The organism is Vibrio lamellibrachiae, assembly GCF_050337265.1.
GTDB lineage: Bacteria > Pseudomonadota > Gammaproteobacteria > Enterobacterales > Vibrionaceae > Vibrio > Vibrio kyushuensis.
In genome coordinates this window covers 57672-98394 of record NZ_JAKJSU010000016.1, presented here as the reverse complement: position 1 = coordinate 98394, position 40723 = coordinate 57672, and the positions used below count along the sequence as shown (strand labels likewise).

Genomic DNA, 40723 nt, shown 5'->3' with positions numbered 1-40723 from the left:
CTGTGCCAAATAACTACAAGTAGTTATTCGTATTGGTCACTCAGTTCATTGAAGCCCAAGTGTTTCCGAAGAAACTGTTTTTACCAAGGTAAAAACATTTTGGATTTTCATCAACGAGTGCCCACACAGATTGATAGGTTTAAATTGTTAAAGAGCGTTGCTTATCGAAGTCTTCTTCTCTAAGCGGACGGCCATTCTATCGATTTAAGTTTCAGTGTCAAACACTTTTTGAAATTTAATTCTTTCTGACTTTCCGTCTAACTGATTACTGCTGAAGCCTTGTGGCGTCTGCCGTCTCAGTGGTTGCGCATTATAGACAGACCCAACAAAGACGCAAGGGTTTTTCGTTAATAATTTAAAAATAAGACTCTTTTGGCTATTAATGCATCAAGCCATCAAAAAAGAGAGCTTAAAGCTCTCTTTTTAATTACATTTCACTAACTTTTTATATGAAAGCGTAGGCATCCGCGTACATGTGATCGCTTTTCGCTTCTTTATTCTGAGTAAATTGATCTCTAGCTGCACCAGCCATTTCAAAACGACCCGCTATATAGATATCGTATTCTGCTAAAGAATCAAAATCTTCATTAATCGCTTGAAGTACATTGCCAGCTTTACCAGTCCACTCTTTATCCGCGTCTTCAATGACAGGAATAAAGTGTATGTTGCTGTGAGTTGCTGCAATCTGTGCAATTTCTTCTTTTGCATACAACTGATCGCTGCTTTTCGCTCCCCAATACAAATAGATAGGTGAAGCTTTATCAATACTCACGCAATGATCAAGAATAGAGCGCACGTAGCTAAAGCCCGTTCCGCCAGCAATCAGTAATAGTGGGCGTACACTTTCCTCTTTGATCCATGCAGTTCCGTGTGGAGCATCGATGTTAATAGAAGAGTCGTTATCCAATGCTTTAGTCATCAACTCGACAACTTCTATTGCATACGCATTATGTTCAGCTGCGCCAATATGAAGTTCTAGCTCACCTTGATGTCGGCAAGGGCTACTAGCAATAGAGAAAGGACGCTTATCACTTTCTCCCATTTCAACCATTAAGTATTGACCAGCTTTAAAAGAGACTGGAGTTTCAGGGTGCAACAGAATTTGGTATGTGTTGCATGCTAATGGCTTAATGGATTTTACTTTACATTTAATGGTCATGGTCTTCCTCTTACTTACTCGGAATAAGTAAGTACTAAATTACTTTCCGCAAAGGCTTGGCAAGGAAATATCCAACCTTGAATCTGCTCATTCTCTGTAAGCATAGGTTCAAGGTGATAACTTACTTCGCCAGTTAACTTTTTACACATGCACATTGCACACGCACCTACTTGGCAACGATTTGGAAGACTTATGTTATTGCTGAGCGCTGCTTCCAAAACAGTCTGTTTTTCTTGTACTTCAAATGTGATGTCATTTGGCAGTACGGTGACGAAATAGCTCATAGAATGGCTAGTTCATCCCAAACCTTATCGATTCTTTCGACAAGCTGTGGATCTTTTTTGATAGGGACACCCCATTCACGGCGAACCTCTTGCTGACATTTATTCGTCGCGTCTAACCCCATTATGGATTGTTTCGTCCCATCAGGTTCCTCATTTATGATAGAAAGCGAGTCACGTGATGGATCCATGCGTGTTGTCACAGCCCAGATAACATCATTCCAATCGGTAACGTCAACATCCTCATCGCAAACAACGACGAACTTTATCCGCATCTTTGTATTCAATACCGCTATAGCACTTTTTATCAATAAAGGAGCCTGCCCCGCTCTCTCTTTATTAATAGCAATAATAGCCATGCCGTTCGGACGAGTACCTTGAGGCAGGTAAACATCAATAATTTCGTTATGCTCTACTTTTAACTGTGCCACAAGAGAATCTACATCACTCTGAGGTATTGGCGATAACTCTTCGTCAAGATAGGCACATCCTGACAGCTCCATTTCAGCTGACCATTTCTTGGTGGCATCTAATCCCATTTTAGAGCCAAGGCCGGCAACGGGTGATGCAAAGTCGAGTGAATCAATTGGCGTACTTTCAATCATAGTCGTATCGTACGATGGATCCATATTCAAAGTCATCGCATCACTAACCTGCTGCCAATCTCTCGCGTTGACATCTTCGTCACACACAATAACAAACTTGGTGTACATAAATTGACGTAAGAACGACCATACTCCCATCATCACGCGCTTCGAATGCCCTGGATACTGTTTCTTCATCGTAACAACGGCCATACGATACGAGCAACCTTCCGGAGGAAGATAGAAGTCTTCGATCTCTGGAAACTGCTTTTGAAGTATAGGAACAAAAACCTCATTTAGGGCTACACCAAGTACCGCAGGTTCATCAGGTGGACGCCCAGTGTATGTGCTGTGATAAATCGGATCTTTTCGCATCGTTATATGCGTGATAGTAAATACGTGATGCTTCTCTTTTTCATTGTAGTAGCCGGTATGATCACCATACGGACCTTCATCAGCAAACTCATTTGGATCGATATACCCTTCGAGCACAATTTCAGCGCTCGCAGGAACGTCCAGTTCATTACTGATTGATTTTACAACTTCAGTTTTACTACCACGTAATAAACCGGCAAAGGCATATTCAGATAGTGAATCTGGAACAGGAGTCACCGCGCCTAAAATGGTCGCAGGATCAGCACCAAATGCTACGGATATCGGGAATGGTTCTCCTGGATTTGTTTCCATCCAGTCACGTAGATCTAATGCACCGCCTCGATGAGCAAGCCAGCGCATAATAATTTTATTTTTGCCAAGCTTCTGTTGACGATAGATCCCTAAATTTTGACGTTTCTTATTCGGACCTTTCGTTACCGTTAAACCCCAAGTCAGCAACGGTGCAACATCATCCTGCCAGCAACTCATCACCGGAACTTTATCAAGATCGACATCGTCACCCTGCCATACAATCTCTTGGCACGGCGCTTTTCGTAAACGCTTAACTGGCATATTAAGTACTTGCTTAAATACCGGTATTTTATCAATGGCGTCTTTAAAGCCTTTTGGTGGCTCTGGCTCTTTTAAATACGCCAGTAACTTACCCACTTCGCGTAATTCTTTGACTTCATTCCTACCCATACCAATGGCAACACGCTCTGCGGTACCAAATAAGTTGGTGAGCACTGGGATTTGATAACCAATGGGATTTTCAAACAGCAATGCGGGGCCGCCCGCTCGCAAAGTACGATCGCTGATTTCTGTCATCTCATAATGAGGGTCAACAGGGTGAGTAATGCGCTTTAACAACCCCTTGCTTTCAAGATGGTCGACGAAATCGCGTAAATCCTTAAAACTCATAGAACTTCTATCTATTGATTAAACTGCCAGCAGTATATCAAAAAAAGGATCTCTCGATCCTTCTTTCCTTTTAATAGGTACTTCGCTATCGATTAATGTGATAACACTTGTAAAATAGCTTTAGTATTCAATCCATTCTTACTATCCACTAGCTCTTCTAGCCAACCTCGATAGCCCTGCCTTTCTAGCTCAGACGCGACCAATGTGGCATCTTCCGCCACTCGCATTTTAGCCATTAAGAACTGTTTAACATCGTCGCTCATTGGCTTGATTTTAGTGAGAGCCGTCAACGCTTGTTCTTTTAACGCAGGGTTACTAGAAGCCATCATCACTTGTGAGATTGAAAAGCCATCGTCTAAATTCGCCAAGCGTACTAGCTCGGATTCACTCTGAAAATCAGCTCGCATTCGCCATAGTAATTGATAGACCTCAGGGCTTTTACTGGCTTTCGCTAACTGCACCATAACTCTAGATGAAGGAAGCCAACTGGTGATCGTTTGAGAGGTCAGTTGCTCCGTCAGTGCAAGGACGGCTTCTGGTGATAGGCTATTGAGTTCGCGAATAAGAAGTGATTCACGCGTTTTAAGTTGATAATCACTGCCGCTTAGCCATTGTTGCAAGTTTAGCTCTTTGCGTTCTGCGGTAAGTATAAACTCTAAGGTTGTTTGATCTTGCTGCCACTGTTTCAGTAATCGGCTTGCTGTCGCTGGGTAATTAAATGCAGGGACCACAAATTCATAACCATCTCCTCGTTCCAAAACCTGATATACAGGAACAAGCGCGACCTGACGTTCCAAGAACATCGCCATTTTAGGGCTCAATGCCCTCTTTTGTTTTTCAACAGCATCAAGTAAAACGAAACGAGCAACCTCTTGCTGAGGTAACGCTAAACGTTCTAGTGCAAATTTTAGAGAATCAAGCTCATCTTCATCTACATACTGCATGAGCTCGTTCACCTTGCGATGAATATGTTCGTCCTTCAGCCACTGCTTAACCGTTATGGGTTCCATCTGGGTTGCATTAACAACCACGGGCCTAAATAACAGCACTGAAAATAGGAGAACAGATAACAACAGTCCTTGTCGCATATTAACCTCCTTGTAACATTTCTAGCCATTGTGTCACTTTACAAAGAGAATGCAAACAAAAACGCCACCGAACAATCGGTGGCGTTTTTTACAAATCTATCGAATTATTTTTGACGACGCATTGCATCAAAGAATTCATTATTTGTCTTAGTCATTGCAAGCTTATCAATGAGGAATTCCATTGCATCGATTTCGCCCATTGGGTGAACAATCTTGCGCAGAATCCACATTTTTTGTAACTCATCTTTCTTCGTGAGAAGCTCTTCACGACGAGTACCTGAGCGGTTGAAGTCAATCGCTGGGAATACACGTTTTTCTGCAATTTTACGGTTAAGGTGCAGTTCCATGTTACCTGTACCTTTAAACTCTTCGTAGATAACTTCATCCATCTTAGAGCCCGTATCAACTAGAGCAGTTGCGATAATTGTTAAGCTACCACCCTCTTCCACGTTACGTGCTGCACCAAAGAAACGCTTTGGACGATGTAGTGCGTTAGCATCAACACCACCAGTAAGAACTTTACCAGATGATGGAACTACCGTGTTGTACGCACGTGCTAGACGAGTAATAGAATCAAGTAGGATAACTACATCTTTCTTATGCTCAACAAGACGCTTCGCTTTTTCGATAACCATCTCTGCAACTTGTACGTGACGAGACGCTGGCTCATCAAACGTTGAAGCGATGACTTCACCTTTAACTAGGCGTTGCATTTCAGTTACTTCTTCAGGACGCTCATCGATAAGCAGTACCATCAATTCACATTCAGGGTGATTACGAGCAACGCTTTGAGCGATGTTCTGTAGCAACATTGTTTTACCCGCTTTAGGCGGAGCAACAATAAGACCACGCTGACCTTTACCGATAGGAGAAGCGAGATCTAAAATTCGAGCTGTAATATCTTCTGTCGCACCGTTACCTGCTTCCATTACCATACGCTCGTTCGCGTGAAGTGGTGTTAGGTTCTCAAACAGGATTTTGTTACGTGCGTTATCAGGGCGATCGTGGTTAACCGTGCTGACTTTCAGTAGCGCGAAGTAACGTTCACCATCTTTAGGTGGGCGAATCTTTCCGGCAATTGAATCACCAGTACGCAAGTTGAAACGACGAATCTGGCTTGGTGATACGTAGATATCATCTGGACCAGCTAGGTATGAACAATCGGCGCTGCGTAGAAATCCAAAACCGTCTTGAAGTATTTCTAGAACCCCATCGCCAAAGATGTCTTCACCGCTTTTCGCGTGTGCTTTTAGGATGGAGAAGATAATGTCTTGTTTTCTTAAGCGAGCAAGGTTTTCTAAGCCAAGAGTTTCGCTAAGTTTTACAAGCTCAGACACGGGTCTGTTCTTCAGTTCTGTTAGATTCATTGTGGTTTGTTTAGTCAAAATAGGATCTGTTTTTTAAGTTAAGATGGATTTGGTCTCAGGAACGACCAAGAAGTGAACACTTGTATAATTTACGTGCAATAAATTATCACTAAATAGTAGCGTAGTCTAGATTTTGTTGCCTATCAAAAACAAAACCGTGCATTTTTTGATTCTGCACGGTCTTTTTCAATGTTGCTTTATAAGTTAGCGTCTAAAAACTCTTTTAATTGAGTTTTTGATAGTGCGCCAACCTTAGTTGCTGCGACTGCGCCATCTTTAAATAATAGTAAGGTTGGGATTCCACGAATACCAAACTTTGGCGGAATGCCAGCATTTTGGTCGATATTTAATTTACCGATAGTGAGCTTGCCTTCGTATTCCGTTGCGATTTCATCAAGAATTGGGGCAATCATCTTACAAGGACCACACCATTCTGCCCAAAAATCCACAAGAACCGGGCCTGCAGCATTGATTACGTCGTTATCAAAACCATCATCTGTTAGCTGCAAAATCTTGTCACTCATCTTCCACTCCAATGTATTTTTCTCAACTGATTATACGATAACCAGTAAATAGATGCCCTATTGGAATGTATTTACTTTCGTATTGCAAGCTTAAGCTGATATTCTATAGTGATGAAAAAGACGCATATCACAGAGCAAAAGTTCGCCGACTTCGGATTAAAGCCGCAAGTCATTGAAGGATTGGACAAAAGTGGGTTCGAATTTTGTACCCCTATCCAAGCCTTGGCGTTGCCGGTACTGCTCACCGGCCAAGACATTGCAGGCCAGGCCCAAACGGGCACTGGTAAAACCTTAGCGTTTCTCACTGCTACTTTTAACCATCTACTTACTACGCCTGAACATGAAGGTCGCAAAGCTAACCAGCCTAGAGCGATCATTATGGCACCAACGCGTGAATTAGCGATCCAGATCTATAACGATGCTGCATCTCTAGTTGAAAGCACAGGTCTTAAGGCAGGTTTAGCTTACGGTGGCGAAAGCTACGATAAGCAAGTATCTAAGCTAGAAGCTGGCGTTGATATCCTTATCGGCACCACAGGTCGTATTATCGACTTCTACAAGCAGAAGGTATTTAACCTAAACCACATTCAAGCTGTTGTGCTTGATGAAGCGGATCGCATGTTCGATCTTGGCTTTATTAAAGACATCCGTTTCTTGTTTAGACGCATGCCTGCACCTAATGAACGTTTGAACATGCTATTTTCAGCAACGCTTTCATACCGCGTTCAAGAGTTAGCTTTCGAACACATGCACAACCCAGAGCATGTTGTGGTTGAACCAGAACGTAAAACTGGTCACCGCATTCAAGAAGAGCTGTTCTACCCTTCTAACGAACATAAAATGTCACTGCTTCAAACATTGATTGAAGAAGAGTGGCCTGATCGCGCAATCGTATTTGCTAATACCAAATATAAGTGTGATTCAGTTTGGGGACACCTTGCTGCTGATGGACACCGTGTAGGTCTACTAACTGGTGATGTTCCTCAGAAGAAACGCGAGAAAATTCTTGAGCAATTCACCAAAGGTGAAGTTGATATCCTAGTTGCTACTGACGTTGCTGCTCGTGGACTGCATATCCCTCAAGTAACACACGTATTCAACTTCGACTTGCCAGACGACTGTGAAGATTACGTTCACCGTATTGGCCGTACCGGCCGTGCTGGCGAAAGTGGCCACTCAATCAGCTTCGCTTGTGAAGATTACGCTATTAATCTTCCACCAATCGAAGAGTATATTGAGCACTCAATCCCAGTATCTGATTATGATTCATCAGCTCTGATTGAAGATCTGCCTGCGCCGATTCGCATGCGTACTCGCAATCCACAACAACGTCGTTCAAATAGTGGCGGCCCGCGCAATGGTAATCGTCGACCGCATAACCGTCGACCGCGTCAGCAACGTCCACAATAGATAGGGAATCTTAAGTCGACTATGAATCAATCAGTCTCACCGCCGTTTTACGCTGCCATCGACCTCGGGTCGAACAGTTTTCACATGCTCGTTGTGCGTCATATCAATGGCAGTGTTCAGACTATGGCCAAGATAAAACGCAAAGTTCGTTTAGCATCAGGGCTAGACGGTAACAACGCGTTAAGTCAGGAAGCCATGCAGCGTGGCTGGGATTGTTTGAGTTTATTTGCAGAGCGACTTCAAGATATTCCCAAAGAAAATATTCGCATTGTCGGTACCGCGACACTACGTACTGCGACCAATGTGGATATTTTCCTTCAAAAAGCTAACCAAATACTCGGTCATGACATTAATGTTATTTCAGGGGAACAAGAAGCAGCAATGATTTACCAAGGGGTAGCGCATACTTCCGGTGGCATTGGCCGTCGCTTAGTTGTTGATATTGGTGGTGCAAGTACCGAGCTTATCATTGGAAAGGGTTTTGACGCCAAAGCACTCACTAGCTTGAAAATGGGCTGTGTGACTTGGTTAGAAAAGCACTTTCAAGACCGTGAGTTAAGCCAAGAGAATTTTGACTCGGCAATTAACGCCGCGAAACAAACTATTGCTCCAATACTCGAGCAATATACTCAAATTGGTTGGGATGTGTGTGTTGGTGCGAGTGGCACTGTCCAAGCACTGCAAGAGATCATGCTTGCTCAAGGCATGGATGAAGTCATCACACTGGCCAAATTGAAGCGATTGCAAAAACAAGCAATGCTGACCGATCAATTAGAAGAGCTCGAAATAGAAGGGTTAACGCTAGAACGAGCACTGGTTTTCCCAAGTGGTCTATCTATCTTAATTGCCATCTTTGAGCTATTAGAAATAGAGTCGATGACGTTAGCTGGCGGTGCACTTCGTGAAGGCATGGCCTATGAAATGTCCCCAGAGCTTAGACAAAGTGATATTCGCTCGCGAACTATCGCAAGTGTGCAAAAACGCTATCAAATAGACAGCGCCTACGCACAGCAGGTTGCCGACACAGCAGCAGAGCTACTGACTCAATGTGATAACCAGCAGCCTGATAGTGAAAAGTGGATTCCTGAGCCACAGGGCGAATCATTACTGAATACCGCCTGTCAGTTACATGAAATTGGTTTAACCATCGATTTCAAACAAGCAGGAAAGCACAACGCTTATTTGCTTCAACAACTCGATCTTCCAGGTTATACACGGGCACAGAAGCATTGCCTTGCTGAAATTACTCGTCGTTATCGTGAACAACTCACAGCAATGCCAGAGCAACACGCAGTCAGCGCACTAAGTGGTCAGCGTATTTTACGCTTAGTTCGATTGTCAGTACTGCTCACACATCGACGTAATAGCGATAATCAGCCGAAAGTGGCGATTAACGCTAACGATAATGAGCTTGAACTCTCAATCTGTGGACAATGGTTGTTAGACAATCCACTCACTGCCGCGGAACTAGAGATTGAAGCGAGCCGCCAAAGTGATGCAGGTTGGTCATTAACCATCACCAGCCAATAAACAGCTATCATTACGCTGCTTGCTAAAAGATACATATAAAAAAGCCCAAGTAATTCACTTGGGCTTTTTTCTGTTCATTCGCCTTATATAAGCAAGGACTCTCGATTGAGCACTCTCCTTTTATTAGGCACTTACCTATTATTAGGCGCTACCGACCGCTTTAAAGTCTGGATTTACAGCCGTCAGTTTTTTAATCAGATAATTAAGTAGCACACCGTACATAGGCACAAACAAGCCAAGACTGATGATGAGCTTAAATCCGTAATCCACCAACGCGATCTCAACCCAGTGTTCCGCCATGAATGCATCAGGGCTCTGATAAAACGCAATAGCAAAGAAGGCTAACGTATCTAGCGCATTACCAAATAGCGTTGAACATGTTGGCGCAACCCACCACTGTTTTAACTGTCTTAAGCGATTAAAGACATGCACATCTAATATTTGTCCTAGCAGATAAGCCATAAAGCTAGCTGCTGCAATACGTGCCACAAACAGATTAAACTCGGTTAGCTGACCAAAACCTTGGAATTGCCCTTCAAAGAAAACCACCGACAGCAGATACGACACTACGAGCGCTGGCAGCATCACTAAGAAAATGATTCTACGCGCTAGTTGAGCACCAAACACTCGAACGGTTAAATCTGTTGCTAAGAAGATAAAGGGAAAAGTAAAAGCGCCCCAAGTGGTGTGCATACCAAATACAGTAAAGGGTAGCTGCACCAAATAGTTACTCGATGCGATAATGATCAGATGGAATAAGACCAAAAAAAAGAGGGCGTTGCGCTGCTGCGCAGAAGTAAAGTGATTCATGCGTGACCTTTTTAGTTTCGTTAGGGGGCGAGGGAACCCTAATCGAGCATCAGAATGACGTTTGTCCTCTGTGCCCTTACCAATGATAAAATAATTTTGCTCTATTGAGCGGCGAGCGATTATACATTAACCAACTGATGCTGCAAGCATAGCTATGTGGTTAAATAAAAAGCAAACGTTTAACCTTAAAATCCGTTACGAAATAGCTGACTAAGGTATTTGAGCTCTTCTTTTGCTTCACTAGGCGCGAAAGCTTCAATCCAGATGGATTCACTGTAGTGCTCTGCTTTAAGAAACAAATGACAATCTTCAAAATCAATCAACCATGAATGAATATCCGCATCACGCTGCTTCTCTAAAACGCTTGCAGACAACAGTGAAACAAGGCGTTCACCAAGCGCTGGAAAACTATCAAAATCAAAACTTGGGGCGGTGATTAAGATTCGCCCTTGGTCTTCCAAGTATGTCGCTAAGCCAAACTCTGTTTTCTTATCTTCCATGATCGTTACATTACCCATGAGTCGTTATATGTTCTTGAATGAGATCTAAAAAGGCATCCGCATACTTATCAAGTTTACGCTGCCCGACACCATTAACAGCCAGCATCTCACCGTATGATGTTGGTAGGATCTCAGCCATATCAATCAGAGTCGCGTCACTAAAGACAACGTAAGGTGGCAAGCTGTCTTCATCTGCAATGCTCTTACGCAGTTTACGGAGTTTCGCGAACAGTTTCTTGTCGTAGTTTTTACTTGATAGCTTATCGGATTTGGCGCTTCTTGCTGCGGTATCTAAACGAGGTACCGCCAGCTCTAGTTCCATTTCACCACGTAAGACTGGTCGCGCTTCTTCGGTGAGCTGCAAGGTCGAATTGCGAGTAATATTTTGCGATAACAAACCCTTATGGATCAGCTGACGAAACACACTCACCCAATAATCATGGCTATGATCTCGGCCTAAACCATATGTTGAGAGCTTGTCGTGACCGTTCTCTCTCACTCGAATATTTTGCATGCCACGCAGTACTTCTACAACATAGCCAATACCAAAACCTTGATTGACACGATAGACACAAGAGAGCGCTTTTTGTGCTTCTTTGGTCGCATCAAAATGCTTAGGAGGATCGACACAGACATCGCAATTGCCACACGGCTTTTCTCGGTACTCGCCAAAATAATTAAGCAGTACCTGACGACGACACGTTTGAGCTTCAGCAAAAGCGACCATTGCATTGAGCTTATGGGTTTCAACCTGCTTTTGCGGGCCATCGTTCTTTTCATCTAAGATGCGACGTAACCAACCGATATCTGCTGGGTCATAAAGCATCATCGCTTCCGCTGGTAACCCATCTCGACCTGCTCGGCCTGTTTCTTGGTAATACGATTCAATGTTACGTGGAATATCAAAGTGAACAACAAAACGCACATTGGGTTTGTTGATACCCATACCGAACGCCACCGTTGCAACGACAATCTGAATATCATCTCGCTGAAACGCTTCTTGTACATAAGCACGTTCATCAACGTCCATACCGGCGTGATAACCCGCTGCTCGAATATGATTGTTGCACAGTTTCTCTGTAACCATTTCTACTTTTTTACGACTGCCACAATAGATGATTCCGCACTGACCTTTGTTGGTCTGTACGTATCGAATAATCTGAGAAACTGGTTTATGTTTTTCAACTAGGTTGTAATGGATATTCGGTCTGTCGAAACTCCCCAGATAGTCATGGGGTTCAACTAGATTAAGACGTTGGATGATATCGCCACGCGTTGCATCATCAGCGGTGGCGGTCAGCGCCATAAAAGGCACATGAGGAAAATAAGTTTTAAGCTGCCCTATCGCGGCATATTCAGGGCGGAAATCATGCCCCCACTGAGAAATACAGTGTGCCTCATCAACCGCTATCATCGATAAATTGATGTTCTGCAGACGCTCGATAAAGTCCTGCATCAACACCCGCTCCGGTGAGACATACACCAATTTGATATCGCCGCTGTGCATTCGGTTATACACGCTAATCAGTGTCTCTCTCGACATAGTCGAGTTCACGCACTCAGCCGCAACTCCATCTGCCTTTAATTGGTCTACCTGATCTTTCATCAAAGAGATAAGCGGAGAAATAACTAAAGTAAGACCAGAATGAAGCAGAGCAGGCACTTGGTAACAGAGCGACTTGCCTCCGCCCGTTGGCATTATCACGACGCTATCTTGCCCCGTTAAGGCTGCTTCTATCACTTCTTGCTGACCTTCACGGAAACGTTGATAGCCAAACACATCTTCTAGAATAGTTTGTGGCGATGCTTCGGGTTGTTGTGCAAGCAAGGTGGAGGTCATTCAATATCTCAAATAAGGGTCGAATCAAGCCGCGAGTGTTGGGCTTTTGGCCCGCTATTGTAGAGGGGAACGCTGAGGAATTAAACTGCAATTTCGTTAGGCGATTTCATAACCGACTCGTATACTGCGGATCTTTCTTACCTCCTCTTTATTATTAAGCGATAGTTCATGACGATAGAAGACCAACAAAGAACGCGACAAGGAATTTTGTTTGCTATCGGTGCCTACACAATGTGGGGCATTGCGCCAATTTATTTTAAGTCACTTGATGGTGTGTCTGCCTTAGAAATACTTAGCCACCGTGTTATTTGGTCATTTTTCTTCCTAGCTGGATTATTGCAGGTTGGACGTCGCTGGCGTGACGTTCGTGATGTAATGAAATCCAAGCCTAAAATGGCGTACCTTCTCTCAACCTCCGTCGTCATCGGGCTCAACTGGCTTATCTTCATCTGGGCCGTGAATGAAAATCGCATGCTTGATGCGAGCTTAGGCTATTACATCAACCCGTTAATAAACGTATTACTTGGAATGATATTTCTTGGTGAGCGGCTACGCCATCTTCAGTGGTTTGCAGTGGCTTTAGCGGCGTGTGCTGTCATTGTTCAGTTAGTCGCGTTTGGCTCGGTACCCATTATTGCTATTACCCTAGCAATGAGCTTTGGCCTTTATGGGTTACTGCGTAAGAAGGTTGGTGTGGATGCTCAAACCGGTCTCTTTATAGAAACCTTAGTTCTATTACCCGTCGCCGCAATCTACCTGCTATTTATTGCAGACTCACCAACATCGAGTTTCAGCAATAATGAAACCAGCTTAAATATCTTACTGTTATTAGCCGGCGTTATTACTACCCTGCCACTGCTCTGTTTTACAGGAGCAGCAACTCGACTCAAACTCTCTACTTTAGGCTTTTTCCAGTACATCGGTCCTAGCTTGATGTTGCTACTCGCCGTTCTCATGTATGGCGAAGAGTTTACCCAAGATAAAACCGTAACCTTTGCCTTTATTTGGGGAGCACTGGTTGTCTTTACCTTTGATGCGTTCCGTAATAATAAAAAGAGAAAGCAAAAAGCATAAACAAACACTCAGAGCTTGGTACTAATACCAAGCTCTTCCCTCTTACCTTCAAATGGTCCTCTAACCTTTCACCCGATCTTTCAGCGTACATTTACCTAATTTAGCTTTTCATTTCATTCACGGAACCGATCGAACCTTTGTATTCATACAAACAAAGGGGGCTCAACATCAAACATTTTAATATGCAACAGCAGCCATTTCACTGTACTTCTTACACAGTCTCACACTGTTAGAAAACCTTCTACTTCCAACTGGCTTAGTTCCCTTCTCACTACTAATCGTTAATACATCCAAGAGCATAACGCAGGATAGCGTTATTCAATATTTGGATATCATTATTTTTGGCTAGAGGGAACAATATGGACAATTTAACTCACCAGCAGGCATCACGCTTTCTGGACTTGGCAACTATGGGCGTTCGCCAATCTGAACTCGATGCTTTCAAACTACTCGATGACCGTTCGGTGTGGATAAACGAACAGATCAATCAATCTTATATGAGCCATTTACCACAAGCTCAACATCAAGCAACGACAAGAAATAATGGCAACGTCAATCAAGAGTGCCGCGTTGGCGCTTGGTTTGATATTGCGCTTTGGGATACTGCCCAACTTCGTCAGAAAGTTGCTTTTGCATTGAGCCAAATATTTGTGGTGAGTGAAAAGGACGCCAATCTCGCAGGCGACGCAGAAGCGCTAGCGAACTATTACGATGTATTAGTTGATAATGCCTTTGGTAACTTCGAACAGCTATTACGCAGAGTAACCCTATCACCAGCGATGGGGCAATTCCTGACAATGAACGGCAATAAGCCTCAGGGCGTTACAGGCCAAGCACCGGATCAAAACTACGCCAGAGAAGTCATGCAATTGTTCACCATCGGTTTGTATGAACTCAATCTAGACGGTTCGCCGGAAACTAATCCTGATGGCACACTTATGGAGACATATGAGGACTACGATATTGAGAATATTGCTCGCATCTTCACTGGATGGGATCTCGATAACGGCGATACATTGGTACCTATGGTCGCCGACAATACGCTGCATGACACGGATGAAAAGTGGGTGTTCGGACACTATTATCCCCCGGGACAAACCGCTGAAGAGGATCTAACTCAGTTTATCAAGCAGCTCTCTGAACACAAAAATGTGGCACCGTTTATTTCAACGCTACTGATAAAGCGCCTTACGACCTCCAACCCAAGTACTGATTATGTCTATCGAGTAGCCTCTGAGTTTTCCAATACAGGTGGTGACTTACAAGCCGTGATTAAAGCAATCTACACGGACCCAGACACTCTGCTCACTAATAACACCAATATGGCAAAAGTACGCGAACCCATTTTAGCGATGACCTATCTATACCGAGCAATGGAAGCCTACCCAGGTGGCAATGGCGATATAGTTCACAACCCAATGAACTATAAAGAATCATTTAATCAATACCCATTGGGTGCCAATTCCGTTTTTAATTTTTACCAGCCGACACACATGCCCCAAGGTGCACTTACTGATCAGCAACTCACAGCTCCTGAACTTGAAATAATAGATTGGGGACAACTGATCAACATGAATAATATCTTCTATCGAACGTTAAAAGATTTTGGGCAAAATAGAGAAAACAGCAGTAACAAACAAGAGCTCTATGTGGCCCCTAGTGATCTTGAAAGCCTTGCTAATAGTGGCAATTTTGAGGAGCTACTGAATGCAGTAAATACGCGTGTTTTAAATGGTAATGCTTCGCCTGAAGTGATCAATCTATTAACCAAGGTTTATGACGGCCACAGTCAAAATAATAAATTCTATGCCGTCCATAAGATGTTATTCATCGCCTTTGTCTCACCTGATTTCATGGTACAGGAGTAAATTATGTCGATTACACGTAGAAGCTTTTTAAAAGGTGCATCTGGTACTGCTGTATCGGGAATGGTTCCGATTTCACTCTCTCTTTCTGCTAATAAAGCCTTTGCGAATGAGCAAGGCGATTATAAGTCGATGGTGTGCTTGTTCTTACATGGTGGCAGTGACTCTTTTAATATGATCATCCCAACGGATACGACTCAATATGATAAATATTCGCTCGCTCGGCCTGATATTGGTCTTGCCTCAGGGGAAAGTATTGCCATCCCGAACTCTGAAGCGGCTCAAGGTATTGGGATCAATACAGCAATGCCAAATATTGCAGAGATGATAAACCAAGGCAATGCGGCTGCACTGGTCAATATAGGCACATTAGTAGAGCCAACCACTAAGTCAAACTACCCAAATGTCAAAAAGCCGACCAGCCTAGGAGCCCATAACAAACAACAATTTGCATGGCAGTCAAGCTGGGGAGAAGGCGGATATCACTCCTATGGTTGGGCCGGCTTAATGATGGATGTCTTAGGCAGTGAATTGGCCGTGGTGTCAGACTCCTTATCGTTTGCCGGTAATGAACTACTCACGGGAGCCCAATCTAAAGATATATCTGTCTCATCTGATGGCATAAAAGCAATGGATGCGATTGCAGGGTCAGGATCGATAAACAACAACTTTATCAGACTCGTAGAAGCGCCTTATGGCTCTGATTTTAAAAAGGAGTATAACAATCGGTTAAAGGGCATCTTAGACTTTCAGGAAGAGTTACAAACAAAACTGGATCTTTACCCCGAAGATACGACGATTCCAAGCAGCTCGTTAGGTTCTCAATTAAGAATGGTGAGGCGAATGATGCAAGCTTCCACCGATCTTAACCACAATCGACAAGTCTTCTTTGTCAATCTCGGTGGGTTTGATAATCACAGCAATCAAAGAGGTCGTCATGATGGACTTCTCTCGACCATAGACGCCGCAGTTAGTGCTTTTCATGCTTCACTCGTCGAACTTGGACTGGAAGAAAAAGTCGTCACTTTTACCATGTCTGACTTTGGCCGAACGATAGAAAATAACAGTAAAAAAGGAACTGACCATGGTTGGGGAAGCAATCAGCTAGTTGTCGGAAAAGCAGTTAATGGGGGGGTTAGTTACGGACAAATGCCAGACTTTGTAAAAGATGGGCAAAATGCATGGGGGAATAAGTTTATTCCTGGGCAGTCTTCTGAACAATTAGGAGCAACCCTGTGTCGTTGGATGGGCCTCAGTGAAGAGGGTGTCGACGTTATCTTCCCGACACTTCATCCTAGCCATTCTAACGCCTTTGATAGCCGATACTTAGGCGTACTCGGTGACTATAAAGACCAAGGGCAAGAAACAGAGTTGCCTATTATGAACGTTAGCGCTACCGAAACTCGCGCTGATCATACCCCACATATGGCGGTTGACGGTGATCCATTAACCAAGTGGACCGCTAAAGGGACAGGCATTCAATACGTTATTGAGCTCGCCCAAACCGCGACTGTTTCGAAGCTTCTGTACTCTCAAGCTAAAGGCGATGTTAGACAGTACCTATTTGATCTTGAAATCAGTAATGACGGTGTGAATTATGAGCTTATAGAAAGCGTACTGACACCCGGAACAACAACTGGTTTAGTCGAACAAGCAATTGGTAGGTCAGCCATTAATTTCATTCGACTGACTTGTAATGGTAATAATGGCAGTGACAGCAAGTTAGTGCTTTGGAATAACTTCCAAGAACTTAAAGTACTCGGGCACTAACTGACCATTAAGTACAGCACGCTTCGTAAATAAACAAAGATACGATCTAAGCTTGGTGAGTTCGCTCATCAAGCTTTTTATTCCCATAACTTTGATTAGCTCTACTGCGTAAAAAGCCCGTAAGAAAATATCTGCACTGATCATTTTTTACAAGACAATCTACAAGTACAGATATAAGGTTGGGTCAATTGATGACCATTTAGCCAAGATTTTTGCACCATGGATAAAGTTCACTACTACTCAACACCCAACCAAGACATCAGCCTGATCCAAGCTCAATACCAAGAGTTTGCTTTTCAGCGCCACTATCATTTGGACTTTCACATAGGGTTAATCACTCAAGGTCAGCAAAAGTTTGCCTATAAAGGCACTAGCTATCACGCTGGATCTGGGCAAGTAGTGATCATGCCGCCCGATGAACTTCATGACGGACGCTCTACTCTAAAATCTGGCTATCAAGTAAATGTGTTCTCTGTATCCCCTCAATGGCTTCAAGACCTTGCCGACCCTAAAACAATCAATCACAGCTTAAGCTTTTCAGAGTTAATCCTCTCCGATAAAGAAACGTTTTCACAATTGCATCGCCTGCATGAGTTGCTAATCAATCAACACGTTAGTCAGCTTGCTAAAGATTGTCTACCTTTTGAAGGCCTATCGACCATCGTCGACCGCTATGCGCAAAGTGTATCGAAGAGCAAACTTCAGCTAGGTAATCAATCCGTCCATACTCTCAAAGAGTATTTAATGGCAAACCTAGATCAACCAGTACGACTCGAACAGCTATCTGAATTGTGCGACCTCAGCACCAACCAATTTCAGCGCCACTTTAAAAATAAGATGGGCATGACTCCTTATGCTTGGCTCAGTCGTCTTCGCATGGAACAAAGCATGCGATTAATTAAGTCTGGCGTGTGCGGAACTGAGGTTGCCCATCAAGTAGGATTCTACGACCAAGCCCACTTCTCTAAAGCATTTAAGGCTGCATTCTGTATTTCCCCATCAAAAATTAACTGAGTGTTAATAATTTACAATCACGCACTATAAAACCGAGATAAGCTTCGTTCATCAACACAATCAAGCAGAACGCCCAAGTTATTGGAACCATTATGAATGAAGTCACAATCTTAGCCACGCTAGCCAGCGTCCATTTAATTGCTCTAATGAGCCCGGGGCCCGACTTTGCATTAGTCGTCCAAAATGCGACACGATATGGAAGACAAACAGGTCTCTACATCGCGCTCGGCCTTTCATTAGGGATATTACTTCACTCTATTTTAAGCCTCACAGGCATCAGCTATTTGGTTCACCAGCAGCCCATGCTTTTTGCGGTACTTCAACTTGCAGGCGGTAGTTACCTTTTCTATTTAGGCTTTGGTGCTCTATCCGCATCTTGGCAACACTTTAGATCATCAAAGAGTTCGTCTACAGAGCCGGAGCCACGTAAAGAAAAAGATACCTTTGTCTTAGCTAATAAGCGCCAAGCTCTAAGCCGAGGGTTCACAACCAACATTCTCAACCCAAAAGCATTAGTCTTTTTTATTAGCTTGATGTCGAGCTTAGTACCCGCGGAAATGTCACTCTCTGGTAAATCAGTCGCACTGCTAATACTTTGGGGATTGTCTCTAGCTTGGTTCTCATTGCTTGCTTGGCTGCTATCCACCAGCAAACTGCAAAAGAGTGTACAGAGTCTCGCTATTTACATTGATACCCTTTGTGGAGTGATCTTCATCACGCTCGGAATCTCCATTCTATATCAGTCAATAACTATGCTTTTATAGTGAATTAAAATTCACGTTAATTTTAGGGGCGATCACCTTACTTGCTTGTAAGAGATCTCTCACAAGCAGGTGAGCTAATATCGTTTTCTACCCTAGAGATAAACACCAAAAACAACATAAGCCATTGTTTTTAATCCATTCGTATAATTTACACTCTATATATCATTGAGAAAATCACTGATCGTGGCGTTGATGATAAACAGAGAAAGCGTAATATTAACCCTGTCGGAAGGATTCTGACACGGAACAGGATACTCCAAGGACTAGGTTATCTTCAGGATGAAGATTCGATTATTCAGGATGAGTAGTCGGCAAGGAAAGCGAAATGGACATTGAATGGACGCAATAGTAACTAGGATGGTTACTACTAAGGAAAGACAATGGACACCTCTGGATGAGGCAAGGACTGAACATCAGGATGATGTAAAGGACACCGCTCAAGGAATAAGTGAAGCGCGCTAACGAGGATTGTTGGCAGACCAGGATAAGGTCAAGGACACCGCTAGGATGGCGATGAAAAGGAATATGCTGACGGATTACAGCACACTATCAAGGATTTGATGCATGGAGCACTTTTAGTAGCCGGATTGCTGCGAGTAAGACTATAGACCCCGATGAGCGTAAGCTCTCGGGGTTTTTCTTTTTTTCTGCGTATTAGAATCTGAAGCGTTGTTAACAGCTTTCGCTCACTCCATTACATAGGTTCCCTATGCTCAGGAGCTTCGCTTATCTGTTGCCTAGCTACAGCTCCAACTACTTTGAAAATACGTCAGCTTAATTCTACATTTGTTCTAGCTTGGCGTAAGCCGTGACTAACCACTTAATGCCTTCGCCATTGAACGCTACTTGAACTCGGCTTTGTGGACCACTGCCTTCAAAGTTAATGATCGTGCCTTCACCAAATTTCGGATGCTTAACGCGAGCCCCTAAACTAAAACCAGTCTCATTAAAGGTCTCTTTCACAACCGCTTGGCTAAATCGACCTGCACTGGTTGGCCTGCTCACTTGCGCTTTCATACGCACTTCATCTAAGCAGGTTTCTGGCAACTCTTTAATAAAACGAGACGGCTTATGGTATTTGTCCTGCCCGTATAAACGTCGCATCTCAGCATAGGTAATGTAAAGCTTCTCCATCGCACGTGTCATGCCTACATAACATAGGCGACGCTCTTCTTCTAAACGCCCCGCTTCTTCCGCAGACATTTGACTTGGGAACATGCCTTCTTCGACACCTACCATAAAGACCATTGGGAACTCTAAGCCTTTGGCACTGTGGAGCGTCATTAGCTGCACTGCATCATCAAACTCATCAGCCTGGCCTTCACCTGATTCCAACGCTGCGTGAGTTAAAAACGCAGTAAGCAGAGTCATCTCATCCGCTTCTTCTGGCTTTTCAAACTGACGCGTTGCTGTGACCAATTCTTCCAAGTTCTCAATACGTGCTTTGGATTTTTCACCTTTCTCTTGCTCGTACATTGCAAACAGACCAGACGATTTAATCACGTGGTCAGTCTGCTCGTGCAGCGGCATGTCCATGGTATCATCTTCAAGAGCGACAATAAGTTCAACAAAACGGCTTAATGCACTGGCTGCTCGCCCTGCGAGTACTTTCTCATCAAGCAGAGCAACACAGGTTTCCCACATAGTCGCACCGCGATCGCGGGCCGCAAATCGAATCGTCTCTAGTGTCTTATCACCAATACCACGTGTTGGCGTATTCACAACTCGTTCAAAAGCCGCATCGTTATTACGATTGGAGATCAAGCGAAGATAGCTCAATGCATCTCTAATTTCCTGACGTTCGAAGAATCGCATACCGCCATAGATACGGTACGGAAGACCAGCTTGAATCAACGCCTCTTCCAGTACACGTGATTGAGCGTTATTACGATACAGCATCGCCGTATCTTCTAATGCTCCGCCTTTCTCTTGCCACTCTTTGATTTTACTCACGGTAAAACGTGCTTCATCAAGTTCGTTATAAGCCGAGTAGACAGAGATCGGTTCGCCTTCGACACCATCGGTCCATAGCTCTTTACCCATACGCTCAGTATTGTTTGAAATCAGCGTATTAGAGGCTTCTAGAATGGTTTTCGTTGATCGGTAATTCTGTTCAAGACGAACAGTATTCACGCTCGGAAACTCGTGTGTAAACTTTTCAAGGTTCTCAATTTTTGCGCCACGCCAGCCATAGATAGATTGGTCATCATCACCAACAATCATCACATGGCTATCAGGGCCTGCCATCATTCGTAGCCAAGCGTATTGGATATTGTTGGTATCTTGAAACTCATCGACCAGAATATGTTTGAATCGAGCTTGATAGTGCTCTCGGATAAACTTGTTATCACGCAGCAATTCATGCGCTCGAAGCAGTATCTCAGCAAAGTCCACCAACCCTGCACGGTCACACGCTTCTTGATACGCTGAGTAAATTTGCAGGTACGTTTTAGCAATTGGATCATGGTAGGCGTCAACGTGATTAGGTCTTAAACCTTCATCTTTCTTACCGTTAATCCACCACGACGCTTGCTTCGCAGGCCACTGTTTTTCATCTAGATTCTGCGCTTTAATCAAACGACGCAGCAAGCGAAGTTGATCGTCTGAATCAATGATTTGAAAATCTTCAGGGAGCTTTGCATCTAAGTAATGAGCACGCAAAATTCGGTGACAGATGCCATGGAAAGTACCATTCCACATACCTGATGAACTGCCCATCATTAACTCTTCAATACGACCACGCATTTCCGCGGCAGCCTTATTGGTAAAAGTCACCGACATAATCGAAAACGGAGACGCTTGCTCTACCGACATCAACCACGCAATGCGGTGTACTAGCACTCGTGTTTTACCACTGCCTGCACCGGCAAGAATAAGAAGGTTTTCTAGCGGAGCGGCGACCGCTTCACGCTGTTTGTCATTAAGGCCATCAACTAATAAGGAAGGGTCCATCACACTACGCTACTGGTTATTTATACATAAAAAGAGATTATAACCTAAACAGCTGCGACAGATGAGACAAAAATCAACAATTTAGCTGTTTGTTTTTTACACTACAAATCAAAGAGATACATAAAAATTAAAAATAACTTACCGATAAACCATAAATATTTTGAAAGTTTTTTCGTGAATTTCCTATCCTCTAATTTAAGCAAGTCATACAGCTTGCGACCCCAAACTAAGAATTTAAGTCGAGGAAATAACAATGAAAAAATCAAATCTTGCTGTTACTGCTGCTGTTACAGGTCTTATCGCTCTAGGTGGAACAATGTTGACTGCTGCTCCTGCTGTCGCAGCTGAAAAAGAGAAATGCTACGGCGTTTCAAAAGCGGGTAAAAATGATTGCGCGACAAAAACAGGCTCATGTGCGGGTACTGCAAAAATGGATAATCAAAAAGATGCCTTCGTTGTTGTACCTAAAGGTGTATGTGGAAAACTCTCTGGTGGTAGCACTGAGTCAGCATAAGACTCGAGCTGTATAAGTCAGTGTTGCTAGGTCTATTTGCTCAACAGATAGACCTAGCAATAGTTAATTTATCAAGCAAGACCATCAGACAACTAAAAGTAGGAAGGGATTCATTTTGACAACCTATCATGATCACATTGGTGTTGGATTGAGAAGCCCCCACGTTGACTACTTTCAATCTCAAAAACCATCATTAAACTGGTTAGAGATCCACAGTGAAAACTATTTCCAACCAAATTCGGCCTCTCGCCAGAGCCTACGCAACCTTACCAACGACTATAAAATCAGTTGTCATGGTATAGGCTTGTCGCTTGGTAGCGTTGAGAGAGTCAATGCTAAACACCTAGATAATCTCAAACGGCTTGTCGATGAAGTTAAGCCATTTATGGTCTCTGAGCATTTAAGCTGGAGCGAGAACGGCGGCCACCATTTTAATGACCTGCTACCACTGCCATACACAGAAGAAGCATTGGCTGTTTTTTGTCGAAACGTCCTAGAAGTTCAAGATACCCTTCAACGACCCCTTCTAATTGAGAACCCTTCGAGCTATCTGAAATTTAATCACTCCACCATCTCTGAGTGGGACTTTCTCACTGAAGTACAAAAACGAACTGATTGTCGATTACTGCTCGATCTCAACAACGTCTACGTTTCTGCCTTTAATCATGGCTTTGATTGCCAGACCTATTTAAACGCTATTAATGCAGATGTCGTTGATGAAATTCATCTGGCTGGATTTACCGTTAAACAGTTAGAGAAAGATGAGATTTGGATTGATACCCACAGCCAGCCCGTGAGTGATGAAGTTTGGGTTCTCTATAAACAATGGATAGCCAAACATGGTAGCCGTCATACATTAATTGAGTGGGATCTTGATCTCCCCTATCCTGAAGTTTTACTTAACGAAGCCGATAAAGCGAACCACATCCTTTTATCAAGCCTTGCTCAATTGGAGGCTTCATGAACACCTCGTTGGCACACGTACAACAACAATTTGCTAAAGCCCTGCACTATGAGGCTACAGGTGAAGAGTGCCAAGTTGTCAGTGATCACTTTAGCGCTGATGAACGTATGCAGATATATAGAAACAACTTTATTATCGGTTTAAGTGAGGTGCTTGAGGCCACCTACCCTATGGTTGATAAATTGGTTGGGGAAGAGTGTTTCTCTCAGCTAGCACGGCAACATGTACTCACACATCCACTAAAAAATGGCGATGTAACCTACTATGGAGAGGGCTTCGATGAAGCTATTGAACAGTTTCCTGCTGTCGTTGAAGCAGCGCCCTATCTGACCGAAGTCGCTCGCTTTGAATGGAGTCTAGACAAGGCTCAGCAAATCTTTTCACAAGAGAAAAATTCAACAGACGTACAACCTCTTGCAAACCTAGCCCTATTATCGAGTGATGAGCATAGTCTGCTTCAATTTCATCTTGCACCAAGCGTGAAACCTTTCTCGTCAAACTACGCTCTCTTTTCCTTGAGCTTAGCAATGCAAACAGAACAATTTGACGCCTTAAATATCAATAGCCCCGAAGTAGGAGTCATCCATTGTCACCCCAATGGAGCACCTTACAACACACGCCTTAGTTGTGAGCAACATCAGCTACTAATGAACTTGCACGAAAAAGCCACGTTATCAGAAATTGATGAGTCGTTACTGACTCACCTAGAACACCTGATTCAGCTAAATTTGGTGGTGGGCTTCACTATTGCCAGCCCCAAGGAGGAACACCATGAGTAATCAACTAACTAGCATAATTGAGCGATACGATGAAATTATCGCCAAGCTACAAAGCCTATTCATCCCTGTTTTCTTACTCTTTTTGCGCTTATGGGTTGCTTGGGTCTTTTTCAATTCAGGGCTCGTCAAGATCGCATCTTGGGAAAGTACATTGTATCTCTTTGAGTATGAGTATGTGGTGCCGGTATTACCGTGGGAGTTAGCTGCCTATATGGGAACCGCTGCCGAACTGATTCTGCCGGTATTTTTGGCGTTAGGGTTATTGACCAGACCAATGGCAGCAGTATTGTTTGTGTTTAATATTACCGCTGTGATCTCGTATCCACTGCTATGGGAACGTGGTTTCTTTGATCACCAATTGTGGGGGCTGATGATTCTGGTCGTAGTCGTTTGGGGGGCGGGTCCACTCTCTGTCGACAAGTGGTTGAAGCAGAAAGTGAGCACTTAGTTCTTCGTTCGTAAAAGGAGACTACTCTTCATCACTTAAATCGTCTTTCACAGAGTTGACTGCATCTCGTGATGCATGGCCTATCGCTTTGGTGGTGTCTCGAGTCGCATGGCCAATTGCAGTGCCCGCTTCTTTCAGTTCTGCACAACCACTCGTGCCTAAGATTATTAGCCCAGTTAAAATTACCACTACTGATTTCATTATCAATTTATCTCCTTGAAATTAATATACTCATTATAAACAAAACCCCACTCTTTGAGTTACTCGAAAGTAAAGAGTGGGGTCCAATTATCAATATTTAGTAATTATTCTTAACTAAAAGCTAGCTTTTACGCTTCAATACCTGCGTGTCTTAACATCGCATCGATTTGAGGCTCGCGTCCTCTAAAGCGCTTGAATAGCGTCATTGGCTCTTCACTTCCACCCATCTCTAGAATGTTATTTAGGAAGCTTTGCCCTGTCTCTTTGTTGAAGATACCTTCTTCTTCAAAACGAGAAAACGCATCTGCTGATAGGACTTCTGCCCATAAGTAGCTGTAGTAACCCGCGCTATAACCACCAGCAAAGATGTGACTAAAGCTGTGCGAGAAGCGATTCCACTCTAGGCTTGGCAGAACACCGACTTTCGATTTAACTTCCGCTAACGTTTCAAGAACACGTGGGCCGACTTCTGGATCAAATTCCGTGTGCAATGAGAAATCAAACAGACCAAATTCAAGCTGACGCAAAATAAACATCGCCGACTGGAAGTTTTTCGCCGCCATCATCTTATCAAGCATCTCTTTTGGTAGTGCTTCACCCGTTTGGTAATGGCTAGAAATGAATGCTAGCGCCTCTTCTTCCCAACACCAATTCTCTAGGAACTGGCTTGGTAGCTCTACCGCATCCCAAGGAACGCCATTAATACCAGAAACATCACCTGCATCAACCTGAGTCAGCATATGGTGGATACCATGGCCAAACTCATGGAACAAAGTCACGACTTCATTGTGCGTGAACAAGGCAGGTTTATCGCCAACGGGCTTGTTAAAGTTACACGTTAGGTACGCAACCGGGCTTTGCAGCTCACCACTTTCAGTAATACGACGACCACGACAGTCATCCATCCACGCACCGCCACGTTTGTGTTCACGGGCGTACAAGTCTAGGTAGAAGCTACCGCGTAGCTTGTCATTACCATCAAAGATATCAAAGAAGCGAACTGATTTATGCCACGTATCAACGCCTTCACGCTCTTTAACGCTCATACCAAACACACGGTTAAGCACTTCAAATAGGCCGCTGACCGCTTTTGATTCTGGGAAATATGGGCGAAGGTCTTCGTCTGAAATTTCAAACAAATGCTGCTTCTGCTTTTCGCTGTAGTAGCCGATATCCCATAGGTTCAATTCAGTGACACCGAACTCTTTCTCAGCAAATTGACGTAGCTCTTCGACTTCACGTACACCTTGTGGCTTCGCTTTAACCGCTAAGTCATTCAAGAAGCCCAATACCTGCTCTGGTGTTTCAGCCATCTTGGTTGCCAGTGATTTCTCACTGAAGGTATTAAAGCCAAGCATACGCGCGATTTCAAAACGCAGTTTTAGCTGTTCGGCAATTAGTTCGGTGTTGTCCCACTTACCCGCGTTAGGGCCACGATCTGAAGCTCTTGTTACATACGATTGATATAATTCTTCACGCAGCGCTTGGTTATCACAGTAAGTCATAACGGGCAGGTATGACGGTATATCTAGCGTCAGCAAGTACCCTTCAAGCTCTTTTGCTTCTGCCGCCGCCTTAGCTGCTGCAATCGCAGATTCTGGCATACCCGCGAGTTCTTTCTCATCGGTAATGTGTTTGCTCCAACCCATAGTGGCATCGAGAACGTTATTTGAGAACTGAGAGCCTAGCTCTGACATACGCTTACTGATTTCGCCGTAACGATGCTGTTCATCGGCAGGTAGGCCAATGCCTGAAAGTTCGAAATCACGCAATGAATCGGTGATGCACTTTTTCTGAGCTTGAGTCAGTGAGCTAAACTCGTCGCTCGCTTGAATCGTCTTGTACGCTTCAAATAGCCCTTTGTGTTGCCCTACCCACGTGCCATATTCAGATAGGATCGGTAAGCAGCTTTCATACGCTTCACGCAGCTCTTCACTGTTCATAACTGAATTCAAATGGCTCACAGGTGACCATGCGCGGCCTAGCTTATCGTCGACCTCTTCAATTGGTGCAATCAGGTTTTTCCAGCTTGGCTTAGTGTTGTCTTTTAGCACTTGTTCAATTTTCTCACGACAGTCAGCAATCAACTGTTCAACAGCAGGTTTTACGTGCTCTGGCTTAATAAGAGAAAATGGCGGTAAATCGGTAAAGGTCAAAAGCGGGTTCGACATAAACGTTCCTTTTTACGATTGGGCTAATTATAAAGAGAGCAGCATACATGCTTATCTCAGAATTTATTATTTATAGTAAATACTAAATATAGGTAGGTTATGGAAATTTCAATAGTGGCGTATAATCCCCTTAACAGAATATTTCAATTATGCGCACTTCATCGATAAGTGTTTGAGAGTCTAATTTGCTAAGTTATCGCCACAGTTTTCATGCCGGCAACCATGCCGATGTTGTTAAGCACATAGTTCAAAGCTTGATCTTGAACTCCTTACAACAAAAAGATAAGCCCTTCGTTTATCATGATACCCATTCAGGTGTGGGTCGTTACGATCTTACTCACGAGTGGTCAGAAAAAACCAATGAATTTAAACAGGGTATCGCTAGAGTGTGGGCGCAGGATAATATCCCTGAAGATATTCAAAGCTACCTTGAAGCGGTCAAGCAGTTAAACAACGGCGAAGACTTACGCTATTACCCAGGCTCACCGTGCGTTGCTCGTGCTCATATTCGTCCTCAAGATCGTATGGTTCTGACTGAATTGCACCCAAGTGATTATCCTCTACTAGAGCAAGAGTTTCACCGTGACCGCCAAGTCTCTATTTACAAAGAAGATGGTTTCCAACGCTTAAAAGGCAGCTTGCCACCAAAAGAGCGTCGTGGCCTAGTGCTGATCGATCCACCTTACGAGCTGGCAAAAGAGTATCGTGATGTGGTGACTGCAATCGCGCAAAGTCATAAGCGTTGGGCAACCGGCATTTATGCCATTTGGTATCCAGTGGTTAACCGCTGTGACATTGAAGATATGATTGAAGGTCTTGAAGGGCTTGGTATTAGCAAAATTTTGCAAATAGAGTTAGGTGTTTCACCTGATACCAATGAGCGTGGTATGACCGCTTCGGGCATGATCGTTATCAACCCTCCATGGAAGCTGGAAAGCCAAATGAAAGAGATTCTTCCTTTCTTAAAAGAGGCGATTGCACCAGCTACAGGACACTTTAAAGTCGACTGGATTGTACCTGAATAGCAACAACTTAAACTCAATCATAGGCATGCATCGTCACCGGTAGGCGGCATGCCTTAGTTCCTCTATCCACTCATAATTCTTAATTCTAAACATTCCCCCTACCTATTAAGCTGATTAATCGTTATTTCTCATCATCATTGTGACTTTTTTCCATTAGCTAAAGTTGTTAGATTCGATTTATAGTAGGGGTAGCAAATTCTAACTAAACAGCGTGGTGATATTGAGTTCTTAACTCACGCCCCCAATGTATTGGTTACTCAACGTCTTAAAATAACAAGCTTTCGGAGAACGTAATGGCAACGCATTTTGATTATATCTGTATCGGTGGTGGTTCTGGTGGTATTGCATCAGCAAACCGTGCTTCTATGCATGGCGCTAAAGTGGCACTTATCGAAGCTCAAGATCTTGGCGGCACGTGTGTAAACGTGGGTTGCGTACCAAAGAAAGTGATGTGGCATGGTGCTCAAGTTGCTGAAGCAATTAACCTATATGCAGAAGACTACGGCTTTGATGTTGATTTAAAAGAATTCAAATGGAACAAGATGATTGAAAACCGCCAAGCGTACATTGGCCGTATTCATCAATCTTACGACCGTGTACTTGGCAATAACAAAGTACACGTCATCAAAGGCTTCGCAACGTTTGTTGATGCAAAAACTGTTGAAGTTAACGGTGAGCAATACACAGCGGATCACATCCTTATTGCCGTAGGTGGTCGCCCAACGATTCCAAATATTCCTGGCGCAGAGCACGGTATTGATTCTAATGGTTTCTTCGACCTTATGGAGCAACCAAAGCGTGTTGCTGTTATTGGTGCGGGTTACATTGCGGTTGAAATCGCTGGCGTTCTTCACGCCTTAGGAACAGAAACTCACCTGTTCTGTCGTAAAGAGACTCCTATTCGTAGCTTTGACCCAATGATCATCGAAACGCTAGTCGAAGTTATGGCAGCTGAAGGTCCGACTCTGCACAACAACTCTGTGCCAAAAGAGATTGTTAAAGAAGCCGATGGCAGCCTGACGCTTCACCTAGAGAACGGCAACAGCAAAAATGTTGATGAAGTGATCTGGGCAATTGGCCGTCACCCAGCAACAGACGCAATCAACCTAGAAGTAACCGGCGTTGAAACTAACGACCGTGGCTACATCAAAGTTGATGAGTACCAAGAGACAAACGTTAAAGGTGTCTACTGTGTTGGCGACATTATGGAAGGCGGTATTGAACTGACCCCTGTTGCGATTAAAGCGGGTCGTCAACTCTCTGAGCGTCTGTTCAATGGTCAAACTAACGCGAAAATGGACTACAACCTAGTTCCTACGGTTGTCTTCAGCCACCCACCTATCGGTACGATTGGTCTTACGACTCAAGAAGCGGAAGAGCAATACGGAAAAGACAACATCAAGGTTTACACGTCTGGCTTTACGGCGATGTACACAGCCGTCACTAAGCACCGTCAACCTTGTAAAATGAAGCTAGTGTGTGCAGGCGAAGACGAGAAAGTTGTTGGCCTACACGGCATTGGTTTCACAGTTGATGAAATGATCCAAGGCTTTGCTGTTGCAATGAAGATGGGCGCAACGAAAGCTGACTTTGATGCAGTTGTAGCGATTCACCCTACGGGCAGTGAAGAGTTTGTAACGATGCGTTGATCGTCAGATAGACTATAAGGAAAGGGCTTAAGTTTTCACTTAAGCCCTTTTTTATTGACACAAATTTCTAATCTAGGGGGATTTGAAGCGCATCGTGTCTATTTAATTGATTCCCATATAAGTGCAAGTCGAAATGAAAGACTTAAGTAAGGTCACTGCCGTTGCTCGCGATCACTTTTTTATACCAGTGGAATGATTTTTTAGGAATGCGATTTAGTGTACCGCCACCAAGGTTGTCACGATCAACGTAAATAAACCCGTAACGCTTAGTCATTTCACCTGTTGATGCGGCAACAAGATCAATACAACCCCATGGAGTAAAGCCCATAAGAGGTACACCATCGGTCATCGCATCGTGCATCGATTCAATATGCTGACGCAAGTAATCGATGCGGTAACCATCATTAATTTCGCCATTGTCTTCGAGGGTATCTTTAGCACCCAAGCCATTCTCCACTAGAAAAAGCGGCTTTTGATAACGGTCATACAGCGTATTCATAGTGATACGAAGGCCAGTAGGATCGATAACCCACCCCCAATCACTCGCCGGAAGATGTGGGTTCTTAATTGACTTCACGACGTTAGCTGCACTGGTGTTGCCTTCATTCATATCAGCAGACGCACAACGAGACGCATAGTAACTAAATGAAATAAAATCGACGGTATTCTTTAAGATTTCGAAGTCTTGTTCTTCCGTTTCCAGTACCACACCTTTTTGTTCGAAGACTTTCTTAGCGTATGACGGATAGTAACCGCGCGACTGCACATCAATAAAAAATAGATTTTCACGATCTTTTTCCATAGCCGTTAATACATCTTGTGGCTTACAAGAGTAAGGATAAAAGTTACCACCAGCGAGCATACAGCCCACTTGATTTTGCTCATCCACTTCATGAGCAATTTTAGTCACTAAGGCACTCGCAACTAATTCATGATGAGCCGCTTGGTACTTGACCTGATCGTGGTTCTCACCCTCTTGAAATAGCAGACCAGCACCAGAGAACGGACTGGCTAACAGGATGTTAATTTCATTGAACGTTAGCCAATATTTTACTAGCCCTTTGTACTGTTCAAAACAGGTGCGAGCATAGCGGCTAAAGAACTCGATCATCTTACGATTTCGCCACGAGCCATATTCATTAACTAAATGCATCGGGACATCGAAATGGCACAGAGTCACCAGCGGCTCAATGCCATACTTTTTACACTCTTCGAATACGCCGCGATAGAAATCTAACCCCGCTTGATTCGGCTCAAGCTCATCACCATTTGGATAGATTCGGCTCCAAGCAATAGACATACGAAAGACTTTAAAACCCATCTCAGCTAGCAGGGCAATATCTTCTTTGTAACGGTGGTAGAAATCGATCGCGTTATGGCTAGGGTAAAATTCATCTTCGCTTAGCTCAACGTGGTCAACCTGACCGAGTTTGATTGGCATACGGTTTTCGCCATATGGAATCATATCGACAGTAGTGAGCCCTTTTCCACCGGCTTGGTGAGCGCCCTCAGATTGGTTGGCAGCAATAGCGCCACCCCATAGAAAGTCCTGGGGAAATTGTATCTTTGACATAGTATCCTCTAAATCGCAAAAGCCACCTTATGGTTTAAGGTGACTTGTTTATTAAGTTGCGTAGCGAAACGTACTGTTTACCTAGGCGGTGATAGGCGAAGTTTTGATGTTGTCTTTGCTACTCTGCTCAGACTCTTCTTTTGCTGATGTAGTATCAGAATCAGCCTCATCTTCAGGAATATCGTCAAAACCCAGAACGAGTGTTAATACAAATGAAAGTACGATGGACAGTGCAATCAGAGCAAAGACCCAAACGATACTCATAGGATCATTTACATCGAAAAACTGCACACTCGTAAACAGACTTGGTGCCGCCATTGAGTGACTCGCTAGCCCCGCCATACCGGCAAGCGCACCCACAATGAAACCAGTAATCATAGTTGCGATAAGTGGGCGCTTAAGACGTACAAGAACACCATAAAGCGCAGGCTCAGCAATGCCCGCAAAGATAGCCGAAGCACCCGCAGCCATAGAAGTTTGTTTTAATGCACTATTTTTTGTTTTGTATGCAACAGCTAAACACGCGCCGCCCATACCTATATTCGCGCCAATTTCAGACGGCATCACCATACTTTCACTGCCTGTTTCCGCGATGGTTTGAATAATGGTAGGAGTGAAAACACGGTGCATCCCGGTTAGAACAAGTAGTGGCCAAAGTGCCCCCATAATTGCGACCGATAGCCAACCTAAAGTGCTGTAGATAGTGTAAACAAGTGCAGATAAAGCTGTACCAATCCAAATACCAAATGGGCCAATAAGAACAATCGCGATCGGTGCGGAAATTAATACAATCAGCATTGGTTTTAAGAAATTTTTCGTCACCGCCGGTGTGATGCTATCTACCCAACGTTCAATGTAAGAGAGCACCCATGTCATAACCAGTACAGGAATAACGGTGTAAGTGTATTTCACGGAGGTGATTGGGATACCAAAGAAGTCAACATGCTGACCTTGCGCCGCTTGCTCCATCAATTCCATGAAGTTCGGGTGAATAAGTACACCGGCAATCGCAATAGACAACGACATATTGGTCTTAAATTTAATCGATGCTGACGCTGCAACCATCACAGGCAAAAAGAAGAAAGCACCATCTCCAATCGCATTCAAAATGATCAACGTCGGCGTATCTGATTCCATCCAGCCGGTCATGAGAAGCACCATGGCGAGGAGTTTCACCATCGAGCCACCAATGATGGCAGGAATCAATGGAGACATGGTGCCAACAAGCGCATCTAGCATTTTCGCCCCAACAGATTTTGCTGTTAGTTTCTCTTTTTTAGCGGGTGTTGCCGAAGTCGGTGCAGAAGACATACTACAGAGAGCCATAATTTCATCATGTGCATAGGAAACTTCATTACCAATGATGACCTGTACTTTGTCACCGTTATCAACCACCCCCATAACACCTTTAACTGCCTTGAGTTTAGCAATATCGACACTCTCTGAGTTATGCACTACAAATCGTAATCGAGTCATACAGTGTGTGAGAGCCGAGACATTGTCTTTCCCACCCAAATATTTCACAACAGATTGCGCTATTGCTCGGTAATCATTGGCCATTCTTATCCCTTAAAAAAGTTAATTCCAGTGACAGTAAACTAGCGTCAATATCAATCCTCTCGATACGCCACTTCGCTATATGTAACTAGACACTCAAAGTTATCGGTAACATGTTACCGATAACATCAATAGGATAAACTGGAAACTTAAATAAAGAGTGAGAAGTGGGATCAAGCACAAACTTATACAGAAGGGTATGAAACTAATGACAATGAAGTCATAGCCTTAAAAGTTACATCGGGTGAAATGAGGGGAGCGTTATCGTCGACTGATAAACTTTAGTACCCAACCAACGTCACCTTCCCAAGTTCCGACTCCCCTATTTGGCAAGAGAAATCGACGCGCTCTTCTGGACCTTTGGCATAGAGTTTTTCTAATTTTTCAAACGTATGCGGCAATAAACTCACACTCTTTAAGCGTAAACTTTTCTTAGTGCGATTATCCAAAAATGCTAAAGCTGTATCCGTCATCGTCTTATGGCAGGAATCTAATATCTCTTTGCTGACCACTTTACTCTCGAGGGCATGCTTAATATCTGAATCAGAGATGCTTTTATTACTTTTAGCGAACAAACAAATTGCCTGAAGATCGAGTAGTGCGATGGTTTTTGGTTTTTGATTTTCACTATCAACATACATGGCCATTAAACACGGCAATTTACTTTCATCAAACTCTTGTGGGTGGATCATGAACAACGTCATATCTTTAGAGACAATACGCTGCATGTGTTTTTCTAACGTAGAGACCTGAGGAAGTGCGAGATCACCCTGATACTCCGTTGGGTCAGCCAGCATCCCCTTATCACCAATAGTTGTCGTCAATGGGCGAAGCTTTTTATGCAAGTCTTCATCATCAAAAGGCTTTGAGAGAACAAACAGTGCACCTGCTTTCTGCGCTTTTACAATCATTTGCTCATCATCAACCATAGTAATCATGGCGATCTTAATATCAGGACTCATCTGAGCAATAATTTCCACCAGTTCTAGCCCCGACATTCCCGGCATATACCAGTCGGTTAAAATGATATCTGGTTTCCATTCTTCAACGAGCACCAGCGCCTCTGCCGCATTATCGGCTTTATTGATCGATAGCCGCTTGTAGGGATATGTTTCAAGCGCACGTCGCACAATTTCTAACGTCGCTTTACTGTCATCAACAATCAGAACTTTCACTATTTCTCATCTAATCTCGTTGTAACCTGTTCAAAGTATAGGCACAAATTTTTATAACAACTAAACTTACAACCTAAGCAAGTCATTGCAAAGGATGATAAATATGTCGATAGCGGATTTACTGACAGAAGAAATACTTGGAATGCTCGCCATTGATCTTGGCTTAGTGATCCTATCTGGTTGGTTCATCATTCTGCTGTTAATCATCCGTGAGTTTCGAAAATTCGCTAGAGGCTTTACTTCTGAAAATAAAGGCATGGATGATAATACACTACACATGTGCCAGCAATCCGTTGATAACGCTCTAAATTATGCCTCAGAGAACAACGATACATTAACTGACTTAATCCAACTTCAGCAGGCTCTAGAAAGCCAAATGGCACTGCTTCGCAGCTCAACCGCACAGCATATTAGCCCTGAAGAACAAGCCTCCATTGACGACTTAAACCTAAAACTCAATAAGTCACACCAACTTATCCGCAAGCTTAAAGGCGATCTAGATAAAAGTGTGAAAGGGCTAAGAGTAACGAGAAAAAAACTGTTTAACCAAAACGATACCGTTGAAGGATTACGTGAAGAGAACGCCGCATTAGAAAAAGATTTCGAAAAACTCGAACAAGAGTACATTCAAATCAGCCAAGCGGGTGGCTTTCAAGATTTAGCTATGCAATATCAAACAGAGAAAGAAGAGCTACTTAATACTATTGAAGAGTTGAAGCAACAGGAGCCGCAAGGTTCAAGTGAAGACGTTGAAGCCATTAAGCAAGAACTAGAACAGGCTCAACAACAGTTGCAGCATTTAGGGAAAGAGAAAGATTTCGTCGAAAGCAAATATCTGGACCTATCTAAAAAAATGGATGCTGATAAATCCGAATAACCTACCATCGATATTAACGATAATTATCCCTATTTAACGCACAACACATTTAATAGTGAAGTGCCTTTCAGTTGGCTGATCTTACCGCTAGTGAACATCCCTTTTCGCTCAAAACCCCAGTAAGGCAGGTGCATCGGCCAATTATCACCTTCCATAACTTTCGCTTCTAACAATGTTGTCCACTCATGCTCAAGTGGCAAGCGCATGCCCATAGAATTGCAAACCTCAGTTGCCGCCGTATAACTTAAGCGATTCCACGGCAGACCATGCTCCATATAAAATTGCCCATCTTCCATGTTGGTATAAGGCACTCGGTACTCTAGAGACTCAACCGTCGCCTTTAGGCGCACTACAGTCTTCTCTGAGCTGCTCTCCTCTACTTTAGATGCCGTTACCGCCATAACTGGAGCGCCAATAGTCGAGGTCTTCTGAGCGGTTTTCTCACTTTTCACTGGAGCAACCTTCAATGGCGTATCTTTGGCAGCATTACTGGCTTGTGCATTTTTACGAACTTCACGAATAAACGCTTCTTTATAAGCGGATTCCGTTCTTACCTTCCGTAGTTCCTGCGTTGCTTTAGCAAAATCATTATAAGGGCCAATCAAACAACGGTGCCCTTTCTCTTCAGGTTTTAACCAAACGTCAGTGGAGATATGCTGATAAATACTTTTCGCTTTAGCTAGGGGGAGCGGTTTAGAAAGCACACCACATTGAATCCAAAAGCTCGATTGATTCCCTTTCGGTTTTTGATTACCCCAAAGCCCCTTACCTATTGGGCAGGCGCTATCTAAAACCGGCAACTTGCTCGTCGATGCTTGGGTGGCATCACATAAGAATTCTTCTGCTGAAACTGAGTGAGAAATAAATGGGAGAGACAGAGCGACCATACTCAAGAACTTCACTCCGATCATTCTAGGCTTGATTACCAACTTCGTATCCATACTTCATTAACCTTTAATCGTCTTGCCTTGGTTAGCTCATTTGAGGCTGTATAGCTAAATTGAATGCAAAAAAAGAGCCGTAATAACTTACGGCTCTAGTTTAGTTAGATTTTCGAATAAAAATCAATCGGTGCGGATCACCCTTTGTAGATTTTAGGGTTGAATACATCACGTAACCAATCACCCAGTAGGTTTATCACCAATACCAAGGTAATAAGTACAACACCAGGGAAGGCAGTAATCCACCACGCACCGGAGAAGATGTAGTTAAAGCCAGTACTAATTAGAGCACCTAGCGATGGCTGATCAACTGGAAGACCCAATCCAAGGAATGACAGCGCGGCTTCTGACATAATCGCGTTAGCAATCTGAACCGTTGAAATAACCAAAATTGGAGATAAACAGTTTGGCAAAATATGGCGGAACATGATGCGTGGCGCTTTAAAGCCCATCACACGAGCAGCTTCCACATACTCTTTCTTCTTTTCAGCCAGTACCGAGGCACGAATAGTACGCGCATACTGAGGCCACTCTGCCACACCAATGATCACAACTAGCATCACCACCGCGTATTGGCTGTAAAAGTCACTACCAAAGCTCGCCTTAAAAATAGCCGAAACAATGATTGCGACCATCATGGTCGAAAACGAAAGCTGAACATCAGCAAAACGCATTAAGAAGCTATCAATACGGCCACCGAAATAACCCGCTGATAGACCAATAATAATACCTAACGTTAGCTGTAGACCAACGGCAAGAAAGCCGATAGTCAAAGAGAGACGTGACCCATAAAGAATCGTCGATAAAATATCGCGCCCTTGTTCATCCGTTCCCAGCAAAAAGTTCGAATCACCGTCTTCCATCCAAGAAGGTGGAAGCTCTGAATCCATGATATCGATAGACGAAAGATCATACGGGTCCGTTGGCGATAAAATAGGTGCCGCCAATGCCAGTGTTAAGAACATCATAAAGATGGCAAAGCTGGTCATCGCAACTTTATCGCGCAAGAAGTAATACACGATGTCTGAATTTTTAAAACGCTCCCAACGACTCGGAGCTGTGGCTACTTCATTCATCTTAAGATCCTTTGCCCGTTAGGTTTACTGTTGGGTTAATCACACCGTAGAGCAGATCAACAATGGTATTGGTAACAACAAAGATAAGCCCAACGAAAATAACGTAAGCCGTAATAAGTGGCGTATCAACACGGTTGATCGCTTCTAAGAATAGGAAACCTGTTCCCGGCCACTGGAATACCGTTTCAGTCAAAATGGTGTAAGCCACCATAGTACCAATTTGAACACCACCCACCGTTAGTACCGGTAACATGGTATTTTTCAGTGCGTGTTGGTAATAGATTTTATTCAGTGCAAGCCCTTTCGCTTTACCGAATTTGATGTATTCAGAGCTTAGTACTTCAAGCATTTCAGAACGTACCAATCGAATAAACAGTGGCAACATAATCGATGCAAGAGCAACACAAGGCAGAATCAAATGGCGAATGCCATCAATGGTAAAGAAACCAGATTGCCAGCCAAGAACATTAGCCGTTTCGCCTCGTCCATACGAAGGTAACCAGCCGAGTTCTATAGAGAACACATACATCAACATGATGGCAGTAAGGAAAACAGGAACGGAAATACCGACACTACTGAATGCCATTACAACTTTAGTGAAAACGCTTTTGGGATGAATAGCAGAGTAGACACCCAGAGGAATAGAGCAAACCACTATAATAATGGACGCACCAAATACGAGCTCTAATGTTGCTACCAGCTTATCTAAAATGACATCAACCGCTGGTCGCTTGAAGAAGTAAGATGTGCCTAAATCACCTTGCAAGGCAGCCGTAATAAAACGGGTATATTTTGTAACGAAGGGATCATTTAAGCCTAGCTCATCTCGCAGCGCTTGACGCTCAGCTTCTGAAACCGACTGACCTACAAGCTCACGCAGCGGATCACCCAAATTATCTTGAATGGAAAACGCCACCAAACTGATCACAAACATCACTATCAGTGCCTGAAACAGGCGATTGACCAGAAACGAAAACATTCCTTGCCCCTTTTTAACTATCCATGATTTTCTACTCAATATAAGTAGAAACAAAAAATCCAGTCTTAAAAATGGCACCTAGCCGACTGAAACAAAGCTAAATGCCAAAAATTAACTAGGCACCCAATGCACTATTTTCAATTTACAATCTTAAATATGTGGATTGGATGCCTAAGCCTTACTTACTCAACCACTAGGTCGCCAAAGTAAGGGAAGTTCATTGCGTTTACGATTGGACCGATCTTAACGTTAGACTTTGCGCCCCACGCTAGGTTCTGCCAATGTAGAGGAACAAACGCTGCATCGTTGTACAGTGTTTCTTCTACTGTCTTAAGCATTTCAGCACGCTTTGAAGAATCAGTTTCTACGTTTGCTGCATTAACCAGTGAATCCACTTCTGCGTTTGCATAGTGACCACAGTTGTACTGACCTTTACCTGTCTCTTCATTACGAGTCATCGTTAGGAACTCAGAGAAGTTAGCTGAATCTTCAGTATCTGAGTGCCAACCGATCATCAGCATGTCTGCTGCACATAGGTCAAATTCTGGCCAGTATTGCGCTTTAGGCATTGTTTTCAGATCAACCTTGATGCCAATCTTAGACAGCATTGCTGCAGAAGCTTGAGCAACCTTCGCATCGTTCACGTAACGGTTGTTTGGCGCCATCATAGAAAGCGTAAAGCCTTTCTCGTAGCCCGCTTCCTTCATAAGCTCTTTCGCTTTTTTCAGGTCGTAACGTGGAACAAGATCAGCATCATAGCCAGCGTAGCCTGAAGGGCCTTGTTGACCAGCCGCTGTAGCGAAACCTTTCATGATTTTCTTAACAATACCTTCATTGTTAATCGCATGAACGATAGCTTGACGAACACGAACATCTTTCAATGCTTCGTTGCTGTTTTGGTTCATTTGGAACGTGATGATACGAGTACCAGGTAGCGTTACTAGATCAACGTTATTTGCGCTCTTAACACGCTTGTGATCGTTAGGTGCTACTGGTGCAATCATGTCTACGCCACCAGAAAGAAGTGCCGCAACACGAGTTGCATCTTCTTTAATTGGTACTAGCGTTAGCTTATCAACGTTACCAGTGTTCTCATCCCAGTAATCGCCGAAACGTTCAAACACAACCTGTACGCCTTGCTCACGCTCAGTCACGATAAACGGACCAGTACCTGAAACATTTGTAGAAGCAAACGAGTTACCGTGTTTCACAACTGCTGACTTCTCGTTACCATCAGCGGTGGTGCCTGAATAGAACTTGCTGTCCATTGGGAAGATGTAAGTCGCAGTTTGAAGAACTAGTGGGTATGCACCCTTAGAAATGATTTCAACAGTGTAATCATCAACCTTGACCATTTTTTCGTATGGTTCAAAGATTGCTTTAAAATCTGGTGAGTTTTTAAGACGATCAAATGTCCAAAGAACATCATCAGCTGATAGCTCATTACCTGAATGGAACTTAACGCCTTTACGTAGAGAGAAACGGAAAGTTGTGTCATCAACACGTTCCCATTTTTCTGCTAAGCGTCCTTCAAAATCCAGTTCCTGCGTGTAACGAACTAGTGGATCAAACACCATGTGAGACATTTGCAGTGTACCGCCCGATAACTGCTCATGCGGGTCCAGTGATACTGGATCTGCGTCGTACGCTACTTTAATGTCAGCTGCTGCTGCGCTAAAGCTAAGACCTGCAGCCATCATTGCGACTACTAGTTTGCTTTTCATGGTTTTCATTGCATAACTCCTTATGCGGGAATCCGAATCCCTAGTTGTTGTGTTTGCTTCTGCTTTTTATGTCCAAGCCGCTCGCTGTTTGCAAGCATGCTCAGTTCTTCGACACCGAATGGCATTTAAGACCATTCGGCAATTCGAAACGACTTATGCCGTTTTTACGTCTTCTCTTAAGCCTAAGAATTCAGGCATTAATGAAATTAGGTGTTTGCTGTATTCATGCTGAGGTGTCGTAAACAGTTGCTCAGTTGGTGCAACTTCCAACAGTTTACCCATTTGCATCACACCCACACGGTCACACATTTGGCGAATAACCGGTAAGTCATGACTGATAAACAGCATGGTGAGGTTTAACTCATCTTGTAAATCTTTCAGCAAGTTTAGAATTTGTGCCTGAACCGATACATCTAACGCAGATGTTGGTTCGTCACAAATCAGTAAGCGAGGGCGCGTGGCTAATGCACGAGCAATCGAGATACGTTGACGCTGACCGCCTGAAAATTCATGTGGATACTTAACGCCCGACATACTACCTAGACCAACGTGATCAAGAAGATCGTTGACGATCTGACGTGTTTCCGTTTCATTACGAGTTAACTTATGAAAACGAATTGGCTCGGCAATAATGTCAAAGATCTTCATACGTGGGTTCATCGACGTATAAGGGTTTTGGAAGACCATCTGCATTTGACGACGCAGAGGACGACGCTCTTTTTCAGACTTCATCGCCGTTAAATCAATACCTTCAAACGATACCTTGCCAGAGTTTGGTGCGTATAAGCCGGCAATAACACGTGCAATGGTCGATTTACCAGAGCCCGACTCGCCTACCAAGCCAAAGGTTTCACCTTCAAGTACATCAAAGCTTACGTTGTTTGACGCTTGAACAAATTCACGTCGGCTTTCAAACAGAGAATCTTTAGTGACAAAACGTAGGTTAACGTTTTCAACACTTAATAGAGAACCAGTGTAATCACGGTGATCTTGGCTTTGACCAAGCCAGTGATTCTTCACATCGAGAGGCTCCATCTCAGCCGCTTCTTCGATGTAGCTAACCAATGGGAAACGATCGAGTTTCACATCAGAGCGAGGAACCGCAGAAATGAGGCTTCGAGTATACGAGTGATCTGGGTCGCCCAGCACTTTCGCAGTAGGACCAAATTCAACCAAGTCTCCGCGGTACATAACCGCAACACGGTCCGTTACATTGGAAACCACACCCATATCATGGGTAAC

The 40723-nt window shown here is 43.7% G+C and carries 34 protein-coding genes (1 of these 34 running past the window's edge); 14 read left to right on the top strand and 20 right to left on the bottom strand.

Annotated elements, in window-relative coordinates:
• Nucleotides 1–445 precede the first annotated feature (445 nt).
• The 6 genes from fre to trxA all read right to left on the bottom strand — a co-directional run bounded on the left by fre (nucleotide 446) and on the right by trxA (nucleotide 6299).
• Nucleotides 446–1159 carry an NAD(P)H-flavin reductase gene (gene fre / locus L4C54_RS22035; protein WP_428809811.1) on the bottom strand — a complete coding sequence of 238 codons (714 nt, stop codon included), beginning with the start codon at nucleotides 1157–1159 and terminating at the stop codon, nucleotides 446–448.
• A gap of 14 nt (nucleotides 1160–1173) precedes the next feature.
• Nucleotides 1174–1443 (bottom strand): 2Fe-2S iron-sulfur cluster-binding protein, encoded by a 270-nt coding sequence (locus L4C54_RS22030; protein WP_428809810.1) that lies wholly within the window; start codon nucleotides 1441–1443, stop codon nucleotides 1174–1176.
• Entirely contained in the window at nucleotides 1440–3320 is a 1881-nt protein-coding gene (ubiD, locus tag L4C54_RS22025; protein WP_428809809.1) for a 4-hydroxy-3-polyprenylbenzoate decarboxylase, read from the bottom strand. The genes L4C54_RS22030 and ubiD overlap by 4 nt, the downstream gene beginning before the upstream one ends.
• A 92-nt stretch (nucleotides 3321–3412) precedes the next feature.
• Complete coding sequence (locus L4C54_RS22020; protein ID WP_428809808.1) at nucleotides 3413–4408, bottom strand: hypothetical protein; 996 nt, start codon at nucleotides 4406–4408, stop codon at nucleotides 3413–3415.
• Between the two features lie 104 nt (nucleotides 4409–4512).
• The gene (gene rho / locus L4C54_RS22015) at nucleotides 4513–5775 is read right to left on the bottom strand and encodes a transcription termination factor Rho (protein WP_428809807.1); all 1263 of its coding nucleotides are present in this window, start codon (nucleotides 5773–5775) and stop codon (nucleotides 4513–4515) included.
• Between the two features lie 197 nt (nucleotides 5776–5972).
• A complete protein-coding gene (gene trxA / locus L4C54_RS22010; RefSeq protein WP_017036005.1) occupies nucleotides 5973–6299 on the bottom strand; it encodes a thioredoxin TrxA in 327 nt (108 codons plus the stop codon).
• A gap of 111 nt (nucleotides 6300–6410) precedes the next feature.
• Between trxA and rhlB the strand changes: the two genes are divergently transcribed.
• Nucleotides 6411–7709, top strand: coding sequence for an ATP-dependent RNA helicase RhlB (gene rhlB / locus L4C54_RS22005; protein WP_428803666.1), 1299 nt, complete (start codon nucleotides 6411–6413; stop codon nucleotides 7707–7709).
• Between the two features lie 21 nt (nucleotides 7710–7730).
• Complete coding sequence (gene gppA, locus L4C54_RS22000; protein ID WP_428809806.1) at nucleotides 7731–9239, top strand: guanosine-5'-triphosphate,3'-diphosphate diphosphatase; 1509 nt, start codon at nucleotides 7731–7733, stop codon at nucleotides 9237–9239.
• 141 nt (nucleotides 9240–9380) lie between these two features.
• On the opposite strand, the gene L4C54_RS21995 is transcribed toward gppA, so the two are convergent.
• The 3 genes from L4C54_RS21995 to recQ form a co-directional block, all read right to left on the bottom strand.
• On the bottom strand, nucleotides 9381–10049 hold the full coding sequence (locus L4C54_RS21995; RefSeq protein ID WP_428803668.1) for a 7-cyano-7-deazaguanine/7-aminomethyl-7-deazaguanine transporter: 669 nt from the start codon (nucleotides 10047–10049) through the stop codon (nucleotides 9381–9383).
• 185 nt (nucleotides 10050–10234) lie between these two features.
• Nucleotides 10235–10549: a DUF3630 family protein gene (locus L4C54_RS21990; protein ID WP_428809805.1), complete on the bottom strand. Its 315-nt coding sequence runs from the start codon at nucleotides 10547–10549 to the stop codon at nucleotides 10235–10237.
• A 10-nt stretch (nucleotides 10550–10559) separates the two neighbouring features.
• Nucleotides 10560–12389 (bottom strand): ATP-dependent DNA helicase RecQ, encoded by a 1830-nt coding sequence (gene recQ / locus L4C54_RS21985; RefSeq protein WP_428803670.1) that lies wholly within the window; start codon nucleotides 12387–12389, stop codon nucleotides 10560–10562.
• A gap of 168 nt (nucleotides 12390–12557) precedes the next feature.
• On the opposite strand from recQ, the gene rarD reads away from it, so the two are divergent.
• From rarD to L4C54_RS21960, 5 genes are all read left to right on the top strand, one after another.
• Nucleotides 12558–13463 (top strand): EamA family transporter RarD, encoded by a 906-nt coding sequence (rarD, locus tag L4C54_RS21980; RefSeq protein ID WP_428803671.1) that lies wholly within the window; start codon nucleotides 12558–12560, stop codon nucleotides 13461–13463.
• Nucleotides 13464–13822: 359 nt separating this feature from the next.
• Entirely contained in the window at nucleotides 13823–15331 is a 1509-nt protein-coding gene (locus L4C54_RS21975; RefSeq protein WP_428809804.1) for a DUF1800 family protein, read from the top strand.
• Between the two features lie 3 nt (nucleotides 15332–15334).
• Nucleotides 15335–17098: a DUF1501 domain-containing protein gene (locus L4C54_RS21970; RefSeq protein ID WP_428809803.1), complete on the top strand. Its 1764-nt coding sequence runs from the start codon at nucleotides 15335–15337 to the stop codon at nucleotides 17096–17098.
• Nucleotides 17099–17317: 219 nt separating this feature from the next.
• A complete protein-coding gene (locus L4C54_RS21965; RefSeq protein WP_428803674.1) occupies nucleotides 17318–18112 on the top strand; it encodes a helix-turn-helix domain-containing protein in 795 nt (264 codons plus the stop codon).
• Between the two features lie 92 nt (nucleotides 18113–18204).
• Nucleotides 18205–18876: a LysE family translocator gene (locus L4C54_RS21960; protein WP_428809802.1), complete on the top strand. Its 672-nt coding sequence runs from the start codon at nucleotides 18205–18207 to the stop codon at nucleotides 18874–18876.
• 780 nt (nucleotides 18877–19656) lie between these two features.
• Here the strand turns inward: L4C54_RS21960 and uvrD are convergent.
• Nucleotides 19657–21831, bottom strand: coding sequence for a DNA helicase II (gene uvrD / locus L4C54_RS21955; protein WP_428803676.1), 2175 nt, complete (start codon nucleotides 21829–21831; stop codon nucleotides 19657–19659).
• Nucleotides 21832–22081: 250 nt separating this feature from the next.
• Here uvrD and L4C54_RS21950 point away from each other — a divergent pair, with 250 nt between their 5' ends.
• From L4C54_RS21950 to L4C54_RS21935, 4 genes are all read left to right on the top strand, one after another.
• Nucleotides 22082–22342, top strand: a complete 261-nt coding sequence (locus L4C54_RS21950) for a BufA1 family periplasmic bufferin-type metallophore (RefSeq protein ID WP_428803677.1) — start codon at nucleotides 22082–22084, stop codon at nucleotides 22340–22342.
• Between the two features lie 115 nt (nucleotides 22343–22457).
• Nucleotides 22458–23306 carry an MNIO family bufferin maturase gene (gene bufB / locus L4C54_RS21945; protein WP_428809801.1) on the top strand — a complete coding sequence of 283 codons (849 nt, stop codon included), beginning with the start codon at nucleotides 22458–22460 and terminating at the stop codon, nucleotides 23304–23306.
• Complete coding sequence (locus L4C54_RS21940; RefSeq protein WP_428809800.1) at nucleotides 23303–24085, top strand: HvfC/BufC N-terminal domain-containing protein; 783 nt, start codon at nucleotides 23303–23305, stop codon at nucleotides 24083–24085. Before bufB ends, L4C54_RS21940 begins: the two co-directional genes overlap by 4 nt.
• Entirely contained in the window at nucleotides 24078–24533 is a 456-nt protein-coding gene (locus tag L4C54_RS21935) for a DoxX family protein (protein WP_428809799.1), read from the top strand. The genes L4C54_RS21940 and L4C54_RS21935 overlap by 8 nt, the downstream gene beginning before the upstream one ends.
• Nucleotides 24534–24554: 21 nt before the next feature.
• On the opposite strand, the gene L4C54_RS21930 is transcribed toward L4C54_RS21935, so the two are convergent.
• Complete coding sequence (locus L4C54_RS21930) at nucleotides 24555–24734, bottom strand: hypothetical protein (RefSeq protein ID WP_428803681.1); 180 nt, start codon at nucleotides 24732–24734, stop codon at nucleotides 24555–24557.
• 128 nt (nucleotides 24735–24862) lie between these two features.
• Nucleotides 24863–26905, bottom strand: coding sequence for an oligopeptidase A (prlC, locus tag L4C54_RS21925; RefSeq protein WP_428809798.1), 2043 nt, complete (start codon nucleotides 26903–26905; stop codon nucleotides 24863–24865).
• A 185-nt stretch (nucleotides 26906–27090) separates the two neighbouring features.
• Here prlC and L4C54_RS21920 point away from each other — a divergent pair, with 185 nt between their 5' ends.
• Together L4C54_RS21920 and gorA are read left to right on the top strand one after the other, a co-directional pair.
• Nucleotides 27091–27930, top strand: coding sequence for a 23S rRNA (adenine(2030)-N(6))-methyltransferase RlmJ (locus tag L4C54_RS21920; RefSeq protein WP_428803683.1), 840 nt, complete (start codon nucleotides 27091–27093; stop codon nucleotides 27928–27930).
• A 293-nt stretch (nucleotides 27931–28223) separates the two neighbouring features.
• Entirely contained in the window at nucleotides 28224–29579 is a 1356-nt protein-coding gene (gene gorA, locus L4C54_RS21915; RefSeq protein WP_428809797.1) for a glutathione-disulfide reductase, read from the top strand.
• A 142-nt stretch (nucleotides 29580–29721) separates the two neighbouring features.
• Here the strand turns inward: gorA and ascB are convergent, their stop codons facing one another.
• The 3 genes from ascB to L4C54_RS21900 form a co-directional block, all read right to left on the bottom strand.
• Nucleotides 29722–31152, bottom strand: a complete 1431-nt coding sequence (ascB, locus tag L4C54_RS21910) for a 6-phospho-beta-glucosidase (RefSeq protein WP_428803685.1) — start codon at nucleotides 31150–31152, stop codon at nucleotides 29722–29724.
• Between the two features lie 81 nt (nucleotides 31153–31233).
• Complete coding sequence (ascF, locus tag L4C54_RS21905; RefSeq protein WP_428803686.1) at nucleotides 31234–32712, bottom strand: PTS cellobiose/arbutin/salicin transporter subunit IIBC; 1479 nt, start codon at nucleotides 32710–32712, stop codon at nucleotides 31234–31236.
• 278 nt (nucleotides 32713–32990) lie between these two features.
• On the bottom strand, nucleotides 32991–33884 hold the full coding sequence (locus L4C54_RS21900) for a response regulator (RefSeq protein ID WP_428809796.1): 894 nt from the start codon (nucleotides 33882–33884) through the stop codon (nucleotides 32991–32993).
• A gap of 103 nt (nucleotides 33885–33987) precedes the next feature.
• On the opposite strand from L4C54_RS21900, the gene L4C54_RS21895 reads away from it, so the two are divergent.
• On the top strand, nucleotides 33988–34761 hold the full coding sequence (locus L4C54_RS21895; RefSeq protein ID WP_428803688.1) for a chromosome partitioning protein ParA: 774 nt from the start codon (nucleotides 33988–33990) through the stop codon (nucleotides 34759–34761).
• Between the two features lie 29 nt (nucleotides 34762–34790).
• Here the strand turns inward: L4C54_RS21895 and L4C54_RS21890 are convergent, their stop codons facing one another.
• From L4C54_RS21890 to L4C54_RS21870, 5 genes are all read right to left on the bottom strand, one after another.
• A complete protein-coding gene (locus L4C54_RS21890) occupies nucleotides 34791–35702 on the bottom strand; it encodes an SPOR domain-containing protein (RefSeq protein ID WP_428809795.1) in 912 nt (303 codons plus the stop codon).
• 137 nt (nucleotides 35703–35839) lie between these two features.
• Complete coding sequence (locus L4C54_RS21885; RefSeq protein WP_428803690.1) at nucleotides 35840–36778, bottom strand: ABC transporter permease; 939 nt, start codon at nucleotides 36776–36778, stop codon at nucleotides 35840–35842.
• Between the two features lies 1 nt (nucleotide 36779).
• Nucleotides 36780–37757, bottom strand: coding sequence for an ABC transporter permease (locus L4C54_RS21880; RefSeq protein WP_428803691.1), 978 nt, complete (start codon nucleotides 37755–37757; stop codon nucleotides 36780–36782).
• Between the two features lie 182 nt (nucleotides 37758–37939).
• On the bottom strand, nucleotides 37940–39490 hold the full coding sequence (locus L4C54_RS21875) for an ABC transporter substrate-binding protein (RefSeq protein WP_428803692.1): 1551 nt from the start codon (nucleotides 39488–39490) through the stop codon (nucleotides 37940–37942).
• A 144-nt stretch (nucleotides 39491–39634) separates the two neighbouring features.
• A protein-coding gene (locus L4C54_RS21870; protein ID WP_428803693.1) for a dipeptide ABC transporter ATP-binding protein crosses the window boundary here: on the bottom strand, nucleotides 39635–40723 show its 3' portion. The gene runs 627 nt beyond the window's last position; only the last 1089 of its 1716 coding nucleotides appear in the window; its start codon lies off the right edge, out of view; its stop codon occupies nucleotides 39635–39637.

Bases quoted from the DNA above. Each gene is read 5' to 3' on its own strand.
- fre (WP_428809811.1), bottom strand. From the start codon at position 1,159: ATGACCATTAAATGTAAAGTAAAATCCATTAAGCCATTAGCATGCAAC.
- L4C54_RS22030 (WP_428809810.1), bottom strand. From the start codon at position 1,443: ATGAGCTATTTCGTCACCGTACTGCCAAATGACATCACATTTGAAGTA.
- ubiD (WP_428809809.1), bottom strand. From the start codon at position 3,320: ATGAGTTTTAAGGATTTACGCGATTTCGTCGACCATCTTGAAAGCAAG.
- L4C54_RS22020 (WP_428809808.1), bottom strand. From the start codon at position 4,408: ATGCGACAAGGACTGTTGTTATCTGTTCTCCTATTTTCAGTGCTGTTA.
- rho (WP_428809807.1), bottom strand. From the start codon at position 5,775: ATGAATCTAACAGAACTGAAGAACAGACCCGTGTCTGAGCTTGTAAAA.
- trxA (WP_017036005.1), bottom strand. From the start codon at position 6,299: ATGAGTGACAAGATTTTGCAGCTAACAGATGATGGTTTTGATAACGAC.
- rhlB (WP_428803666.1), top strand. From the start codon at position 6,411: ATGAAAAAGACGCATATCACAGAGCAAAAGTTCGCCGACTTCGGATTA.
- gppA (WP_428809806.1), top strand. From the start codon at position 7,731: ATGAATCAATCAGTCTCACCGCCGTTTTACGCTGCCATCGACCTCGGG.
- L4C54_RS21995 (WP_428803668.1), bottom strand. From the start codon at position 10,049: ATGAATCACTTTACTTCTGCGCAGCAGCGCAACGCCCTCTTTTTTTTG.
- L4C54_RS21990 (WP_428809805.1), bottom strand. From the start codon at position 10,549: ATGGAAGATAAGAAAACAGAGTTTGGCTTAGCGACATACTTGGAAGAC.
- recQ (WP_428803670.1), bottom strand. From the start codon at position 12,389: ATGACCTCCACCTTGCTTGCACAACAACCCGAAGCATCGCCACAAACT.
- rarD (WP_428803671.1), top strand. From the start codon at position 12,558: ATGACGATAGAAGACCAACAAAGAACGCGACAAGGAATTTTGTTTGCT.
- L4C54_RS21975 (WP_428809804.1), top strand. From the start codon at position 13,823: ATGGACAATTTAACTCACCAGCAGGCATCACGCTTTCTGGACTTGGCA.
- L4C54_RS21970 (WP_428809803.1), top strand. From the start codon at position 15,335: ATGTCGATTACACGTAGAAGCTTTTTAAAAGGTGCATCTGGTACTGCT.
- L4C54_RS21965 (WP_428803674.1), top strand. From the start codon at position 17,318: ATGGATAAAGTTCACTACTACTCAACACCCAACCAAGACATCAGCCTG.
- L4C54_RS21960 (WP_428809802.1), top strand. From the start codon at position 18,205: ATGAATGAAGTCACAATCTTAGCCACGCTAGCCAGCGTCCATTTAATT.
- L4C54_RS21950 (WP_428803677.1), top strand. From the start codon at position 22,082: ATGAAAAAATCAAATCTTGCTGTTACTGCTGCTGTTACAGGTCTTATC.
- L4C54_RS21940 (WP_428809800.1), top strand. From the start codon at position 23,303: ATGAACACCTCGTTGGCACACGTACAACAACAATTTGCTAAAGCCCTG.
- L4C54_RS21935 (WP_428809799.1), top strand. From the start codon at position 24,078: ATGAGTAATCAACTAACTAGCATAATTGAGCGATACGATGAAATTATC.
- L4C54_RS21930 (WP_428803681.1), bottom strand. From the start codon at position 24,734: ATGAAATCAGTAGTGGTAATTTTAACTGGGCTAATAATCTTAGGCACG.
- prlC (WP_428809798.1), bottom strand. From the start codon at position 26,905: ATGTCGAACCCGCTTTTGACCTTTACCGATTTACCGCCATTTTCTCTT.
- gorA (WP_428809797.1), top strand. From the start codon at position 28,224: ATGGCAACGCATTTTGATTATATCTGTATCGGTGGTGGTTCTGGTGGT.
- ascB (WP_428803685.1), bottom strand. From the start codon at position 31,152: ATGTCAAAGATACAATTTCCCCAGGACTTTCTATGGGGTGGCGCTATT.
- ascF (WP_428803686.1), bottom strand. From the start codon at position 32,712: ATGGCCAATGATTACCGAGCAATAGCGCAATCTGTTGTGAAATATTTG.
- L4C54_RS21895 (WP_428803688.1), top strand. From the start codon at position 33,988: ATGTCGATAGCGGATTTACTGACAGAAGAAATACTTGGAATGCTCGCC.
- L4C54_RS21890 (WP_428809795.1), bottom strand. From the start codon at position 35,702: ATGGATACGAAGTTGGTAATCAAGCCTAGAATGATCGGAGTGAAGTTC.
- L4C54_RS21885 (WP_428803690.1), bottom strand. From the start codon at position 36,778: ATGAATGAAGTAGCCACAGCTCCGAGTCGTTGGGAGCGTTTTAAAAAT.
- L4C54_RS21880 (WP_428803691.1), bottom strand. From the start codon at position 37,757: ATGTTTTCGTTTCTGGTCAATCGCCTGTTTCAGGCACTGATAGTGATG.
- L4C54_RS21875 (WP_428803692.1), bottom strand. From the start codon at position 39,490: ATGAAAACCATGAAAAGCAAACTAGTAGTCGCAATGATGGCTGCAGGT.